Source organism: uncultured Selenomonas sp. (assembly GCA_905372355.1).
Lineage (GTDB): Bacteria > Bacillota > Negativicutes > Selenomonadales > Selenomonadaceae > Selenomonas.
The window spans coordinates 173,014-229,987 of sequence record CAJPOT010000001.1; the positions used below are offsets into that span (position 1 = coordinate 173,014).

General features: G+C 59.2%; 52 protein-coding genes and 1 tRNA gene (2 of these 53 running past the window's edge). 43 read left to right on the forward strand and 10 right to left on the reverse strand.

The genetic code is table 11. The features are described from left to right. The 3 genes in view from QZ177_RS00785 to QZ177_RS00795 are tightly spaced (at most 6 nt apart) and all read left to right on the forward strand, a layout consistent with a single transcriptional unit that may run on beyond the window. On the forward strand, positions 1-70 hold the 3' end of the coding sequence (locus QZ177_RS00785; RefSeq protein WP_009645489.1) for an HMA2 domain-containing protein. The gene continues 455 nt to the left of window position 1, outside the view; the window shows 70 of its 525 coding nt (coding positions 456-525); its start codon lies off the left edge, out of view; its stop codon occupies positions 68-70. 6 nt (positions 71-76) lie between these two features. Beyond that, the gene (locus tag QZ177_RS00790; protein WP_009645437.1) at positions 77-913 is read left to right on the forward strand and encodes an HMA2 domain-containing protein; all 837 of its coding nucleotides are present in this window, start codon (positions 77-79) and stop codon (positions 911-913) included. Then, entirely contained in the window at positions 910-3,000 is a 2,091-nt protein-coding gene (locus QZ177_RS00795; protein WP_294175137.1) for a heavy metal translocating P-type ATPase, read from the forward strand. Before QZ177_RS00790 ends, QZ177_RS00795 begins: the two co-directional genes overlap by 4 nt. A 54-nt stretch (positions 3,001-3,054) precedes the next feature. On the opposite strand, the gene QZ177_RS00800 is transcribed toward QZ177_RS00795, so the two are convergent. Both QZ177_RS00800 and QZ177_RS00805 read right to left on the reverse strand, forming a co-directional pair. Next, a complete protein-coding gene (locus QZ177_RS00800) occupies positions 3,055-3,327 on the reverse strand; it encodes a type II toxin-antitoxin system YafQ family toxin (RefSeq protein WP_294175138.1) in 273 nt (90 codons plus the stop codon). Further along, a complete protein-coding gene (locus QZ177_RS00805; RefSeq protein WP_294175139.1) occupies positions 3,320-3,598 on the reverse strand; it encodes a type II toxin-antitoxin system RelB/DinJ family antitoxin in 279 nt (92 codons plus the stop codon). Before QZ177_RS00805 ends, QZ177_RS00800 begins: the two co-directional genes overlap by 8 nt. Before the next feature lie 197 nt (positions 3,599-3,795). Between QZ177_RS00805 and QZ177_RS00810 the strand changes: the two genes are divergently transcribed. The 4 genes from QZ177_RS00810 to QZ177_RS00825 all read left to right on the forward strand — a co-directional run bounded on the left by QZ177_RS00810 (position 3,796) and on the right by QZ177_RS00825 (position 6,864). Continuing rightward, positions 3,796-4,080: a DUF2325 domain-containing protein gene (locus QZ177_RS00810; protein ID WP_037369648.1), complete on the forward strand. Its 285-nt coding sequence runs from the start codon at positions 3,796-3,798 to the stop codon at positions 4,078-4,080. A gap of 434 nt (positions 4,081-4,514) precedes the next feature. Further along, positions 4,515-4,754, forward strand: coding sequence for a FeoA family protein (locus QZ177_RS00815; RefSeq protein ID WP_009645483.1), 240 nt, complete (start codon positions 4,515-4,517; stop codon positions 4,752-4,754). Then, positions 4,754-6,655 carry a ferrous iron transport protein B gene (feoB, locus tag QZ177_RS00820; protein ID WP_294175141.1) on the forward strand — a complete coding sequence of 634 codons (1,902 nt, stop codon included), beginning with the start codon at positions 4,754-4,756 and terminating at the stop codon, positions 6,653-6,655. The genes QZ177_RS00815 and feoB overlap by 1 nt, the downstream gene beginning before the upstream one ends. A 44-nt stretch (positions 6,656-6,699) precedes the next feature. Then, a complete protein-coding gene (locus tag QZ177_RS00825; protein WP_294175142.1) occupies positions 6,700-6,864 on the forward strand; it encodes a FeoB-associated Cys-rich membrane protein in 165 nt (54 codons plus the stop codon). A 139-nt stretch (positions 6,865-7,003) separates the two neighbouring features. Here the strand turns inward: QZ177_RS00825 and QZ177_RS00830 are convergent, their stop codons facing one another. After that, the gene (locus QZ177_RS00830) at positions 7,004-7,810 is read right to left on the reverse strand and encodes a class I SAM-dependent methyltransferase (RefSeq protein WP_294175143.1); all 807 of its coding nucleotides are present in this window, start codon (positions 7,808-7,810) and stop codon (positions 7,004-7,006) included. 334 nt (positions 7,811-8,144) lie between these two features. Here QZ177_RS00830 and fumC point away from each other — a divergent pair, with 334 nt between their 5' ends. From fumC to QZ177_RS00845, 3 genes are all read left to right on the forward strand, one after another. After that, positions 8,145-9,509 (forward strand): class II fumarate hydratase, encoded by a 1,365-nt coding sequence (fumC, locus tag QZ177_RS00835; protein ID WP_294175144.1) that lies wholly within the window; start codon positions 8,145-8,147, stop codon positions 9,507-9,509. After that, entirely contained in the window at positions 9,510-10,367 is an 858-nt protein-coding gene (locus QZ177_RS00840; protein WP_294175145.1) for a class I SAM-dependent methyltransferase, read from the forward strand. It begins immediately after the preceding gene. Between the two features lie 388 nt (positions 10,368-10,755). After that, positions 10,756-12,723: a methyl-accepting chemotaxis protein gene (locus QZ177_RS00845; protein WP_294175146.1), complete on the forward strand. Its 1,968-nt coding sequence runs from the start codon at positions 10,756-10,758 to the stop codon at positions 12,721-12,723. A 95-nt stretch (positions 12,724-12,818) separates the two neighbouring features. On the opposite strand, the gene QZ177_RS00850 is transcribed toward QZ177_RS00845, so the two are convergent. Next, complete coding sequence (locus tag QZ177_RS00850) at positions 12,819-19,019, reverse strand: hypothetical protein (protein WP_294175147.1); 6,201 nt, start codon at positions 19,017-19,019, stop codon at positions 12,819-12,821. Continuing rightward, on the reverse strand, positions 18,979-20,526 hold the full coding sequence (locus QZ177_RS00855) for a hypothetical protein (protein WP_294175149.1): 1,548 nt from the start codon (positions 20,524-20,526) through the stop codon (positions 18,979-18,981). Before QZ177_RS00855 ends, QZ177_RS00850 begins: the two co-directional genes overlap by 41 nt. Positions 20,527-20,856: 330 nt before the next feature. Here QZ177_RS00855 and QZ177_RS00860 point away from each other — a divergent pair, with 330 nt between their 5' ends. The 7 genes from QZ177_RS00860 to QZ177_RS00890 all read left to right on the forward strand — a co-directional run bounded on the left by QZ177_RS00860 (position 20,857) and on the right by QZ177_RS00890 (position 27,559). Continuing rightward, the gene (locus tag QZ177_RS00860; RefSeq protein WP_294175150.1) at positions 20,857-21,324 is read left to right on the forward strand and encodes an 8-oxo-dGTP diphosphatase; all 468 of its coding nucleotides are present in this window, start codon (positions 20,857-20,859) and stop codon (positions 21,322-21,324) included. 299 nt (positions 21,325-21,623) lie between these two features. Then, positions 21,624-23,591: a methyl-accepting chemotaxis protein gene (locus tag QZ177_RS00865; protein WP_294175152.1), complete on the forward strand. Its 1,968-nt coding sequence runs from the start codon at positions 21,624-21,626 to the stop codon at positions 23,589-23,591. A gap of 471 nt (positions 23,592-24,062) precedes the next feature. Beyond that, positions 24,063-26,027 (forward strand): methyl-accepting chemotaxis protein, encoded by a 1,965-nt coding sequence (locus QZ177_RS00870; protein WP_294175154.1) that lies wholly within the window; start codon positions 24,063-24,065, stop codon positions 26,025-26,027. A 73-nt stretch (positions 26,028-26,100) separates the two neighbouring features. Continuing rightward, positions 26,101-26,670, forward strand: a complete 570-nt coding sequence (locus tag QZ177_RS00875; protein ID WP_294175155.1) for a hypothetical protein — start codon at positions 26,101-26,103, stop codon at positions 26,668-26,670. After that, positions 26,657-26,824 carry a hypothetical protein gene (locus QZ177_RS00880; protein WP_009645496.1) on the forward strand — a complete coding sequence of 56 codons (168 nt, stop codon included), beginning with the start codon at positions 26,657-26,659 and terminating at the stop codon, positions 26,822-26,824. Before QZ177_RS00875 ends, QZ177_RS00880 begins: the two co-directional genes overlap by 14 nt. Before the next feature lie 230 nt (positions 26,825-27,054). Further along, entirely contained in the window at positions 27,055-27,255 is a 201-nt protein-coding gene (locus QZ177_RS00885; RefSeq protein ID WP_294175156.1) for an RNA-binding protein, read from the forward strand. A 1-nt stretch (position 27,256) separates the two neighbouring features. After that, complete coding sequence (locus QZ177_RS00890) at positions 27,257-27,559, forward strand: HMA2 domain-containing protein (protein WP_009645460.1); 303 nt, start codon at positions 27,257-27,259, stop codon at positions 27,557-27,559. A gap of 287 nt (positions 27,560-27,846) precedes the next feature. Here the strand turns inward: QZ177_RS00890 and QZ177_RS00895 are convergent, their stop codons facing one another. Next, positions 27,847-28,323, reverse strand: coding sequence for a hypothetical protein (locus tag QZ177_RS00895; protein ID WP_294175158.1), 477 nt, complete (start codon positions 28,321-28,323; stop codon positions 27,847-27,849). Positions 28,324-28,508: 185 nt separating this feature from the next. On the opposite strand from QZ177_RS00895, the gene QZ177_RS00900 reads away from it, so the two are divergent. From QZ177_RS00900 to QZ177_RS00940, 9 genes are read left to right on the forward strand one after another with little or no spacing between them, the layout of a single operon-like run. Beyond that, positions 28,509-29,444, forward strand: coding sequence for an ROK family protein (locus QZ177_RS00900; protein WP_294175159.1), 936 nt, complete (start codon positions 28,509-28,511; stop codon positions 29,442-29,444). After that, on the forward strand, positions 29,441-30,646 hold the full coding sequence (nagA, locus tag QZ177_RS00905) for an N-acetylglucosamine-6-phosphate deacetylase (protein ID WP_294175161.1): 1,206 nt from the start codon (positions 29,441-29,443) through the stop codon (positions 30,644-30,646). Before QZ177_RS00900 ends, nagA begins: the two co-directional genes overlap by 4 nt. A gap of 39 nt (positions 30,647-30,685) precedes the next feature. Further along, a complete protein-coding gene (locus tag QZ177_RS00910; RefSeq protein ID WP_294175162.1) occupies positions 30,686-31,492 on the forward strand; it encodes a Cof-type HAD-IIB family hydrolase in 807 nt (268 codons plus the stop codon). A gap of 22 nt (positions 31,493-31,514) precedes the next feature. Further along, positions 31,515-32,312 carry a Cof-type HAD-IIB family hydrolase gene (locus QZ177_RS00915; protein ID WP_009645549.1) on the forward strand — a complete coding sequence of 266 codons (798 nt, stop codon included), beginning with the start codon at positions 31,515-31,517 and terminating at the stop codon, positions 32,310-32,312. 48 nt (positions 32,313-32,360) lie between these two features. After that, complete coding sequence (gene rapZ, locus QZ177_RS00920) at positions 32,361-33,266, forward strand: RNase adapter RapZ (protein WP_009645542.1); 906 nt, start codon at positions 32,361-32,363, stop codon at positions 33,264-33,266. Between the two features lie 48 nt (positions 33,267-33,314). Further along, positions 33,315-34,616 carry a gluconeogenesis factor YvcK family protein gene (locus QZ177_RS00925; protein ID WP_265071033.1) on the forward strand — a complete coding sequence of 434 codons (1,302 nt, stop codon included), beginning with the start codon at positions 33,315-33,317 and terminating at the stop codon, positions 34,614-34,616. 12 nt (positions 34,617-34,628) lie between these two features. Beyond that, positions 34,629-35,570 (forward strand): DNA-binding protein WhiA, encoded by a 942-nt coding sequence (gene whiA / locus QZ177_RS00930; RefSeq protein ID WP_294175163.1) that lies wholly within the window; start codon positions 34,629-34,631, stop codon positions 35,568-35,570. Position 35,571: 1 nt separating this feature from the next. Continuing rightward, positions 35,572-36,381, forward strand: coding sequence for a polysaccharide deacetylase family protein (locus tag QZ177_RS00935; protein ID WP_294175164.1), 810 nt, complete (start codon positions 35,572-35,574; stop codon positions 36,379-36,381). A 57-nt stretch (positions 36,382-36,438) separates the two neighbouring features. After that, positions 36,439-37,761 (forward strand): copper amine oxidase, encoded by a 1,323-nt coding sequence (locus QZ177_RS00940; RefSeq protein WP_294175165.1) that lies wholly within the window; start codon positions 36,439-36,441, stop codon positions 37,759-37,761. A gap of 72 nt (positions 37,762-37,833) precedes the next feature. Here the strand turns inward: QZ177_RS00940 and QZ177_RS00945 are convergent, their stop codons facing one another. Continuing rightward, positions 37,834-38,331: a pyridoxamine 5'-phosphate oxidase family protein gene (locus tag QZ177_RS00945; protein ID WP_294175167.1), complete on the reverse strand. Its 498-nt coding sequence runs from the start codon at positions 38,329-38,331 to the stop codon at positions 37,834-37,836. A gap of 603 nt (positions 38,332-38,934) precedes the next feature. On the opposite strand from QZ177_RS00945, the gene QZ177_RS00950 reads away from it, so the two are divergent. Continuing rightward, positions 38,935-39,010 (forward strand) — tRNA-Thr (locus tag QZ177_RS00950). Positions 39,011-39,135: 125 nt separating this feature from the next. Next, entirely contained in the window at positions 39,136-40,080 is a 945-nt protein-coding gene (locus tag QZ177_RS00955; protein WP_265071038.1) for a nitronate monooxygenase, read from the forward strand. 125 nt (positions 40,081-40,205) lie between these two features. Here QZ177_RS00955 and QZ177_RS00960 read toward each other — a convergent pair whose 3' ends face one another. Both QZ177_RS00960 and QZ177_RS00965 read right to left on the reverse strand, forming a co-directional pair. Beyond that, positions 40,206-40,610 carry a type II toxin-antitoxin system HicB family antitoxin gene (locus QZ177_RS00960; protein WP_294175168.1) on the reverse strand — a complete coding sequence of 135 codons (405 nt, stop codon included), beginning with the start codon at positions 40,608-40,610 and terminating at the stop codon, positions 40,206-40,208. 36 nt (positions 40,611-40,646) lie between these two features. Beyond that, entirely contained in the window at positions 40,647-40,835 is a 189-nt protein-coding gene (locus tag QZ177_RS00965) for a type II toxin-antitoxin system HicA family toxin (RefSeq protein WP_009645541.1), read from the reverse strand. Between the two features lie 289 nt (positions 40,836-41,124). Between QZ177_RS00965 and QZ177_RS00970 the strand changes: the two genes are divergently transcribed. From QZ177_RS00970 to mtaB, 15 genes are all read left to right on the forward strand, one after another. Beyond that, positions 41,125-41,574, forward strand: coding sequence for a CtsR family transcriptional regulator (locus tag QZ177_RS00970; RefSeq protein ID WP_009645558.1), 450 nt, complete (start codon positions 41,125-41,127; stop codon positions 41,572-41,574). 12 nt (positions 41,575-41,586) lie between these two features. Then, positions 41,587-42,219 (forward strand): UvrB/UvrC motif-containing protein, encoded by a 633-nt coding sequence (locus QZ177_RS00975; protein ID WP_294175172.1) that lies wholly within the window; start codon positions 41,587-41,589, stop codon positions 42,217-42,219. Continuing rightward, complete coding sequence (locus tag QZ177_RS00980) at positions 42,219-43,286, forward strand: ATP--guanido phosphotransferase (protein ID WP_294175173.1); 1,068 nt, start codon at positions 42,219-42,221, stop codon at positions 43,284-43,286. Before QZ177_RS00975 ends, QZ177_RS00980 begins: the two co-directional genes overlap by 1 nt. A 114-nt stretch (positions 43,287-43,400) precedes the next feature. Further along, positions 43,401-45,917: an ATP-dependent Clp protease ATP-binding subunit gene (locus QZ177_RS00985; protein ID WP_294175174.1), complete on the forward strand. Its 2,517-nt coding sequence runs from the start codon at positions 43,401-43,403 to the stop codon at positions 45,915-45,917. Positions 45,918-46,049: 132 nt separating this feature from the next. After that, entirely contained in the window at positions 46,050-47,423 is a 1,374-nt protein-coding gene (gene radA / locus QZ177_RS00990) for a DNA repair protein RadA (RefSeq protein WP_294175175.1), read from the forward strand. Positions 47,424-47,777: 354 nt separating this feature from the next. Beyond that, a complete protein-coding gene (locus QZ177_RS00995) occupies positions 47,778-48,557 on the forward strand; it encodes a basic amino acid ABC transporter substrate-binding protein (protein WP_265071047.1) in 780 nt (259 codons plus the stop codon). A gap of 21 nt (positions 48,558-48,578) precedes the next feature. Next, positions 48,579-49,244, forward strand: a complete 666-nt coding sequence (locus QZ177_RS01000; RefSeq protein ID WP_009645567.1) for an amino acid ABC transporter permease — start codon at positions 48,579-48,581, stop codon at positions 49,242-49,244. Then, positions 49,231-49,947 carry an amino acid ABC transporter ATP-binding protein gene (locus QZ177_RS01005; RefSeq protein WP_006193416.1) on the forward strand — a complete coding sequence of 239 codons (717 nt, stop codon included), beginning with the start codon at positions 49,231-49,233 and terminating at the stop codon, positions 49,945-49,947. Before QZ177_RS01000 ends, QZ177_RS01005 begins: the two co-directional genes overlap by 14 nt. A 180-nt stretch (positions 49,948-50,127) precedes the next feature. Beyond that, a complete protein-coding gene (rplS, locus tag QZ177_RS01010) occupies positions 50,128-50,469 on the forward strand; it encodes a 50S ribosomal protein L19 (RefSeq protein ID WP_009645557.1) in 342 nt (113 codons plus the stop codon). Between the two features lie 83 nt (positions 50,470-50,552). Beyond that, the gene (gene lepB / locus QZ177_RS01015) at positions 50,553-51,074 is read left to right on the forward strand and encodes a signal peptidase I (protein WP_009645545.1); all 522 of its coding nucleotides are present in this window, start codon (positions 50,553-50,555) and stop codon (positions 51,072-51,074) included. 27 nt (positions 51,075-51,101) lie between these two features. Beyond that, the gene (locus tag QZ177_RS01020; protein WP_294175178.1) at positions 51,102-51,374 is read left to right on the forward strand and encodes a GNAT family N-acetyltransferase; all 273 of its coding nucleotides are present in this window, start codon (positions 51,102-51,104) and stop codon (positions 51,372-51,374) included. 249 nt (positions 51,375-51,623) lie between these two features. Continuing rightward, positions 51,624-52,958 carry a lipase family protein gene (locus QZ177_RS01025; protein WP_294175179.1) on the forward strand — a complete coding sequence of 445 codons (1,335 nt, stop codon included), beginning with the start codon at positions 51,624-51,626 and terminating at the stop codon, positions 52,956-52,958. 141 nt (positions 52,959-53,099) lie between these two features. Then, the gene (gene prmA, locus QZ177_RS01030; RefSeq protein WP_294175181.1) at positions 53,100-54,062 is read left to right on the forward strand and encodes a 50S ribosomal protein L11 methyltransferase; all 963 of its coding nucleotides are present in this window, start codon (positions 53,100-53,102) and stop codon (positions 54,060-54,062) included. Beyond that, a complete protein-coding gene (locus tag QZ177_RS01035) occupies positions 54,059-54,844 on the forward strand; it encodes a 16S rRNA (uracil(1498)-N(3))-methyltransferase (RefSeq protein ID WP_294175182.1) in 786 nt (261 codons plus the stop codon). The genes prmA and QZ177_RS01035 overlap by 4 nt, the downstream gene beginning before the upstream one ends. After that, entirely contained in the window at positions 54,795-56,081 is a 1,287-nt protein-coding gene (gene mtaB / locus QZ177_RS01040) for a tRNA (N(6)-L-threonylcarbamoyladenosine(37)-C(2))-methylthiotransferase MtaB (protein WP_294175184.1), read from the forward strand. The genes QZ177_RS01035 and mtaB overlap by 50 nt, the downstream gene beginning before the upstream one ends. A gap of 109 nt (positions 56,082-56,190) precedes the next feature. Here the strand turns inward: mtaB and QZ177_RS01045 are convergent, their stop codons facing one another. Next, positions 56,191-56,974, reverse strand: partial view of a beta-carotene 15,15'-monooxygenase gene (locus QZ177_RS01045; RefSeq protein ID WP_294175185.1) — the 3' portion only. Its footprint extends 83 nt past the window's final position; the window shows 784 of its 867 coding nt (coding positions 84-867); the start codon falls outside the window, past its right edge; its stop codon occupies positions 56,191-56,193.

A 56,974-nucleotide genomic window follows, 5' to 3' on the forward strand; every position in this document is an offset into this window, starting at 1 on the left:
GAACGAAGAGCTTTCACAGATTGAAACGTATGTGAAGCATCATGTGCAGATGGCACAGGGGAGGAGTTAAATCTTTATGTCTTATATGTCTGGTTTGATGATCGGCACGGCCCTTGTCCAAGGCCTCGGCAGCATGCTTTCGGGCGGCGCTTCTGCAGGCATGGGCGGCGGCATGGGCATGGGCAGGAGCGCGGGCATGAGCGGTCTTTTCGGCATGGCGTCCGGCATGGGGCGGGGCGGCATGGGCAGAAGTTCCGGCATGAGCGGACTCTTTAACATGATGCCGACGGGCATGGGCAGCGGCATGAGCAGCATGTTCGGTCAAGGCAGGGGACGCGGCAAGGGCATGGCGCAGGACGCGTCCGGCTCTGCAGCCGTGTCTGCACCGGCAATGCCAGCTTTCGCGCTGAAGAGTGCCGTGCCCGGGCGCAGACGCTACTATGCGGCGGCCCTGCAGGGGAACGAGGAGCTGGCAAAGCTTCTGGAGAAGAACCTTGGCCGCATCGCCTTCATCGATTCCGTCAAGGCGTCGAGTGTTACGGGCAGTCTGCTCGTCTGCTATACGGGCGATGAGGGAGCTGTCGATCGCCTGATGGCGGATCTTGGCAAGCGCGTCTTTGGTGCTACGGAGCATGCGGGTTTTAATCTGCCGCAGGGGCTTTCCGATTTGCTCCCTGCGGCAGGCGTCACTCAGCCGCTCGCTGAACTCGGTGCAAGCATCCGCCGCGCAGCAGGCGCGGCGAACGTATGGCTGCACGAGAAAACGCATGGCTGGCTCGATTTCCCGTCGGTATTCGCTCTCGGCTTCATCGTGCGCGGCTTGCGCAAGATCCTGCTCTATGAACAGCGGCCGTCGGGTCCTCAGATGCTTTGGTGGGCATTCTCGATCTTGAAAGGATGGAAGATGATATGACGTATGGGACATGCTCGCTCCGCCTATCGGCGGATCTTGCTCAGGATAAGCGCGCCCTCTTGGGTGCACAGCTTCGAAGCATAAAGGGCGTCGTCGCCGCTTCGGTCGGCGACAAGGCGCTGACGGTTTGGTACAAGGAAGAATTGCCCCTCGCACTCGTGCGTCGGCTCGTCAAGCGCATGGAAGAAGAGTGCGCACCGAGCGATCCCGAGCTTGACATGGCGGGCTATCGGCGCGAAGCGATCTTCTCGCTCGCGAGCTTCGCGGGCATGAAGGCGCTCGAAAAGCTCGCGCCTGAAGCCTTTGCGGGAATGAAGGTGTTTCGCAGCCTCCTCGTCTTGGCCATCGCGCGCAACTTCCTCAAGAACGGCGTCGTGGGCATGGTGAAAGAGCGCCGCCCGAACGCCGATACGCTGACGAGCACGGCGGTCATCGCCTCCGTGCTCGCAGGCAAGCCCGAATCGAGCCTCACGCTGCTGACGCTGTCGAACGGCGCTGAGATGCTGACCGCCTACGCAGCGGAGCGCGCGAAGAAGCAGATTTCCGGCCTTCTGAACATGAACCAGCGCTTCGTCTGGCTCGTTGACGGCGGCGTCGAGCGCAAGGTCGCGGTCGAGTCCGTGCAGGTCGGCGACCGCATCGCGGCACATTCGGGCGAGATGATCTGCGTCGACGGCCGCGTCGTCAGCGGCAAGGCGTCCGTGAACCAGGCGTCGATCACGGGCGAGTCGAATCCCGCGATGAAGCGCGAGAAGTCGCCTGTCTACGCAGGCTCTGTCATCGAGGTCGGCGAGATCGTCATCGAGGTCGAGAAGACGGGCAAGGACACGTCGCTCGCGCACATCGTCCACCTCGTCGAAGAGGCGCAGTCGAGACGTGCGCCCGTGCAGAACTTCGCCGACAACATGGCGAACATGCTCGTGCCGATCTCGTTCCTCGGCGCGGCGATCGTCTACGGCGCGACGCGCGATTGGCAGAGGGTGCTGAACCTCCTGTTCATCGACTTCTCGTGCGGCTTGAAGCTCTCGACAGCGACGGCGATTTCCGCTTCGATTGCGGCGGCGGCGAAGAAGGGCATCCTCGTCAAGGGCGGCAACTATATGGAAGCGCTCGCTAATACCGATACCGTCGTCCTCGACAAGACGGGCACGATCACGGTCGGCATCCCGCAGATTTCCTCCATCAAGACGGCGGAGGGCGTGACGGAGAAGGAGATGATCCTTCTGGCGGCATCGGCGGAGATGCACTCCGTGCATCCTCTGGCCGTCGCTATTCAGAAGTACGTCAAGGACAACAACTGGGAAGTGCCGCAGCACCGCTCGTCGAAGACGATCGTCGCACGCGGCATGCAGGCGGTTGTGCCTGATTTTGACGGCTTCAAGGGCGGCGACGTGATCGTCGGCAGCTACAAGTTCATGAAGGAGCGCGGCGTGCAGGGCGCGGGCGAGCTCGTCGTCGAGGACACGACGGAAAACTTCCTCTACATCGCGCGGAACGGCTCGCTCATGGGCATCATCGGCATCACCGATCCCGTGCGCCCGAAGATGAAAAAGACGCTGAACCAGATGCGCCGTTACGGCGTCGACGAGATCGTGATGCTCACGGGCGACTCGGAGAAGGTTGCCGATCATGTGGCACGTCAGATGGACATCGACTCCTACCATGCCGAGGTCTTGCCCGAAGACAAGGCGAACTACGTCATGAAGCTCAAGGAGCGCGGCGGCAGGGTCATGATGGTCGGCGACGGCATCAACGATGCGCCGGCGCTTGCCTTTGCCGACGTCGGCGTGACGCTCGGCGGCCGCCAGACGGACATCGCCGCCGAGTCGTCGGCGGTGACGATCCGCTCGGAAGATCCCGAAGGCCTCGTCGATGCTCTGCGTCTCGGCAAGCGCACGATGGGACTGATCCATCAGAATTTCCGCGCGACGATCCTCGTCAACTCGGGCGCCATGCTCATGGGCGCCTTGGGCATGATCAGCCCGCTGTGGGCGGCTGTCATCCACAACACGGCGACGCTCGCCGTCGTCTTAAACAGCGCGCGCATCCTCTCGACAGGCAAAAAGCCTGTAAGGCGCGTCGGCTGAAAGAAATGAATGAAAAAGGATGCCGTACGAAGGTGTGCGGCATCCTTTTTCTTGTTAAAACAAATCACTATGCGTGCCAGTCCGAAGCAGTATCAATGTGTCCTTCTGTACTTGATAAATCAAAAGCCAGTCAGGTTGTATGTGGCATTCTCGCATGTTCTTATAGTTCCTTGAATTTGTCAGTCGATGATCGCGGTAAGATTCGGGCAAGGTCCGCCCGTTGCTCAAAAGTGCAATGACCGTTTCCAATTCTTTGGGATTGCAGCCGCGCTTCAGCGCCAACTTGTAGTCTCTCTTGAATTGACTTCCGAAATTGAGCTTACGCATTTAGCGCCGCCATAAGCTCGTCTACGCTTTCAAAAGGACCTTGCAGGTCGTCGCCCTTTTCCGCCGCTTCCATCGCGGCGTAGGTGATTTCATTCGGCTCGCACTCTTCATCCGTGTTCACTTCGAAAGGCAGTCCGTGGCAGCGCAAGGCTTGACGATAAAAAATTCCTGTTGCAGTGCTCAAATCCATGCCGAGAGCCTTGAAAAGCTCAGCTGCCTGCGCTTTGAGTTCTGGTTCCATACGAAGCGTCATGGTTCCTTTATGCGCCATTTGAAATACCCCTTTCAAAATGTTTGTTGACTTCTCTTCTAATTATATAAAATATATGGCTTCTACACAAGACCAAGACAAAAGTTATACGAATCCCCCTTTATTATGGACTTGACAATCATTCTCATCCCATTTATAATTATGTCATAAAGATGAGTGATATTCATATTCAAGGATAAAAGAAAGGGAGAGTGGTTATGAGCAGTGTGGTGATTCTTGGGGGGAACGAGTGTATGGAGTGCCGTTATCGTGAGGCATGCAAGAGCTGCGGGTTCAAGGCGAAGGTTTTTCCGAAGATGTGTCGAGACCTCAGGAGGAAGATCGGCTCGCCTGACCTCATCATTCTTTTCACGAGCACGGCATCACACCAGCTTGCCATGCATGCGCAGGAAGAGGCGAAGAAGTGCAATGCGAAGATCGCTTTCTGCCACTCGGCAAGCATGGCGGCGTTGCAGAACGTCCTCGCTGAGCACTCAGCATGAGGGCGGAACGCGTCATGGTGATGCGATGTCTTCCGTGATATTTTAACGAAAGCGCAGGAGCGTCGTCGGTCTCAAGGCGGAGCTTTTGGGGAGGCTACGCATTTGCATCCCTGCAGTATTTTTTACGGGAAGGGTGCAATTTCTTCGGCGGAACGTCCGCCCGCTGTTTGATTAAATGAGAATATTTATAAATTGATAGAAAAAGTTCAAATCGCGCCTTATTTCCTTGACAGCATGAGCTGGATAGAGTATTATTATCTCTGCCGATGAACTGGATTCAGTTTCATTGTCGTTCTCATTTTTTATGAAACCCCAAGCGATTGAGCCGTAGGCGTAGGTCGATTGGCTGAGTTTCACTAAGGGAGGCGTGCAATGTCCGCAACATGGACGTTTGTGCGTGCAGTTTGCTGTTTTATTTAATGGAGGTAAGAAGCATGACGTTGAAAGACGGAAAGACAGGAATGTCTCTTCGTGTCGACAAGGTGGGCGATTCGGAGCTCAAGCAGCGCCTGATGACGATGGGGCTGATCCCGGGCACGCGCATCAAGGTGCTGCCGTCGGCGCCGATGGGCGATCCGATGGCGATCGGGCTTCGCTCGTACAATTTGGCGCTTCGCCGCGCCGATGCGGAGAAGATCGAAGTGACGGAAATCAAGGAAGGAGCGGGAGCCTGATGAGCACCATGAGTGTCGCCCTGACGGGCAACCCGAACACGGGAAAATCGACCATATTCAACGAATTGACGGGTATGCGCCAGAAGATCGGTAACTGGCCGGGCGTTACCGTCGACAAGAAGATGGGCGTCGTCAACTACAAGGATCGCGTGATCACAGTCGTCGATCTGCCTGGCACCTACAGCATCAATGCGCGCTCGGCGGAAGAGCAGGTCGTCATCGACTACTTCAAGACGACGATGCCCGACCTCGCGGTTGATGTCATTGACTCCTCGAATATCGAGCGCAATCTCTTCCTCACAGTGCAGCTCCTCGAAGAGGGAATTCCTCTGCTCATCGACCTCAACATGCAGGACGAGGCGGAAAGAAAGGGCATTCGCATCAACATCCAGAAGCTCGAAGAGGCTCTGGGCATGCCTGTCGTGCAGACAGTTGGCCGCAGCAAGAAGAGCATCCAGAAGCTCATCGAAATCTTCACGACGACCGTCATGTCGAACTACCGTCCGAGTGCGATGGTTGAAGAGCACAAGGCGAAGGCGACGGAACTCAAGAAGAGCGGCCTTTCCGCCGAAGAGCTGGACGAAAAGCTCATCGAGCTGCGCTATGATCTCATCGACAAGATCATGAAGAAGGCGGTTGTCGTCGGAAACGTCGGGCTGTCGACTTCGGAGAAGATCGACCGCGTGCTCGCGAACGGCGTCTTGGCGCTGCCTATTCTCCTCGGCATTCTCTACTTGGTGTTCTGTATCGCCTTCACGTGGATTGGTCAGCCGCTCGCAGATGCCGTCGGCGACTGGATCGGCGGACCGTTCACCGACTGGATCAAGGACGCGATGGAATCTGCGGGCGTCGCCGAGTGGCTGAAATCGTTGATTGCAGACGGTATCGTCGCGGGTGTCGGCAACGTCATCAACTTCGTGCCGCTCATTTTCACACTGTTCTTCATGCTGTCCTTCCTCGACGGTACGGGATATATGGCGCGCGTCGCTTTCATCATGGATCCGATCATGCGCCGTGTCGGCCTCACGGGCAAGGGCATCATGCCGCTGATTGTCGGCTTCGGCTGCGGCGTGCCGGCCATCATGGGTGCGCGTGCGCTCGACTCGGAAAAGGACAGGCTCACGTCGATTCTCATCACGCCTTTTTTGACATGCTCGGCGAAGCTGCCGATCATGGCGCTCTTCGCTGCGATGTTCTTCCCTGAACATGCCGCGAATCTCGTATTCTCGATGTACATCATCGGCATCGTCGTCGCCATCATCATGGCGAAGGTTCTGGGCATCACGGCGTTCAGGAGCCAGGGATCGACGTTCCTCCTCGAACTGCCGCCGTACCGCATGCCGGACATGAAGACGGTGCTCTTGGAAACTTGGGACAAGGGCAAGGGATACCTGATCAAAGCTGGTACGATCATCTTCGCAATGAGCGTAGCCATCTGGTTCTTGTCGAACTACAATGCGGACGGCGCTACGGATGAGATGAGCGAGTCCTTCCTCGCATCGATCGGCGGCGGTATGAGCCATCTCTTCGCGCTGCACGGCTTCGAGACTTGGGAGTCGGGCGCGGCCGTCGTCACGGGCATCATGGCGAAGGAGTCCGTCGTCTCGACGCTCGGTATCCTCTATGGCGTCGGCGATGTCTCGACCGAGGCAGAAGATGCCGCAGAGACGGCGACACAGTTCGCCGGCTCGATGGGTACGGCATTCACGGCAGCCTCGGCGCTCGCCTTCATGGTATTCTCGCAGCTCTACACGCCGTGCATGACTTCGCTCGGCACGATCAAGAAGGAGACGGGCAAGTGGAGCTGGATGCTCTTCGCCGCTCTCTACACCTTCGGCGTCGCCTGGGTCGTCTCACTTCTTGTCTACTGGGGAGCCTGCGCCTTCGGCATGAACGGCTAGGGAAGCCGTCCGTGCTTCGCTACTCCTGAAAGGAGATCTTTGCCATGGCAAGCATCATTCTCGGCGCAATCGTCGCCGTCCTGCTCTTCTTCGCTCTGCGTCACGTCTATCACAATGTGAAGGCGGGCAAGGAAGACTGCTGCGGCGGAAGCTGCAGCGGCGGCTGCGGAGGCTGCGGCGGCAGCTGCAGCACGGGGCAGGAAAAGTAAACCGATGGATATAAGAAAAGCGTCGAGAGATTCTCGGCGCTTTTCTTGTTCGAGCGAATTGTTTATCGTATGTGTTTGGAGGAGTCGTAAAAATATACGAAGCGTTACCGCAGGCTTTTTCAAGACATCCCGCGGCGACTCAGCGGGATGCGAAATGAAGGCAGGCAATCTTGTCGTTGCAGTTCTTGTTCCACCAAGGAATCACGGAGAGGAGGCCGAACAAGCCCCAGCGGCAGCGGAATCCTTCGTATAGGGTTCGCTCTTTGAGAAAGGCGATGGCAGGATGGAGTTTCTCTATCTCCTTGCCGCTTTTTACGCCCCATTGAAAGGGCGCTTTCTGCGTATCTACGGAATCGTGGCGCTTTTGCTGACCGATGAGAAAAGGCGGCATGATTTCGATGAGCATGGAAGCATCGGCAAAGGCCTCGGCGAGCATGGCGAAGAGACTGCGCATCTCTTGTTCGCTGAAGTACATGGCCGCGCCTTCCAGAAGAATGAGGACGGGGCGACCTTCATGCTCGACTTTTTCGATCCAGCTGGAATCGAAGACGGAGGCGGCGAGATTGTGAATGCGCACGCCCTCTTCTGTGAGTAAGTTTTGGCGCAGTTCCATGACATCGGGCAGGTCGAGGTTGTACCAATCAATCTGTCCGTTGTCGATGCGGTAGAAGCGGGTGTCGAGACCGCAGGCGAGATTGATGCATACCGCATCGGGCTGCTTTTCGATGAATGCCTTTGTTTCATGGTCGAGGATGTAGCTGCGCACGGCGACTCCCGTTTGCGAGTGCTTGGCGCGAGCGAACTTGGCGAAGTCGTAGTCGATCTGCTCGACGAGCCGCACGGCGAAATCGTCTCGGATCAAGGCGTCTGAGCGCTTCGTTTCTTCTGCTCGCGCCCACAGGGGAATGAGCAAGGTTTCCGCTACACCGCTGAGCTTTGTTTTCATGAAAGGCCTCCTTATGAGTAATTGATATAGAATCTCAATATCTACAAACATATTATGATGCTTGTTCATCTATGTCAAGGGTGAATACTCATGCTTGTACGGAAGCATAAACTCGGATTGGAGAACCGTGCGGAAGTGGCGATGCAGAAGTATGATATTCATTCCTCATAAAACATTATTGAAAAATATTTTCATATATGTTACACTAAAAGCGTCGGAAAAATTCCGGCGCTTTTCTTTCCACTTGCGGACGGAACTTTCATTAAGGGCGGCGCACAATGTCCACAAAGTGGACGTTTGTGCGTGTAGTTTACGGATGAAGGAGGAGACGTTTATGGAGTACAAGATCGAGCATGATTCTCTCGGAGAGGTTCGCGTACCGAAGGATCGCTATTGGGGGGCACAGACGCAGAGGAGCTTCGAGAATTTCCCCATCGGCACGGAAAAGATGCCGAAGGAGATCATCCGCGCCTTTGCCATCTTGAAGAAGTCGGCGGCGTTTGCCAACGCGACGCTCGGGCGGCTCGACGAGAAGCGCCGTGACGCCATCGCGAAGGCGGCGGACGAAATCCTCGCGGGTGATCTGGACGGGCACTTCCCGCTCGCCGTGTGGCAGACGGGCAGCGGCACGCAGTCGAACATGAACGTCAACGAGGTGCTGGCGAATCGCGGCAATGAGATTGCGGGCGAGAAGCTTCTGCATCCGAACGACCATTGCAATATGTCGCAAAGCTCGAACGACACGTTCCCGACGGCAATGCACATCGCCGCCGTCGTCGCCATCGAGGACAAGCTCCTGCCGTCGATCGACAAGCTCGCCTCGACCTTCGAGCGTTTGATGAAGGAGAATGAAGGAATCGTCAAGACGGGCAGGACGCATTTGCAGGATGCCGTGCCCATTTCCTTCACGCAGGAGATCAGCGGCTGGCGCGCCATGCTCAAGGAGTCGCGTGCACAGATCGAGGCGACGCTGCCGTTCTTGAAGGAGCTGGCCTTGGGCGGCACGGCGGTCGGCACGGGACTCAATGCGCCCGAGGGCTTTGCCGAGGAAGTCGCACGCGTCGTCAGCGACATCACGGGACTCAATTTCCGTACAGCGCCGAACAAGTTCCACGCGCTCTCGGCGAAGGATGAGATGGTCTTCGCGCACGGCGCCTTGAAGGGGCTGGCGACGAACCTCATGAAGATCGCCAACGATGTGCGCTGGCTCGCGAGCGGCCCGCGCTGCGGCCTTGGCGAGATCACGATCCCGTCGAACGAGCCGGGAAGCTCCATCATGCCGGGCAAGGTCAATCCGACGCAGTGCGAGTCGGCGACGATGGTGGCGGTGCAGGTCATGGCGAACGATGCGGCTGTCGCCATCGCGGCTTCGCAAGGCAATTTCGAGCTGAACGTCTACATGCCCGTGACGATCTACAACTTCCTGCAGTCGGTGCGCCTCCTGGCGGATTCCCTGCGTTCCTTCGATGAGCGCTGCGTATCGGGCATCAAGGCGAACAAGGAGAAGATGCACGAGAATCTGCACCGCTCGCTGATGCTCGTGACGGCTCTGAATCCTGTCATCGGCTACGAGAAGGCGGCGAAGACGGCGCACAAGGCGTACGAGGAGAACATCTCGCTCAAGGAGGCGTGCGTCGCGCTCGGCTTCCTCGCGCCTGAGAAGTTCGACGAGGTCTTCCATCCCGAGGAGATGGTTTAAGTGACGGATGTCGGCAAGAGTCCGGCCGTACCGGAAGCGGGCGCAGAGAAATCGCCCGAGGACGGCACGGGCAGAAAGCCGAACTACAAGAACTGGCTGCCGCGCCGCATGATTGCGGCAGCGCTCCTGGCAGCCGTCCTCTTCTGGGCGTTCTTCGCGCTCGCATTCGCCCTTTTGCCGCGTGCGGGCGCGTGGCTTGCCCTCGACGGCTTCCTCGCGCTCGCGGCTCTCGCTTCGACGCTCCTCACATTTTGGTTCTGCGCCCTCTACCGCATGTTTTCTTACGACGGCGAGCGGCAGTTGGCGCGGCAGATCGTTGAGGGAACGGCGGCATTTGTCAAGCTTCCCGTAGGCGGGCGCATCCTCGACGTCGGCTGCGGCAGCGGCGCTCTGACGATCGCCTGCGCGAAGGGAAATCCCGCGTGCCAGGCGATCGGCGTCGACCTCTGGCGCGGCGTCTACGCTTCGTTCAGTCAGCGGATCTGCGAGGAGAACGCGGCAGCTGAGGGCGTGACGAATGTGGAGTTCCGCCCGGGCGATGCCCTCAAGCTCGATTTTCCCGATGAGAGTTTCGATGCGGTGACGAGCAACTACGTTTATCACAACATCCCGAAGGTCTCGGGGCAGACGATGCTCGAAGAGACGCTTCGCGTCCTGAAGAAGGGCGGCGTCTTCGCGATTCATGACATCATGGAGCGCGGCAAGTATGGCGATATGGAAGCGTTCGCCGCCAAGCTGCGAGATGAGGGCTACGAGGAGGTCAAACTTCTCGACACGGCCAAGGGCATGTTCATGAGTCAAGGCGAGGCGCGCTTCATGTGCTGCAGCGCCTCCAAGCTGCTTGTCGGCAGGAAGTGAAGTCGTCGTAACAGAAAAGTGGAAGGTTGTGCATGAGTCAGTTCGACTCGTGCGCAGCCTTTTTTGCAGGAGGGGCGGCGCACGATGCCCGATAGGCGGGTGCTGCGTGCATATTTTGCACGCAAGCGACATGGGGCAAACGTCCTTTAAACATTGTTAGAAATTGCTCATGAAATTCGTCTGCGGAGTTTTGATTGCTCGTATTTCTTTCTTTTACAGCAGAAAGTCGTTTCCTTCTATGCAGATTCATCGCAATTCATGTATATTGGAATCAACTGTCAGGGAGTTTTCTTGTTTTGCCTGAATTCTCAGAAAAAACTTTCTTCCCGCAAAGAGAGATTTTTGTTCTATAATAAAAGAAAAGTTGGGGGAAAAAGAGGAGGTTCTTATGAAACTGAAACCGAAGATGCTCTTGGGTATCGGAATCCCGCTCGTTGCGGTCTTCCTCATCGTGGGATTCGCGATCAGCACGATGGCAAGCTCGGCGCTGTCGGAGTCGAAGCAGAGAAGCATGTATGAGATGGGCGAGCATTATGCCAACGCCATCGACAAGATCGTGGAGATGAACCGCGTCGCTGTCGAAACGGCGACGGTGAATTGGGATGAGGCGATGCCCGAGGGCGAGGCGCTGCACGAGGCGCTGCTGCACATGGCGGAACGCCCGGGCGTCGTCTCCGCCTATATCGGCAGGGCGGACGGCAGCGCGGCGACGAGCGCGTCCTTCCGCGCGGGCTACGACCCGAGGGAGCGCCCGTGGTACAAGGAGGCAGCCGCTGCGCCTGACAAGACGATCATATCCAAGCCGTACAAGGCGGCGTCCACGGGCAAGCCCGTCTTGACGATCAGCCGTGCCATCGAGAAGAACGGGGAGATCAAAGGTGTCGCAGCCATTGATATTTCGCTCGAAGCTGTCGGGGACATCGTGCGGGACGTCAAGGTCGGTGAGACGGGGTCGCTCGTCATCTTAGGGCCGGAGACGGAGTACATCTACCACACGAAGTATACGGTGGACGACCGACTCAACGAGATCGACGGCGGCGCTTACAAGGATCTGGCGGCGAAGCTTACGACAGGCAAGCCCGAGCAGATCGAAGCCGAATATCAGGGCAGCAAGAAGTTTTATGCAGGCGTTCCCGTCGGGGAGACGGGCTGGACGGTGCTCATCGCCCTGCCGCGCGACGAGGCGAATGCCGCCGTCACGCACATGAGCATGCTCGTCGTCGCGATCTGCCTCGCGGCTCTCGTGCTGCTTCTCGGCATCACCTATGTATTGCTCCATGCAGTGACGACGCCGATCGGCGTCCTGTGCTCGCTGATGGAGAAGATCGCGGGCGGCGATCTCACGACGCATTTGCCCGCTAGCAGCCGCTCCGATGAGATCGGCGCCCTGCAGAACAGCTGCCGCGACATGATGACGAGCCTGCAGACGATGGTCAAGACGACGAAGGAAGCCGCCGACCATGTGTCGGAGTCGAGCGAGGAATTGACGGCAAGCTCCTCGCAGTCGGCGGACGCGGCGCAGTCGGCGGCGGAAGCTGTCGTCGTCATCGCCGAGGAAAGTGCGCGTCAGAGTACGATCGTTGAGGATGCAACAGGAAAGGTCATGGGCGTCAACGATGAGATGAAGACGATTCGCTCGGCGGTCGACAAGGCGCAGCAGGCGGTTGCCTCGACGGGAGAGGCGACGCAGGAAGGCGCGGAAAAGCTCAGGGGTGCGATCCGAGGCGTCGAAGGGCTGGCCGATGGCTCGGCGAAGACGAGCGCGGCGGTCGAAAAGCTCTACGAGGGCTCGAAGAACATCGCTGAGATCAACGAGCTGATCACGAGCATCGCAGGGCAGACGAAACTCCTCGCGCTCAACGCGGCGATCGAGGCGGCGCGCGCGGGCGAGCAGGGCAAGGGCTTCGCCGTCGTCGCCGACGAGGTGCGAAAGCTCGCCGAGCAGAGCGAGCAGGCGGCGCAGGAGATCGGCACAGTCATCGGCAAGAACTCGGAAGAGATCGAGCATGTATTCTCGCTGACGAAGAGCCAGCAGGACGATGTGCGCGAGAATGTGCGAGAGGTCAAGGAAGCGGGCGAGAAGTTCCGCCGCATCATGGGGCTCGTCGAGGAGCTTGAGGGCGAGATCGAGTCCGTCGTCAAGATCAGCGAGAAGGTGCAGAAGAGCTGCGCCGAGACGGCGGCCGCCGTGCAGGAGATCAACGAGGTCTCGCATACGGTGCAGCAGAAGGCGACCGACGTTTCCGCCGTATCGGAGGAGCAGGCGGCCTCGACCGAGGAGATCGCCGCCGCCAGCCAGACGCTCGCGCATCTGGCGGAGCAGCTGCAGCAAGGTGTGCAGAAGTTCCGACTGTGAGACGGGGATCGAGAGAAGGCTGTAAAGAGCATACAAGCATAGAAAAAGAAGCTGCCGTCCGGCAGCTTCTTTTTCTATGCCTTGAAATGCTTTCATCAAAATGTCCAATTCACGCCCACACTTCCTGTGAAGCCTTCGCGCTTGCCCTGCCAGCTGCTGACATTGAGGTCGTAGCTGACGCGGCTGTCCTTCGGCGCGAAGCGGTAGCCGAGTTCGAGCATGGCGCTCGCGCCCTTGAGCGACGGGCTTGGCGTCGTCATGCCCTGGTAGGTGGCGCGCGCCTCGCCTTCGAATTCATAATCCCAGGCAAGACCCGCATAGAAGCGCCCATTTTCGCCCATGTCGTGCGCGTAGCGAGCGCCGAGGCGCAGACGATGTGAGTTGACGGCATCGAAGTTGTAGTCTTCTCCCGTTGAGAGCTTGGCGCTTGTGCCGCTTTGATGCGAGTAGAAGTACTTGAGGTACGTTTCAAGCGAATCTCCCGCGCGGAGCTTCCGTTCCTTTCCCATGCCAAGGTGAATCGCGTAGTAGGGGTTTGAGATGTCGTAGCTCGTGGCTTTTTTGGCAATGATGCCCGCGTAGTCGCTCTTGATGCGGCCGCCGCGAACGCTGCCTTCGATGTAGAAGCCGCTCTTTTTGTCCTGCCTTGCGAGAAGGCCTGCGCCGACGTAGCTGACCTTGCCGTCGCCATGCGTGGCGGCCGCATCCTCAAGGTAGGAATCGTAGCTCGCCCTGCCGTATTCGACGAAGGGGCCGAAGGTGAGGACGCCGTCCTTTGTCGTCTGCTTGCGCGCGAAGCCGACGTTCAGCGTGTAGCCGTGCGTGTCGACGTAGGAGCCGGAATGCACGCGCATGGAGGAGCCGCCCTGCGCCGCCCATGATGTATAGGCGCCTGTCTGCACATTTGCGGCGGCTGCTGTGACGGCGGAGGCGATGCCTGCATCGGCGAGCAGGCTCATGCCGCCGCCCAAGACGTCCGTCGTCGCCGCCCTCGTCTCAACGAGGGATTTCGTCTCATTCTTGAGCGATGTTTCTTCGACGGCGGCGATGATCTCGTCCGTGTTCTTCTTGCGCACGCTGAATTTGTAATCGAGTGATACGCCCTGCGTGCCCGTGATCTCGCCTGCAATTTTCTCGTCGGTTTTCAACGTGCCGCCTTTGGCGAGCTTCATGAGGCTGAACGTCTCGTTCTGCTGCAGCCGCTTCGCTGCGCCCGAGAAGTCGACGTCAACGTGGAGTCCGCGGATGTCCTTGTCCTTGACGCCGAGCTTGAGCATCGTCGCCATGGAGGAAGTCGCTCCTTCGGGCAGGTAGAACTTGAGGTTCTGCACGCCTGTGAAGTCATGGATCTCCGTGCCGGCGGAGCGGATGGCGAGGATGTTCGCCTTGCCGCCCGGGGCGACAGGCGCTGTGCCGCCCGTGACCGTGCCGTGGATCTTCGTGCCATGGAGGTTGATGATGTTGCCTTCGGTCTTCTTTCCGACGCCGCCGCAGACGTCTGCACCGATGGTGACGGCTCCTAGATGGAGGATGTTGTCCGACGCTTCGCCTTGGGCGGCATGACCGCCGCAGATTGCCGCCTGCGTGTCCTTTCGCACATCGACGATGTTCGCCGTCGCATTGCCTGTGCTTTCGGCGAAGCCGCCGTAGGCATTTTTGACTGTGCTGCCCGCGAGGACGAGTGTGTTGCCTGTGACATTCCCCTTGGCATTCAGGCCGCCGTAGGCGCTTTCGAGTGTGCCGCCCGTGACGGTCAGATTGTTCCTCTGCACGGTGTTGCCGATGAGTGAGCGTCCGCCCCAGGCGGCCTTGTTGTCGCCCGTTTCATACTTGGCATCGCCGTTGTTCTGGAACTGGAAGCCGCGGACAACGACTTTCTGCGCTGCCGCGCCCTTCGTATCCGTGTCAATCGTGTATTCATAGTCGCCGACGGTCTTTTCCTTCGCCTTGTCGTATGTCGTGCCGAAGTCGAGTCCCTTCGCATTTTCCATGAGCGAGAACAATTTTTCTGTGAAGGGTGAGGTCAGCGTCTTGAGGCGATTTTCGTCCAATCCCGAGGCTTCGAGCTTCTGCCAGTTCAGACCCGCTGTCGCCGCGCCGCCCTTGAGCGTCAGGAGCGTGTCGTTTGCCTTCGCCATGTCCGCGTCGAAGTGGAGCTTCTCGAAGTTTGCGATCTGTCCGGCCGTGCGCTCGCCGCTGACGACGAGGGTGTTTTCCTTCACGTCCTTGGCATCGCTGCCGCCGTAGATCGTGCCCGTGACCGTGCCGCCCGTGAATCTCACGGTGTTGCCCGTGGTCTTGCCCGTGCCGCGCGTGTAGCCGCCGTAGACCGTCTTCACGATGCCGCCCGAGAGGTCGACGGTGTTGTCCGTGGCGCAGCCCGCATTCTTGTCGCTGCCGATGAAGCCGCCGTAGACATTTTCGATCGTGCCCGTGCCCGCAGCAGTCCGGACGGTATTTTTGTATGCGGTGCTTTCGACGCGCACCGTGTTGTTCTTGGCGTCGCCCGCCGATCCTTCCGTGCGCCCGCCCGAGATGTACTTGATGGTCTTGCCTTCTGCGACTCCCGTGACGGTGATCGCATTGTTCTCCGTCGTATGCCCGCCGTAGGAAATGCCGCCGTACGTCTTGGCATCATGCACGCCGTCATAGGTGACGCTGCCCTTGCGGAAACGGTTGGCGTCGATGAGGACGGCGCTCGCCGTGTCCGTGTTCGTATCCGTGCGCTGGACGATTTCGTAGTCGCCGCTCGTCGTGCCCGTCTCGTAGCCTTTCGCCGCGTAGTTCTTGAATTTCAGTGCGCCCGCTGTCCCGCTCTTCATGAGCGTGAGCGTGCCGAGCGTCTTGTCGGCGGAGAGTTTCGATGTGTCGACGGTGACCTTGTTCCAGTCGATTTCCTGCCCGCTCGCACCCTTGAGCGTGAGCATCGTGCCTCGGCTTTCGGTGTAGCTGTCGTCAATCTTGCCGCTCGAAGGTTTGTCCGCGGTGATGTGGTCAGTCAGGTGGAATGTGTAGTTTTCAAAGTTCTTTGCGCTCTTGACGGCGGCATCCTTGACGTAGACGTTCAAGGTGTTGCCCCTCGCATCGTCCGACTTGCTGCCGCCGTAGAGTGCTGTATCTTCCGTATGTGTGCCTGCGGCGAGCGTCGCAGCCGTGCCGTCGCCGAGATTCACGGTGTTGCCCGTGGTCTTTCCTGCGCCCGAGGTATAGCCGCCGTATACGCTGCCGCCGATGCTGCCGCCCGTGATGGTGACGGTGTTGCCTGTTGCGTCGGCATGGCTGGCGGCGTTGTCGATGCGCCCGCCCATGAGATCGTGCAGCGTCGCGCCGCCCGAGAAGGTCACGGTGTTTCCCGTGACTGCGCCCGTGCCCGAGGTATAGCCGCCGTAGACACTGCCGATTTTCTCTGCGTCCGTCGCGCTGACGGTCACGCGGTTGCCTGTCGCGCCGCCCGCACCGCTCGTGGTCTTGCCGCCATAGGCCGCCGTGACGCCGCCCGACGGCAGTCCTGTGATCGTCAGATGGTTGTTTGCCGCTGTATTTCCCTTGTAGGAGATGCCGCCATAGATTTCGCTCGTGCCGCCTGCAAGCGGTGTGGCGGCGGTCGTGCCGTCGTAGACAGCCGTATTGTTCTGGAAGCGGTTGTAGTCGAGGAGGACGGATGACGCCGTCGCCGCATTCGTATCGGTGCGAAGCGTCGTTTCGTAGTCGCCGCTCGTTTGGCTCTTTGCCGCATAGTTCTTGAATTTCAGTGCATTCGCTGTCTCGCTCTTGAGGAGCGTCGCCTTGCCGATCGTCTGCGTGTTGGCGGCATTTGCCGTATCAAGGCTGAGCTTGTCCCAATCGACGAGAGCGCCGAAGCCGTCCGTCGCCTTGAGCGTCAGCATGGGGGCAGCGCTCGCTGCATCGCCCTTGAGGTGGAACACGTATTTGTTGAAGTTTTTCACGGAGTGGACGACGGCATTCTTCGCGTAGACGTTCAGAGTATTGCCCGTCACGTCATTTTCCTTGTTGCCGCCGTAGAACGTCGCATGTTCGAGGTTCGTGCCGGCCGCTAGGCGGTCGTGCGAAGCGTCGCCGAGGTTCACGGTGTTTCCCGTAGCCTTGCCCGTGCCGCTCGTATAGCCGCCGTAGATGCTGCCCGAGATCGTGCCGCCCGTGATCGTGACGGTGTTCTCTGTCGCCGCACCGTCATGAGCAGCGTTTTCCGCATAGCCGCCGTAGATGTTCTTCAGGGCGTGCATTCCCGTGCCCGCGACGGTCACGCGGTTCTTCACGGAAGAGCCGCTTGCGCCTGCCGTCTTGCCGCCATAGGCACTGTCCGTATCTTGGTGAAGATTTTTGATGGTCAGATGGTTTTTGGCCGTCGTGTTTCCCGCGTAGGAGATGCCGCCGTAGATTTCGCTCGTCGTACTGCCGTCGCTGTGCGGCATCGTATATGCGGCTTTCGTTCCGTCGTAGACAGTCGTATTGTTCTGGAATCGGTTGTAGTCGAGGAGGACGGATGACGCTGTCGCCGCATTCGTATCGGTGCGCAGCGCCGTCTCCCAGTCGCCGTGCGTCGCGGCGGTCGTGCGGTTTCTGCCTTGGTAGTTCTTGAAGGTCAGCGCGTTTTTCGCTTCGCTTTTGAGGAGGTGCGTCGTGCCGAGGACGGTAGAGGCCGAGAGCTTCGAGGTGTCGATGTCGAGGCCGTTCCAGTCGACGAGAGCGCCGAAGCCGTCCGTCGCCTTGAGCGTCAGCATGGGGGCAGCGCTCGCTGCATCGCCCTTGAGGTGGAACACGTATTTGTCGAAGTTTTTCACGGAGTGGACGACGGCGTTCTTCGCGTAGATGTTCAGGGTATTGCCCGTCACGTCATTTTCCTTGTTGCCGCCGTAGAGCGTCGCATGTTCGAGGTTCGTGCCGGCTGCGAGACGGTCGTGCGAAGCGTCGCCGAGGTTCACGCAGTTGTGCGTCGCCTTGCCGTTGGTGCCGTCCGCATAGCCGCCGTAGACATGAGCGGTGAATTTGCCGCCTGTGATCGTGACGGTGTTTTCTGTCACCGTGCCGTCGGCCTTGCTGAAGCCGCCATAGATGAAACCGTCGATCTTGCCGCCAGAGATCGTGACGCTGTTGTGTGTGACGAGCGAGGCGCCGGAGTTCGCCTGATGAACACCGCCGGCACCCGCCAATTCGATTTCGCCGCCCTTGATCGTGAGCGTGTTGTACGACACTTTGCCCGTGCCTGCGGTTGCGCCGCCATAGATGCCGAGGTGCGTCTTTCCGCCCTCGACAATGGCGTGGTTGCCGTCTGCGGCGCTGTCGCCGCCGACCGTGCCGCTGCCGCCTTGCGCTACTGCGCCCATGCCCATGGAAATTTCGCCGCCCTTGAGCGTGAAGGTGTTGTTTTTCAAGTCGCCCGTATGGGATGCCGCAGCAAGACCGCCGACAGCTGCGCCGCGTATTCCGCTTGAACCGCTCTCGAAGGTCACCGAGTTGCCCGTGATCGCGCTCGTCGGAGCAGTGGCCGTACCGCCGACGATCTGTCCGTTGATCTGCTGCGCAGTGCTTGCAAGACGCACGTTGACACGATTTCCCGTCGCGTTGCCCGTGCCTTCCGCCTTGCCGCCGTAGGCATTGCCCGAGAGCGTGCCGCCTGTGATGGTGACGGTGTTTTCCGTCGCATTGCCGCCGCCGCTCGTCGTGCCGCCGTAGATGTCTTTTTTCACCGTGCCGCCTGCAATCGTGACGGCGTTCTTGTTCGCTGCCCCTTTGCCGTTCGTATAGCCGCCGTAGATGTCGTTAGATGTGCCGTTCTTCACCGTGACCGTGTTGCCCGTGACCGCAGCGGTGCTGTTGGCGTTTAAGATATATCCGCCATAGAGCTTCTTGCGTACCGTGCCGTTTTCCAGCGTCAGCGTATTGCCGTCTGTGGCAGAGCCGACAGCGCCCGTGCCTGTCGTTCTGCCGCCAGTCACTGTGCTGAACGTGCCGCTCTTCAGTGTGACCTTGTTGCCCGTGACTGCGCCTGCATTGCTCATGTGCAGGATAGCGCCGCCGTCAACATAGTTGATGCCCTTTTGTGTATTCGTCGCCTCGACGATCACCTTGTTGTTTTTGGCATCGCCTGTGATACCTGCCGTTTTGCCGCCGTAGGCGTGCGTCACCTGCTTTGCGGCGGATGTATTCGTCACCGTCAGCGTATTGTTTTCCGTCGTATGTCCCGCATAGGAGGAGCCGCCGAATATGTCTGCGGGATCTGCCGGGTTTGTGCCGTCATACGTCCACGCATTGTCCTTGAAGATGCTGTAGTTCATGATGACGGAGGTGGCTGTGCGCGTGCCTGTGTCCGTGCCGATGAAGTATTCGGCGTTTGGTGCTGCCAGTGCCGAGATCGCGCGGCGCGTAGCTTTCCTTGAATTTGAGAGCGTTCGTCTCCGCGCTTTTCACGAGGGTGATCATACCGTTTGGCTTGCCGCTCAGTCCCGATGTATCCACGGTGAAGTTGTTCGCCCAGTCGATCTCCCTGCCGAAGCCGCCGCGCTCGATCGTCAGCATCGTATCGCCGTTTTTGATATGGTCGTTCAGCTTGAAATTGTACTTGTCAAAGTTGCTTACCTGGTTTACGGTGATTCCCTTGCCGCGGACATTGAGGGTGTTGTTGACTGCGCCGTCCGTGGAATTGTCGCCATAGATTGAGGTAGTGCTGAGGGTTGCCGTGTAGGTGCCGTCCTCCGCTCCGAGGTTGACCGTATTGTTCGAGGCGCGGCTGCCGGAAGCGCCCGTCGTCTTGCCGCCGTAGACACCGCCGTCGACCGTGCCGCCTGAGATGGTGACCGTGTTTCCTGTCGACTGATAGCCGATGCCGCCCACGAGGTCCTTTTTCACGGTTCCGCCCGTCATCGTGACGAAATTGTTCTGTGCCGTGCCGTCCGTGACTGCGCCGCAGACGTTTTCTTCAATCGTGCCGCCCGAGAGCGTGACGCCGTTTTCCTCGACGTCCCCTTGGTTCTTCGAGAGCGCCCCGTAGATACTGTACGCCGTGCTGTCATCACCGCCGAATGTGACGGTGTTCTTCTTCAGCGCACCCGTTCCCTCGCTCAGAGCGCCATGGATATCAACCGCTGTATCGCCTGTAAAGAAGACCTTGTTTCCCGACATTTCGGCGCTGCTGTTCGCATTTTCGATATAGCCGCCCGCGATGCGGTCCGTTGACTCGCTGCCGCTGAATTCGACCGTGTTGTCCTTTACGGCGCCCGTTCCGTTTGTATAGCCGCCGTAGGCGAGGTTGGCGGCGACGTTTTGCAGCGTGATGCGGTTGCCTGAGACCGTGCCTGCACTGTTTTCGTTGGTGATATAGCCGCCGTAGACGTCGCCTTTGAGTGTGCCGCCCATCACTTGGACAGTGTTCTTCATCACCGCGCCTGCGCCTTCCGTGTAGCCGCCGTAGATGTCGCCTTTGAGTGTGCCGCCCGTCACTTGGACGGTGTTTTCTGTTGCCGAGTTGGCGCCACGTCCGCCGTAGACGGCATGAGGGGATTCTAAGAGGACGCTCTTGATGTCGACGAGGTTTTTCGCCGCATCTGTCGCACTGCCGCCGATGATGTTTCCCGCGATGACGGGATGCCCGCCGCCGCCTTCTGCGCCGATCGTGACCTTGTTGCCGTTTGCAGCACCGCCGTCGACGTCCGCCGTGCGGTCGGTCGTGACGTTTATTTCTGCCGCGCATGCCGACGACGGATGGACGGCTGTTCCCAACCCTGCAGACAGTGCCAGTGTCACCAAAAAGGAAAGCCGTTTTCCTGCGGTTTTCTTCATAAACACGAAACAATCCCTCCTTGTGTCTTCAAGAAGCGATAGCCAGCTGCTTCTTTCTCCTTACCATCCCACAGACCCAGATGGACAAGTACCGCACACCGAAACGTTCGTTTCTGTGTGCGGTATTGCTCGGATATTATGATACCATTTTCCTAGCTGTTTGTCTATAATCTTTCTATTTTTCTAAAAATAAATGAGGATGATTGCTGCGGCGCTTTGCTCCTTCTAACAATATAGAGAGAAAAGGAAGATTTTTCTTGTTTTCAGCCCAGTCCTTTGGTGCTATAATGCGAGGCGGATTTGAATGAAGACTTATTGGAGAGGGAGAAACAATTCATGGAAAGAATGAGCACGCTTTGCTATATCGAGCGCGAGGGTAAGTACCTGATGCTGCACCGCACAATCAAGGAGAACGACGTCAATCACGGCAAGTGGATCGGCGTCGGCGGTCACTTCGAGGCGGACGAGTCGCCCGAGGAATGCCTGCTGCGCGAGGTGGAGGAGGAGACGGGATATCGGCTCGTCCGCTGGCAGTTCCGTGCGCTCGTCACGTTCGTTTCGGGCGACGGGGTGACGGAGTACATGCATCTCTTCACGGCGGATCGCTTCACAGGCGAGCCGATCTCTTGCGACGAGGGGGAACTCGCCTGGGTGGAGAAGGAGCGCATAGAGAGTCTGGAACTTTGGGAGGGCGACCGCATCTTCCTGCGCCTCCTGGCGCAAGATGCACCGTTTTTCACATTGAAGCTTGTCTACGATGGTGCGGGAAAGCTTCTTGAGCATCGCCTGCATCGCTATGCGTGATGAAAGGGAAAAGAGGAGAAATAAGGAGATAAAATGGAAAATACTGGCTATTAATTAGAAGAAAATAGGAGAAGCTCTCCTAAATGAATGATTTTCATTCGACAAAAGTAGCGGAGAGGATGGGATAAATTTTCTATTTCATGTTTATTAAGAAAATTCTCAGGAAAATGAGGCAGGAAAATGAGCCGATTTTACGAATATTTAGGACTAAAGAACGGCGTAGGGGGTATTCTTAGGAAGTTAGGGTTTGATTAAAGGAATATCCAGGGAATGGGGAAGAAAGGACAGGGATGAATTGTATGAAATTAAAACCCAAGATGCTTTTGGGGATCGGTGTGCCGCTCGTCGTGATTTTCATCATCATGGGCGTCGCCATCAACATGATGGCGAGTTCGGCGCTGACGGCGTCCAAGCAGAAGAGCATGTACGAGCTTGGCGAGCACTACGCGAACGAGATTGACAAGATCGTCGCCGCTGATACCGCCGTGGTCAATGCGACGGCTGCCGCCTGGGGCGAGTCAATGCCCGAGGGCGAGGCGCTGAAGGCGACACTCACCCACATCGCGGATCTGCCGGGCGTTGCCTCTGCCTATATCGGCAGGCCGGACGGCAGCTATGAGACGAGCAAGCATTTCCCGGCGGGCTACGATCCGCGCACGCGCCAGTGGTACAAGGCTTCGGCGGCGAACCCGGACAAGGCGATGATGTCGAAGCCGACGACAGCGGCTTCCGACGGCAAGACCGTCGTGACGCTCAGCCGCGCCATCGTGCGAAACGGCGCGCTCATCGGCGTGCTCTCCATCAACATCGAGCTTGACGCCGCGCGCGAGGTAGTCAAGGATGTGAAGGTCGGCAAGACGGGCGCACTGGTCATCCTTGGCCCTGACACGGAATACATTCATCATTCGACGTACACGCTCGCGGACAAGTTCAAGGAGATCGACGGCGGCGCTTATAAGGAGATCGCGGAGAAGCTTACGTCGGGGACTCCTGTGCAGCTTGAAGCGGAGTATCAGGGCGAGGCGAAGTTTTACGCGGGTGTGCCGATCGGCGAGACGGGTTGGACGGCTCTCGTGGCGCTGCCGGTTTCCGAGGCGAACGCTGCCGTCACGCAGATGGAGATGGCGCTGCTCGTCATCTGTGTCGTCGCGCTCGCGCTCATCTTGGGCGTCACCTACGTCCTGCTGACTTCGGCGATCACGCCGCTCGGGCTGCTGTCCTCGCTGATGGAGAAGGTCGCGGCAGGCGACTTGACGATGCAGCTTTCCTCCGACGTGCGCCGCGATGAGATCGGCACACTGCAGACGAGCTGCCGCACGATGCTCGAAGGACTGAAGCGCACGGTCAGTTCGACGCGCAAGGCAGCGGGGCAGGTGTCGCAGGCAAGCGAGGAGCTTTCGCTGAACGCCGGACAGACGGCGCAGGTCTCGCAAGTTTCTGCTGAGGCTGTCACGGACATCGCCAACCAAAGCGCGGCGCAGAGTCGGATCGTTGAGGAGACGGCGGAGAAGCTCGTGGACGTCGACGAACAGATGAAGACGATCTCGCAGGCGATTGCGGAGGCCGGGCAGGCGGTCGCGTCGACGGGAGAGGCGACGAAGGAAGGCGACGCGATGCTCGATCAGGCCATCGCGGGTGTCGAGGGACTTGCGGACGGCTCGGTGAAGACGGGCGCGGCCGTCGAGAAGCTCTATGCCGGCTCGAAGAACATCGCGGAGATCAACGAACTCATCACGAATATCGCAGGGCAGACGAAACTCCTCGCCCTCAATGCCGCCATCGAGGCGGCGCGCGCCGGTGAGCAGGGCAAGGGCTTCGCCATCGTCGCCCAAGAGGTCCGAAAGCTCGCCGAGGAGTCGGCGGCGGCGGCGCAGGAGATTAGCGGCGTCATCGCGCAGAATGCTGAGGAGATCGAGCAGGTCTTCGCGCTGACGAAGGCGCAGCAGGAAGAGGTGCGCGAGAACGTCGGACAGGTCAAGGCGGCGGGCGAGAAGTTCCATCGCATCATGGATCTTGTCGGCGATCTGGAAGCGGCCATCGTGCGCATCGTCGACATCAGCCGCAAGGTGCAGTCGGACTGCGATGCAACGACGGCGTCGGCGCAGCGCATCAACGATGTCTCGCACAAGATTCACAAGAAGGCGTCCGATGTATCCGCTGCCTCGCAGGAGCAGGCGGCCTCGACGGAGGAGATTGCCGCCGCCAGCCAGACGCTCGCGAGCCTTGCCATAGAGCTGCAGAACAGCGTGCAGGCATTCCGCCTTTAATATTTGTTTAGGATAATCTTTTTAAAGAAGAGTTTTGTCTATATCTGCAGGATATGCACAAAACAAGAATAAGGGAAAAAGAGGGGAAGGACGCATCCTTGCGAGCCTTCTCCTCTTTTTGCTTCGGTAAAAGTAGGTATGAATACCTAAAATCTTCACAGAATCAAGGGAAAAGATTTTTCGTGGCAGACATTCCAAAGGCAGAGAATATAAGAGGAATGCATATCATGTGCATAAGTCATTATAGGCTCATCGTACCCCACCCCCCCCCATAAGTCGCAAAATAAATGACTTTTCTATTAGCAGTGAGCAGGAAAAAGTCGCATGGATGGCGAATGAAAAAACATAGCGGGGAAATCTCTTTGTAGTATGCGCCTTCGCGTTGTTTGTCCGCTGCTGTCGGAGCAATAGAGGAAGGGTGTGCTCATGGGGTGTATATGTGCTCATAGAAGCTAGGCTGGGAGGTTCATTATGAAACTGAAAGGAAAAATGCTCACGGGGATCGGCGTGCCGCTTCTCATCGTATTCGTCGTCATGGGATTCGTCATCAATACGATGGCGACGGATGCTTTGTCGACATCCAAACAGAGGAGCATGAGCGAGCTTGGCTCGCGCTATGCGAATGCCATCATCACGATCGTTGAGTCGTCGCGCGTCGCCGTCAATACGACTGTCATGAATTGGACACAGAGTATGCCCGAAGGCGCCGCGATGCAGGATTCCGTGCGCGAGATCGCCAAGCTCGACGGCGTTGACAGCGCCGTCTTCGGGAATGCGGACGGCTCCTATGTGGCGTCAAGTTCGCTTGGCGCGGGCTACGACCCGAGGACGCGCGCCTGGTACAAGGAGGCGGCGGCGCAGCCGGGAAAACTCATCATCTCGAAGCCGTTCAAATCGGTCAAGGGCGATCCGGTCATCAGTCTGAGCCGCGCGATCGTGCAGAACGGCGCAGTGCGCGGCGTCCTCTGCGTCGGCATATCGCTTGAACCGGTGGGAAATCTGCTCAAGGACGTCAAGGTCGGCGAGACCGGCTCGATCGTCGTCCTCGGCCCCGATACCGAGTACATCTATCATCCGAAGTATTCGGTCGAGGATAAGTTCAATGAGATTGACGGCGGTGCTTACAAGGACTTTGCCGCCAGATTGACGACGGGAAAGCCCGAACAGATCGAAACGGAATATCAGGGCGTGCAGAAGTTCTATTCCGCCGTGCCTGTGGGGGAGACGGGCTGGACGCTCCTCGTGGCTCTGCCGGTATCCGAGGCGAACGCGGCGGCTGCGCACATGAGCTGGGCGCTGCTCGCGATCTGCGCCATAGCGCTCGCGCTTTTGCTGGGCATCACTTATGTCCTTTTGACGTCGGTGACAACGCCGATCGGCGCTCTTTCGGGGCTGATGGAAAAGATTGCGGACGGCGATCTCACGGCACATCTGACGAAGAGCGACCGCAGCGACGAGATTGGCACGCTGCAGAACAGCTGCCGCGATATGCTCGAAGGCCTGCAGACGACGGTCAAGTCGACGAAGGCAGCCGCCGAGCAGGTGGCCGCGTCGAGCGAGGAACTGACGGCGAGCGCTGCACAGACGGCGACGGCGGCGCAGTCCGCCGCCGAAGCCGTCTGCATCATCGCCGAAGAGAGCGCAAACCAGAGCGGGATTGTCAATGCCGCGACGCAGAAGGTCACGGGCGTCAACCAGCAGATGAAGACGATCTCGGAGGCGGTCAGCACGGCGAAGCACGCCGTGAACCTGACGGGCGAAGCGACGCAGGAAGGCGACGAGAAGCTCGACCTTGCCATCGAGGGCGTCGAGGGTCTTGCCAAGAGCGCGGCGACGGCGAGCGCGGCGGTCGAAAAGCTTTACGACGGTTCGAAGAACATCGCGGAGATCAACGAGGTCATCACCTCGATCGCAGGGCAGACGAAGCTCCTCGCCCTCAATGCCGCCATTGAGGCGGAGCGCGCAGGCGAGCAGGGCAAGGGATTCGCCGTCGTCGCCGAAGAGGTTCGAAAGCTTGCCGAAGAGTCCGAAGCGGCGGCGAAGGAAATCAGCGGCGTCATACAGAAGAACTCCGAGGAGATCGAGCATGTCTTTGAACTCACGAAGAATCAGCAGGGCGAGGTGCGTGAGAACGTCGGGCAGGTCAAGGAAGCGGGAGAGAAATTCCATCGCATCATGGATCTCGTGGCGGAGCTGGAAACGAGCATAGAGAGTATCGTCGAGATCAGCGAGAAGGTGCAGGCCGACTGCAGCGAGACGACGGCTTCCGTGCAGAAGATCAACGACGTCTCGCATACGGTGCAGCAGAAAGCGACGGACGTCTCCGCCGTATCGGAAGAGCAGGCGGCATCGAACGAGGAAATCGCCGCCGCCAGCCATACGCTCGCCGACCTCGCCGAACGTCTGCAGGCGGGCGTGGAAAAGTTCCGCCTGTGATGAGGGCTTGCTCCAAATTCTCTTGAAGCCCTGCATGTAAAATGTTAGAATGACTGTAAGAGGTGGAAGCGGTTTGGAGCAGGCAAAAAAGCGCGACAGAAAAATCATGATCACGGATGTGGCGCTGAACAAGGTTCCGCTTGTGCAAGTTCCGGAGTTTACGCAAGTTGAATGTGAGACTGTTGCTGCTGAGCATAGAACGTTGCTGCGTGTGGCAAAGGAAAAGAACCACAGCAACGAAGTGTTGTCGGTAGTTTCGTTCAAGCAAGTGCGCCGAGCCATGGTGTTGGGGGATGAGTTTTCGGTCGATCTCAGAAAGTCACCGGAGGCATATGGAATCTTTGCTTCGGCAGAGCCGCAGGAGATTCTGCTTTTGCATAATCATCCCAGCACAAACAATTTTTCTTTGCCGGATATCGTGACCTTGCTTCGTTATGCACAGGTCAAGATGATGTCTGTGGTGACGAATCAAGGAGATGTTCATATATTGTGCAAGACGGTCTCTTTTGAATATGACACGGCAAAAGAGATATTCAATGCTGTATATTGCCGCTATCAAGGCGGTGAAATCGGACATCATGCAACGGTCAGGCGATTTTTAAAAGAGTGCAGCAAAGGAGGGCTTGCTTATGTTGAAGGTTGAACTTCCGCAAATCAAGGATCAAGCAACACGCGAAGAGCTTGACGAGATGGTGAAACAGATGATGCAGGAAAAGCAGCCGCTTGATTTGAAGCAGGCAATGACTGTAGAAACCGCACCGAAAGAGGCTGTTCCTATCCTGTACCGCGAAGCATGAAAGATCAGCCGCAGGCAGATGAAATTTCCTTCGTACGATGAGGATGAAAATCGCTCAAAGCCTTGAAAATAAAGGCTTTGCGGCACTTGACAGGGACGGATTCTGCGCTTATAATAAGCGGAAATGCGAGGATATGGACGCGGTCTGCTCACGGGGCGGATCGCCTCCTGCGAGGAGGCGTTTGCCGCTTCGTTCCTCAAGGAAATCAAAGGATATATGGAGGTAACATCATGGGTGATCTTGGATTTGGCAAGCCGATTTTCTGGGTGGGTCTCGCTGCGGGCATCGTGGCGGGTGCGCTCGGCTATCGCTGCGTGCAGAAGCGCTGCGCGGCGAAGAAGGCGGCGGCCGCACAGCCGCAGGCGTCGCTCGAAGAGCTTCTGCAGCAGAAGGCGGATATCGAGGCTCTGATCGAGGCGCAGCAGGCGTAAGATGGGCATTCTCTCGGCGTTGGGCATACCAACGAACAAGTTCGAGCTCTTCCTGCGTTCCGTCGAGGTTTCGTCCTATATCCCCGGGCGCATACGGCTGCACAGCAAGATGCTCGTCGGCAGCCCCAAGGTGGAGAAGGAACTTCTGGCGTACCTTCGCTCGTATTCGGAGCTGAGCGAGGTGGAGACGAGCACGGCGACAGGCTCGATCCTCATCAAGTACACGCCGCAGCTTCTCCATACGAACGAGGAGCTGACGCGTGCGGAAGCGTACATCAAGGAGCACGCGAAGAATCGCAAATGAGCGGAAAAAATCCGCCTGCCCCGCTGTATCGGACAGCGAGACGGGCGGATTTTTTTAGGAAGCGCTGATAAAATGAGGTTGCCCAGATTTGCACAGATACGCTGTTCCTGTCTAGGAGACAAACCGCAGGCGTAGCAGTGGCTACGTCGAGGATTTGTCGACGACGAGAGGACAGTGTAGATGTGTGAAGATGGGTAGCTGAATTTATCAGTGATTCCTTAGAAAACGCTGATAAAATGAGGTTGCCCAAATTTGACAGGCGGGCGGCGGCCTTTATTCACGGTTTTTCAATAGAGCTGCGCCTTCCAGTAGGCAAGGTCAGGCTCGTTCAAGGGCAGGTCGACGCTGTAGCCGTTGTCGTAGCGGATCTTGACGCGAACCTCGTCGGCCTTTCTGAGGAGCGGCAGCAGCTGGGGGGAGACGTTGAGGAAGAATTTGTTCGTGTTCTTCAGCGAGGTCTCGGGGCTGTATTCCCTGAGGTCGTAGCTTGGCGGCTCCTGCTTGACGATGGCGTCGATGTCCCAGGCGTCGCCGTCGGCGCTTATGGTCACGAGCGGCTTTGGCTTCGCGCTGCTGTAGCGGTAGTCCCACATCGTGAGCGTCGCGCCTTCGACGCGGCCGCTTTCGTCGTAGGAGCCTTGGAAGTCGATCTTGCAGTAGGCGGAGAGACTCTTTGCCGTGCGGTGGTCGGCGGTGTAGGTGTAGCCGAAGCCGAAGGCGCCGCAGAGGATGAGGAGGAGGCCGAAGTAGAGGAAGATTTTCATAGGGGTTCTCCGTTCCGCCCGCGCCGCTTCTGCACGTCTTTTAAAGAGATCTGTTCGCGATGCGGGCATGTTTTCTTCCTCTTATTATACTTTATGCGCCGCGCCTTGTCACTACCATTGCGCCCGTGCGCCTCCTGTGCTATAGTGGTAGGAACGATGTTCAATATTTTCGAGGATGGGAGTCCATGGAAGAAAATTTCATTTGCTTGGATATTGGCGGCACTTCGATCAAGTATGCGCTTGCCGCGGGAGGCAGGCTGCGCGAGAAAGGTTCTGTGCCGACGGAAGGACGGACGGCGGGGGCGCAGGGCGTAGCCGAGAAGGTACTCGCCATCGTCGATGCTTTTCGGGGAAGAGGCGTCTCGGGCGTCGCGATCTCGACGCTCGGCATCGTCGATCCGGTCGCGGGCAAGGTCATCTATGCAGGTTCTAGCATCAAGGACTACACGGGATTTGCCCTCAAGGCTCTTGTCGAGGAGTCGACGGGGATTCCCTGCACGGTTGAGAACGATGTGAACTGCGCGGGGCTTGGCGAGTATTGGCTCGGTGCAGGCCGCGGCGTGCGTTCGCTTGTCTGTTTGACGGTCGGCACGGACGTCGGGGCTTCCATCCTTTTCAACGGCAGGCTCTGGCGCGGCGCGAACTACAGCGCGGGCGAAGCCGGCAGCATGAGGCTCGCGGGCGGCAGGCTCGGCGACCTCGCTTCCGTGCGCCGCATGGTGCAGCGCGCGGCGAAGGCGCACGGCATCGCCGAGGAGCTTGATGGTGAGACGGTGTTCGCGTGGGCGCGCGCGGGTGACGCCGATGCGGTGAACGCCATCGCAGGGCTCGTCGCGCCGCTCGCCGAGGGGATCGCGAATATCTGCTATATGCTCAATCCCGAGCGCATCGTTCTCGGTGGAGCGGTGATGGCGGAGAGGCAGTATCTGGCGCCGCGCATTCTTGCGGACTTGGAAGAGGCAGTGCCGCGTCCTTTCCGCTCCGCGACGCAGCTCGCTTTCGCTGAGCTGGGCAACGATGCAGGACTCATGGGAGCGCTCTATCACTTCCTTCAGCGCCGCAGGGACGCGCAGGAGAGAGCACAGAATCGAGAAACGGGGGAGGCGGGAAAGGTCAGATGAAGGCGATCATCAATGGACGGCTCTTGCTGCCGAACATGGAGGGAGATTTCCGCGTCATGGAAGATATGGCGCTTCTCTACGACGAGCGCATCGAGCGGATCATCGACATGGATGAGGTGGAGGCGGAAGCGGGCATCGACGAGGTGCACGATGCGCATGGGCTGTTCGTCTCGCCGGGCTTCATCAACGTGCATGTGCATGGCGCGTGCGGCTGGGATGTGATGGACGTGGCGGCGGAAGAGGCGCTGCCAGCCATTGGCCGCTACCTCGCACGCACGGGCGTCGCCTCGTGGCTCGCGACGACGATGACAGCGGGAGAGGACGCGGTGCACGCTGCCTTCGAGCGCGTGCGCAGTGCCATGCGCATGACGCCCGAGGGCGCGCGCATCCTCGGCGTGCATATGGAAGGCCCTTTCATCAGCAAGGCGTATAAGGGCGCGCAGGCGGAGGAGGCGATCGTACGCGCCGACTACGATTGGATCGAGTCCTTCGAGGATGTCGTGCGCATCGTGACCTTAGCTCCCGAAGAGCTGGACGGCAAGTATACGTTCATCGATCGCTGCCGCGATGCGGGCATCCTCGTTTCGATCGGCCATTCGAGTGCGGACTACAGGACGGCGCTCGAAGTCATAGAGAAGCACGGCGTCACGCACATCACGCACTGCTTCAATGCCATGAGCGGTCTTCATCAGCGTCATCCTGGTATCGTCGGCGCGGCACTCGATACCAAGGTCAACTGCGAACTCATCGCTGACAATATCCATGTCGATCCTGCGGCGCAGCGCATCCTCTACCACGCGAAGGAGGGCAGGAACATCATTCTCGTGACAGATTCGATGCGTGCGGCCGGCATGGGCAGCGGCGTCTTCGAGCTGGGCGGGCAGGAGGTCACGGTCAGGGGAACGCGTGCAGAGTTGGCGGACGGTACGCTCGCGGGCAGCGTGCTTGCGATGAACGAGGCGGTTCGGAACTTCGCGCGGACGACGCGCGCGCCCATCGAGCGCGTCGTCGAGATGGTCACGCGCACGCCTGCTGAGGAACTTGGCATCTATGAGGAGACGGGTTCTTTGGAGGAGGAGAAGCGAGCCGATCTCACGCTCTTTGATGATGATCTCAACATCGCCGCGACGATCGTTGGCGGGCGTCTCTCCTACATCGCCGCGCCTGACGCCTTGGACGGCGAGTGGAGGAACAGAGAGTAGAGGGAAGGCTTCAAGAAGGCAAGGGAAGGGGTCTGGCGGATGGCAATACGCATGATTGTGACGGATATGGACGGCACGTTGATCGATGCGAAGAATGGCATCTCCGATGCGAATCGGACGGCGCTCAAGGAGGCGGCGGCAAAGGGCGTCCATGTGGCGATCGCCACGGGACGCATGCACCTCTCAGCTCTGCCCTACGCGAAGGAGATCGGCGTCACGGCGCCGATCGTTTCGTGCAACGGTGCTCTCGTCAAGACGACGGCGGGCAAGGAGCTTTTCGCTTCGCCCATCGCACCTGACGTGGTGCGAGAAATCCTCGACTGCATGAAAGTGCGCGGTTGGTACGTGCAGCTCTATACGGATGAGGGGCTTTTCTTTTGCGAGCGTGACCGTCGCGCCTGCGCCTACGAGAAGAGCGCGGGCATCGAAGGAAAGGTCGTCGGCTGGGATGGCCTCTATGCACTGGGGACGCGCGTCTTCAAGCTGCTGTCGATCAGTGATCGCGCCGAGGAGACGGCGGCGCGTGCGGCGGAAATCTCGCGCATGTTCGAAGGCAAGGTTCGAGCCGTGCGCTCGAAGGAGAAGTACGTCGACATCATGGCTGTGGGCGTGTCGAAGGCGGCGAGCATCGAGCGCCTTGCTGCAAGTCTCGGCATCTCCCTGCAGGAGGTGCTGGCGCTCGGCGACTCGGACAACGACTGCGAGATGCTCGCTGCCGCGGGCATCGGCGTCGCCATGGCGACGGGCACGCCTGCAGCGCAGGAGGCGGCGGACTTTCTCGCAGAAAACGGAGCGGCGGACGGCGTGGCACGGGCTGTGCACGCCTATGTGCTGGAAGGAAAGTGAAAGAAAGCATGAGGGATAGAGGATGGCAATTCGGCTGATCGTGATGGATCTCGACGGCACGCTCTTGACTTCGGAAAAGATGGTGTCGGACTACAGCAAGGATGTCTTGCGGCGGGCGATGGAAAAGGGCGTCGCTGTGACGCTGGCGACGGGGCGCATGCTGCTCTCGGCGAGCTACTTCGGCAGGATCATTGGGGCGAACGCGCCGATCATCTCGTGCAACGGTGCTCTGGTGCAGGCGCTCGATGCGACAGAGCCGCTCTTTTTGCGCGCTTTTTCGCCCGAGACGGTGGCGGAGCTTCTGACGTTTGCGCGGGAGAACGGCTGGTACGCGCAGTGGTACATCGGCGACGACATCTACGCTGAGGATTTCCGACCTGAGTATTTCACGGCCTACCGCACGGTGCAGGGCTTCGCCGTGCACGAGGTCGGCGAGGATTTCTCGCCGTACGTCGAGGGCGTTGCGCAGGTCGTCGTGCGCGACCTCGCGGGCGGCGTCGGCGCTATCGCCGCGTCGATCCGCGAGCGTTTCGCGGGACGCGTCGATCCGCAGCAGTCGAAGGGCTACACACTCGACCTTGTGCCGACGGGCGTATCGAAAGCGACGGGCATCGAGGCGATCCTGCGTGCGACGGGCATCGGGGCCGATGAGGTCATGGCATGTGGCGACTCGGACAATGACCTTTCCATGCTGCGTCTCGCAGGTACGAGTGTCGTCACGGCGAACGGACAGGAGGAAGCGAAGGCGCTCGCGACATACCTTGCGCCGAGCTGCGACGAGGACGGCGTGGCAAGGGCGATCGAGGAGCTTGTTCTCTAGGGGCTGAGTTTTTCAAGGGATTCTTATCAGTTTGCAGGGGTGGACAGCATGACGAAAGAGAAGGAATTCAATTTTATCATCGTGACGGGGCTTTCGGGCAGCGGAAAGACGCAGGCGTGCCGCTTTCTGGAAGACCTCGGCTATTTCGTGGTGGACAATCTGCCGCCGGTGTTCATCCCGAAATTTGCCGAGCTTTGCCGCCATTCGGCCGAGCATGTGAATCGTGTCGTGCTCGTCGTGGATACGCGTGGGCGCGAGTTCTTCGACACCTTCGTACATGTGCTTGAAGAGATGGATCAGGCGGGGACGCCCTACGAGATGCTCTTTATGGATGCCTCCGACGAGGCGATCATCCGTCGCTACAAGGAGACGCGCCGCCGCCATCCGATGGCGGCGAATGCACGCATCTCCGACGGCATTCAGAGGGAACGCCGCCGCTTGGAACCCGTGCGCAACAAGGCGACATACATCATTGACACATCTGTGTTGAGGAAGGTCGATCTCAAGGAAAAGATCTGGCGTCTCTTTGGCAGTGAGGACGGGCACAAGATGAGCATCAATGTCCTGTCCTTCGGCTTCAAGTTTGGCATGCCTTTGGACGCCGACATGGTACTCGATGTGCGCTTCCTGCCGAACCCCTTTTATATCGAGGACCTGCGCAGGAAGAGCGGCGCCGTCCCGGAGGTCGCCGAATACATCGGCAAGTGGCCCGTGACGCAGGAATTCGAGGAAAAGCTCGACGCCATGCTCGATTTCCTTATGCCGCAGTACATCAAGGAAGGCAAGCCGCAGTTCGTCATCGCCATCGGCTGCACGGGCGGCATGCATCGGAGCGTCTACATTGCCTGTCATATCTATCGTTTCTTGACAGCGCGCGGCTTCCAGGTGGAGCTTGAGCATCGCGATCTCATGAAGAACGAGGTCGCCGAACACCCGGAGGAACTGCCCGAATAGATGGGCGTCGTTTCGCACCGTTTTTTTAGGAAAGGGTCGATCGGAAGAATGCACTTATTGAAATGGCTTTATCCGGGCATGCATTTCAAGCGTTGGATGTTCGTGTTCGGTGCGGGCGTCATGATGGTCAGCCTGGGTCTCGCCCTCGTCTTCAACTACAAATATCTCGACATCATCGAGGAAGCCATCTTTCGCGCCGTCTATCTATGGCGCGGAAGTTTCGACTATGTGATCACGACGATCGTCGGCGTCGTCATCGTCGTCCTGGGACTCGCGCTGATGCTCTTTGCAACGCGTTTCGTCATACGCTCCGTCATCAGCGTGCTCCTGCCCGACAAATCGGAAAAGCTCGTCGACATCATCTATGAGAAGCGCCGCCTCGACAAGGGACCGCAGGTCACGGTCATCGGTGGTGGGCATGGACTTTCCGTGCTTCTGCGCGGCATCAAGCAGGCGACGAGCAATGTGACGGCGGTTGTGACGGTCGCCGACGACGGCGGCTCTTCGGGAAGGCTGCGCGAGGAACTCGGTATCATACCGCCGGGCGATCTCAGGAACTGCCTCGTCGCGCTCGCCGATACGGAACCTCTGATGGAAAAGCTCTTCCAGTACCGCTTCCAAAACGGCACGGAACTCAAGGGGCACAGCTTCGGCAACCTCTTCATCGCCGCCATGGCGGAGGTCACGGGCGACATGGAAGAGGCGCTGAAGAAGTCGTCGAAGGTTCTCGCTGTCAAGGGGCGAGTGCTTCCGGCATCGACAGCACACGTGCGGCTCGATGCGGTCATGGAGGACGGCACCCTCGTCGAGGGTGAGTCGCATATCCCCGAGGTGCACAAGCACATCCGGCGCGTGAAGCTTTTCCCCGAGCATGTCGAGCCGGTGGAGTCAGCGCTCGCGGCGATCCGCGAGGCGGACGTCGTGATCTTGGGGCCGGGCAGTCTCTATACGAGCATCATGCCGAATCTCCTCGTCGACGGTGTGGCGGAGGCCTTGAAAAAGAGCCGTGCTCTGAAGATCTACATCTGCAATGTGCTGACGCAGCCGGGCGAGACGGACGGCTACACGGCTTCCATGCACGCGAAGGCGATTCTCGATCATGCGGGCAGGGGCGCGATCGACTACATGCTCGTCAATGCAACGCCGTTGCCACATGGGACGGCGCAGCTTTTGAAGAAGGAGGGCGTCGAACCCGTGGCGATCGATGAGGATGCCGTCAATGCGCTCGGCATCGGTGTCGTCAAGGCCGACCTCGTGAATGACGACGATGTTGCGCATCACGATCCAGAAAAGCTCATGAAGAGCGTGATGAAGATGGCGTACAAACTGCATCCTGGCATCAGCAAGTGAGGAGGGACTCCTATGGCGCAGCCATCGTTTTCAGCTGAGGTGAAGAACGATCTCGCGCGTCCCCTCGGGCGCAAGGCGTGCTGCCGTACGGCTGAACTGGCGGCGCTCCTGCGCATGGGCGCCGTCCTGACGCTCGGGGCGAAGCGTGCCGTCGGACTCGCGTTTACGACGGAGAACGCTGCGGTCGCGCGCAAGGCCTTGATGCTCCTCAAAGGTTCGGCGGGCGTCCATACGGAATTGACGGTCAGCCGCTCGCGCCGTCTGAAGAAGAACAACAGCTACCGCGTGCACGTCCTGCCGTCGCGCGAGGTCGCCGCTCTCATGGAGCGCATGGGTCTCATGCACGGATCGGCGCTCAACATGGGCACGGACAGCGCGCTCCTTAAGAAGGCGTGCTGCCGTCAGGCGTATTTGCGCGGCGCCTTTTTGGGCGGCGGCAGCGTCAGCCGCCCGGAGTCTGGCTATCATCTGGAACTGGTGACGGGGAGCTATTCCTTTGCGGAGCTGCTGCTCTCCCTCCTTCGCACGATGGGGTATCCGGCGGGGCTGACCGACCGCAAGGAGAGCTACGTCGTCTATTTGAAGGAAAGCGACGCCATCATTGATTTTTTCTCTCTGCTCGGTGCGGAGAAGGCGGCTGAGGCATTCGAGGTCACGCGCAACTTGAAGGAAGTCAAGAACCAGGTCAACCGCCTCGTGAACTGCGAGACGGCGAACGTGCAGAAGTCGGTCGATGCCGCCGGCAGACAGATCGCGGCGATTCGTGCACTGGAGGCAGCGGATGCCGTCGCGGGGCTTTCTGCCGGACTCCGAAAGACGGCAGAGGCGCGCATGGAGCATCCGACGGCGACGCTCGCAGAGCTTGCGGGGCTTTTGGGCATAGGAAAATCGGGCGTCAATCATCGGCTGCGCAAGCTCGTCGCGCTGGCGGACGGGCAGGAAGGAGGAATCTGAGATGGCAAAGCGCATGATCTTGTATGCGGCAGGAATCGTTCTGCTCGTCGTCTTTTCGCTCGCCCTCTACGCGCATTTTCATCCGGCGCAGGGCGTGCTCGTTCTAGAGTATCACCATATCGCCGACCACGTGGACGATCCCGAGGGGGCATTGGTGGAGCGCTACTATGTGCCGACGGAGGATTTTGCCGCGCAGCTCGACTATTTGAAGGCCGAGGGCTACGAGACGATCACCATGCTGGATTTTTCCAAGGCGGCGAAGGGGAAAGGAAATCTTCCCGAAAAGCCTGTGATCGTCACCTTCGATGACGGCTACGAGGACAATTACACGCAGGCGCTGCCGCTCCTCGAAGAGCGCGGCATGAAGGGCGAGATCTACGTGGTCACGAATTTCATCGGCAAGAAGGGCTATCTGACGTGGGACGAACTGCGCGACATGCAGCAGCGCGGCATCGAGATCGGCTGCCACACGGCCGACCATCTGCCGCTCGTCGGCATGTCCCGAGCCGAACAGGGGGATCAGGTGCGCTTATCGAAGCTGCTCCTGGAGTGGAACGGCATCAAGACGGTGTTCAGCTTCTCCTACCCGAACGGCAGCTGCAATGAAGAGATCGCCGCTCTTCTGCGCGACAGCAATTATCTGACGGCAGTCACGGGCGATGCGGGGTTCAACACGTTCCAGACTGATCCGATGTTCCTGCAGCGTGTCAACATCCCACGACCGCGCTTCGGCCTTGCGGAGTTTCGCCTGCGCATCCTGAAGGCGGAGCTTTTCAGCATCTTCGGCATCAACCAGCACTTGCAGCACTAGACGTGCGGCGAATGTTTCGTGCTGCTTCGCCAAGCGGAAGTTTTGAGGAATTATCTTATGTGGGTAGAGGAAAAAGGGGTTTTCGACAAGATGAAACGATGGAAGGCAAGGATTGCGGCGTGCTTTTTTGCGACGCTCGCGAGCATGGGCGTGACGAATCCTCCGGCTGGAGCGGAACGTCACGGAATAGACGAGGCTTCCACGACGCGCGTCACGACGGACGAGGCGCGCGCCGTACATGAGCCGCAGGGAACGCGCCTCCTGGGACGAGGAAGGCAGCAGGAAGCGGAGCCGTACAGCGTGCGGCTGAACTTCGGCACAGGTCTGCCGGGTGCGCTGCGCCTCAACGAGGCGCAGCGTGCCATGCGCGAGTGGAACGTCGAGACCGAAGATACGGGTGGCACCTTGCTTTTTTCCGACAGCCCCGAATACGTCACGGAGGACGGCATCCTCTACGAGGACACCGTCACGGGCGATGCGCGCATCCTCTACTATCATCTGAATAATACGAGCGTGCGCAAGAAGGTCGCCGTCGTGCTGCAGAACGAAGGGGATTCCTCCGTCGTCGTTCGCGTCACGCGCGGCGGTGCGAGCCGTCCGAGCAGCGACTACCTGGAGGTGGGCAAGGGTACGCAGCTCGCCTACTTCCAGACGAAGCGCGATGATATGCTCTATGTGCAGCGCGGCACGAAGCGGCTTTTGGAGCCGGAGATGAATCATACGGTGCTTGAGCCGGGGCAGCTCGTCTATGGCGTCTACGATTTTCATGCGGACGGTCCTGTCAAAGTTTCCGTCCTCATGTATCCGGCGACCGCCGATCCGTTGAAATTCATTTCCAGCGCACGCGTTCTGCCGAAGGATGAGCAGCGCCTGCGCGGCACGTTCCAGGGCATGAATCGTGTGATCAGCAGCAAACCGTACAATCCCGACAAGGACGGCGTCGTCTACATCCCGATCGGCGACAATCGGCAGGACGTCTTCCGCACGGGCATCGACGCGACGGACGGCAGCACGGTGACGAACGTCGGCAACTACGGCGTGCTCTACCGCATCCAGATCCCGACGACGGGACGCGAGGCGACGCAGTACTATCTGACGCCGTTGGGCGGCGTCTATGCGGGCGCGATGAGCGTCGACTTCGGTCACGGCTCAAGCCTCTTGGAAACGCCGGGCGGCAGGCTCTTCTTCGGCGACGCCATACCGCCCGACAGCGATGCTGACCGCGCCGCACGCCTCACAGGCAAGGATCGCCTGAAGGTCGCCGCAGAGCTGTCCGACCTCGGCAGCTACCACAGCTCCGTGCAGCCGAGCTTCGAGCTGTCGCCGCCGGGTGCGTCGAATCTGCCCGTGCAGATCATCCTGATGCCGGCGGGGAAGTGAACTGGAATGGGAAAAGCCGTCGGAAACTCTCGGTGAGAGCACTCGACGGCTTTCTCGTTTGACTTGCACGGATTATGCCATATCAAGCTGTTGGCGCGGGCAATAGCCGCGCTTGCGCAGTTCGGAGTTCAGGTATTCGAGTCTTTGCGCTGTGACGACGATGAGGATGAGTCCCATCTTTTTTAGGCTTGCGCCGTTCATGCCCGCAGCGTCCGCGCGTGTGATGAAATCCTCGTCATCTGCTCCGATGACGAGGGCTTCGCCCGTCACCTGCACACTCTTGGCGCTGCCCGGCCCGTGATATTCAGCATGGACTTCCAAGGCGACGTTCTTGTTCTTGGCGAGCGCGCGAAACTTCAAGCCGCCTTCGGAGAAAATGTAGAATCTGCCCTCGCGGTAAGTGTACGTCAGCGGCGTGCAGCGGACGAAATTGCCATCAGCGACGGCAAGCGTGCAGACCTTCTCGCCCTTGAGGAAGGAATCAAGTTCCTTTCGCAGCTCATCCGGCGGTATCTTGACGGCATCCTTGTCCTTTTCAAGCCAAAATTCGGCAGCGGCTTCGTAGTTCATCGAATCTCTCCTTTGCTTGATGATGATGATTTTCACCATTTGTTATTATAATCGTACTATGGCGATGGGGATTCGTCAAGAAGGCTGCTGATGGGCGGAGACGATTTGACAGTGGGCGAGAAGGGTGCTATACTGAAGGCAGTCAAGAGACTATCTGCTCTATGCAGACACAAAGACTCGCAGAAGCGCACTGCGGGTCTTTGTTTTTGCTTTGACAGCGAGCGGAGCATGGTGCTATATTAAAAGCAGTTAGGAATGTGTCTGCTATATACAGACACAAGCGCCCACGGATGCACACTGTGGGCGCTTGTTTTCAGGCTAAAGCGTGTTGCCGCGTTCTATCGCTCTAACCATTTCTGGATGCCGTACCATATAGCGCAGGATACGACGCCAGCAAAGACGGATAGCAAGAGACTATCTACTGTCATATACAGACCCCCTCTCTGTCGCCAGTTTGGGAGCGGCAACGAGGAAAGTATAGCATGTTTGGAGTATTTAAGCCATGGCGGTGTTGCTGAAAAAATATCAAAAAGGGTATTGACAACTTATGCACGAAGCCGTATAATGAATTTCGTCAGTCACGCAGATGTTGTGTCTCGACATGCTGATGTAGCTCAGTTGGTAGAGCAGCTCATTCGTAATGAGCAGGTCGTAGGTTCAAGCCCTATCATCAGCTCCATTTGAACTTGTGCCTCCCTTCGGGGAGGCTTTTTTGTTTGACGCATGTGGGAAATCCACATATAATAACAGAGGGAAACGGAATCTCTTTATCAGAGATTTCTACATTGAATGGAGGAAATGATTATGGCAAAGAGCATCACGGAAGTGTTAGGAATCAAGTACCCGATCATTCAGGGCGCGATGGCCTGGATTGCGGACGCAGAACTTGTCGCGGCGGTATCGAATGCGGGCGGCGCCGGCGTCATTGCGGCGGGCGGACGCTCGACCGAGTGGGTGGAGCAGGAGATTAAGAAAGCGCGTGAATTGACCGACAAGCCTTTTGGCGTCAATGTCATGCTCATGGCGCCGAACAAGGATGAGATTGTCGAGGTCATCTGCCGCGAGAAGCCGGCTTTTGTGACGCTCGGTGCGGGCAATCCTGTGCCCTTCCTGGAAAAGTTCAAGAGTGCAGGGGTCAAGACCGTCCCCGTCGTGCCGAACGTGAAACTCGCGAAGCGCATCGAAGCGGCGGGCGCCGATGCTATCGTTGTCGAGGGCATGGAGGCGGGCGGCCACATCGGCGTCTTGACGACGATGGCGCTGATGACGCAGGTCATCCCCGAAGTCGGGATTCCCGTCGTCATGGCGGGCGGCATCGCCGACGGGCGCGGCATGGCGGCGGCTCTTCTGATGGGTGCGGCGGGCGTGCAGATGGGCACGCGCTTCCTCGTTGCGGAGGAGTGCAATGTGCATCCGAAGATGAAGGAGAAGCTCCTCGAAGCGGTCGATACGGATACGATCGTCACTGGACTCTCGATCGGCGGCGCGGTGCGCGGCATCAAGAACAAGTTCTCGCAGGATTTCGTCGCGCTTGAGTTCTCGGGCAAGGCGACGAAGGAAGAGCTCATCGAGCGCGCGACGGGCACGAACAAGCTCGCCGCCGTCGACGGCGATGTTGAGAACGGTATGATGCAGGCAGGGCAGAGCCTCCTGCCTTTGAAGAAGATCGAGCCGGTCAAGGCGATCATCGAAGGAATCGTCAAGGAGGCGCGCGAAACGCTCGCGAACGCAGGCAAGATCGAGATCTGACGAAAGAGCGGCATTTGGCGCTCGCAATTCGTTCGCATAAGACGTGAAGAAGGGGCAGCCCGGCGAAGTCGTTTCGGCTTCGTTGAGCTGCCCTTGTTTTACTGATAGGGTGGGAAGGCTGTTGTTCATGCTTTTACGCCGAGTTTCTGACGGAGTGCGCCCTGGAGAATTTGTGAAAAGTTGAGATGACGTTCTTTTGCGAGGGCGTCCATCCATGCGGGGATGGTGAGCGTTTTTTTCACAGCGCGACTGTCGATGCGGCGCAGATACTCGGCTTCGTCCCATGTGATGAGCGTTGTGAAGTCTCTGTCTTCCGTCTTGATGTCAGATGGATGGCTGGCAGGAGGAAACGGCATCTTGTCTTCTTTCAAGGTGTAGAGATACAGCCCGAGAGCGTCGGTTGCCATGCGAAGAGCTTCGTCAATGTCGTTTCCTTGCGTGTAGCAGCCGGGCAGATCGGGAAACGAGATTGAGTAGCCGCCGGCTTCCACTTCCGGGTGGAAGACTGCGGTGTATGTTTTTTTTAACATAGGGAATCACCTTCTGATAGATGAGAGTATGGAAATCTACTTCAATCCCGCATCGTGCAGGATGTTGCTCAAGATTCCCGGTTTCATATCTGTGTTGTGCAATGGCAGCACAATCAATTTTTTGATATCCTTGTGCTTGAGGATGTGATGGGAACCATGGATGCGCTCAATATACCAACCGTTTTTCTTCAAGAGTTTGAGCAATTCTTTCGCTGTCGTTTTCATCACCTCCACGGAATTATTATAATACATATTGATACGTAGGACAACTGGACAGTTCTGCTTTGCTGATTTCTCATTGACAAAGGTCAAAAAGACAAATATAATGAAGAAAAATCAAATTGTCAAGGAATCGCTGATAAAATGAGGTTGCCCAGATGTGCGAAGATGGGGGGGCTGAATTTATCAGTGCTTCCTCAAATACCGTCTGTCGCCGTGCATATCCGGTAGCTTCATCTCGGCAGTGCGGGCGGGGCGGCAGTTCTTTCTATCCGTATTGAGGCAGGGTGATACTATGAGCAGCAATATCGCTGATTTGATTGAGGAATATATCCTGCGGCAGTTGGCGGCACAGCAGGATGGCAAGGTGGAGCTTCGACGAACGGAGATCGCCGATAAGATCTCGTGTGCACCGTCGCAGATTTCGTATGTGCTCAACACGCGCTTCACGCAGGAGAAGGGCTTTACAGTCGAGTCACGGCGCGGTCTGGGCGGCTTCATTCGCATCGTGCAGGTGCCGCTGCAGAATCTTGTCTATCAGGACATGCTCAAAAAATTGACGGAGGAGTCGGAACCGGAACTCGTGCAGTCGATGGTGCGCTATCTCGTGCAGCACGGCATGATTTCGACGCGCGAGGCGGCGCTCGTCATGCAGTCGGTGACGACGGCGTATGAGAAGCTCGAGCCGAAGGATCGCTTGAAGTTCATCCGATCCTTGCTTCTGACTTTGGAAAAATTCTCGTGAGGGGGGAAACGGATGCTTTGTGATGACTGCAAGAAGAATGAGGCGCGCGTGCATTTCGTCGTGCTGAAGAACGACGGCACGACGGAGATGCACCTCTGCCGCGATTGCGCGGCGCGTTACAGCAAGACGATGGCGGGCATGAGCGGCGAGGACTACTCGATCAACGATTTTATACGGGGCGTGATCCAGCGCATGCCCGATCCGTCGGCGAACGCAGAAGAGCAAGAGAGCGAGCAGGAGGAGAAGCCGACAGAAGAGGAAGCGTCCTTCACATGCCCGAACTGCGGTATGAGCTATCGCGACTTCGCCCAGCAGGGAAAGATCGGCTGCAGCGTCTGCTACGATACGTTCCGCGAGGAACTGACGCCGCTCCTGCTGCGCATCCACGGCGCGGGGAATCATCGCGGCAAGATACCGAAGCGGGCGGGCGGCACGCTTGCGCTCAAACAGCGCATTGACCTCCTTCGCGCACGGCAGGAACGTGCCGTGGCGAAGGAGGAGTACGAGAAAGCGGCCGAGTATCGCGACGAGATCCGCGCACTCGCCGTGCAGCTTGCCGCGCAGGAAAGGGAAAAGGCGCAGGAAGACGCTTCAGCGCCTTCCTCGGCAGAGGACAGGAAAGAAGTCGAAGGAGGCGAGGCGTGATGGCGAAGCAGGAACTCTTCACAGGCTCTCATCTCGCATGGCTCGCAGCGGACGGCACGGACAGCGACGTTGTCTTGGCGAGCCGCGTCTGCCTCTCGCGAAATCTGCACGAAGTTCCCTTCCCCAACCGCGCGGATCTCGTCCGGCTCGCTGAGACGGAAGGAAGTATTGCCGCCGTGCTCGGCGACGTGGAGGAGGCGCTCGAAGAGCCGTTCGACCGCGTCGAACTCGCGAAGAGCACGGCGCTTGAGCAGAACGTGCTTTGGGAGAAGCATCTCGTCAGCCGCCAGCTGCTCAAGAATCCTGCCCATCGCAGCGCCTATATCAGCAACGACCGCTCCATGAGCATCCTGGTCAACGGGGAGAACCATCTGCGCATCCAGGCGATGGCGGCGGGATTCGACCTCAAGTCGCCGTACGACAGGGCGTCGCGCGTTGACGACGTCTTTGAGGCGAAGCTCGACTTCGCCTTCGACGAGAAGCTCGGCTATCTGACGAGCTGTCCGACGGATCTCGGCACGGGGCTTCGCGCGTCGGTCATGCTCCATCTGCCGGGGCTCGTCTACACGGAGAACATCGGCAACATCCTCAACATATCGCCGCAGATCGGGCTTTCCATGAGCGCTATGTACGGTGAGGGAGCGGAGTCTGCGGGCAATTTGTTCGCCGTCGCGAACAAATTGTCATTGGGGCTGACGGAGCGCGAGCTTTGCGACAATCTGCGCATCTCGGTCGGTGAAATTGTAGAGCAGGAGCGTCGCGCGAGAAAGGCTCTGCTGCTCTACGAAAAAGATCGCATCGAGGACGAGGTCTGGCGCGCCTACGGCGTGCTGCACTACGCGCGCGCCCTGGGCGACGCCGAGACGCTCGCCATCTTGAGCCGCGTGCGCCTCGGCGTCGACCTCGGCTTCATCGAGGGACTGGCGTCGAGCGTCTTCGGTGATATTTTGATTGCGAGCCGGGCAAATTATCTTTGCTCTCTGGCAGGAAATGAGAACATGTCGAAGAATGAAATAGACAGGAAGAGGGCGGAAGTCGTCCGCCGAATTTTGGAAACTGCGGCATGAGCTGCGGGAAACTTTCCGCTGCACTTTACGGCGGATCCATGGGGGCACGGCGAGGGATTCTTTCCGAATCGCTCGATCGATCGGTGCTTCCTTTGACATAAAGGTGGAATTTTTATGACGAACCGCTTTACGGGTCGTGCGCTCAAGGTGCTGGAATTCGCTCAGTACGAAGCGCAGGAGCTGGAGCAGAACTTCATCGGTACGGAGCACATCCTCCTCGGGCTTCTGCACGAGGGGGAGGGCATTGCAGCGCGCGCACTGCGCTCTTTGGGACTCGATTTCGGTCATGTGCGCACGCGCGTCGAAGATATGCTCGGCGGACGCGAGATGGAGGAGCGGCGCGCATCGTATTACACGGATCGCGCCAAGCGCGTGATGGAGCTTGCCGTCGAAGAGGCGCGCTCCTTCGGGCACAATTACATCGGCACGGAGCACATTCTCCTCGGGCTTATCCGCGAGAATGAAGGCGTGGCGGCGCACGTCCTGATCTCGCTCGGCGCCGATCTCGACATCGTGCGTGCGACGGTCATCGACATGCTCGGCGGCACGCACGAGAGCGCCGAGCTTCCCGCGCCCGATCGCCGCCGCCGCGCCGCGCCCGCGCAGGGAGAGGCCGCTGCGGGCACGCCGCTCCTCGACAAGTACGGCAGGGACATCAATCGGATGGCGCGGGAGGGCAAGCTCGACCCCGTCATCGGCAGGGAGAAGGAGATCGAGCGCGTCGTGCAGATTTTGTCGCGGCGCACGAAGAACAATCCGATCCTCATCGGCGAGCCGGGCGTCGGCAAGACGGCAGTCGCGGAAGGGCTTGCCGCACGCATCGCCACGGGCGCTGTGCCGCGCCTTCTGCAGCAAAAGCGCATCGTGTCGCTGCCGATGGCAGGACTCGTGGCGGGCGCGAAGTACCGCGGCGAGTTTGAGGAACGCTTGAAGGGCATCATCGACGAGGTCATGAAGAGCGGCAATGTGATCCTCTTCATCGACGAGATGCACACGCTCATCGGCGCGGGCGCAGCGGAAGGATCGCTCGATGCCGCGAACATCTTGAAGCCGCCCCTTTCGCGCGGCGAGGTGCAGATCATCGGCGCGACGACGCTGAAGGAGTACAAGAAGTATTTCGAGAAGGATTCGGCGCTGGAGCGGCGTTTCCAAAGCATCCTCGTCGAGGAGCCGACGACGGAGGAGGCGGAGAAGATCCTCCACGGACTGCGCCCGAAGTACGAGGCGTTTCACCACGCGAAGATTCGGGACGAGGCCTTGAAGGCGGCGGTGCGCCTGTCGCATCGCTACATTCCCGACCGCTGTCTGCCCGACAAGGCGATCGATCTCATGGACGAGGCGGCGTCGAAGTCGCGCATGAAAACCGTTGTTCTGCCGACGTCCATCAAGCGTTTGGAAGAGCGTCTGAAGAAGCTCGGCGTCGAGAAGGACACGGCGATCAAACTGCAGGACTACGAGCGCGCGGCGGCCCTGCGCGATGAGGAAAGTGCGCTCAAAGAGGATCTTGCCGCTGCCAAGGAACGCTGGCAGGAGCGCGAGATGAAGGAGGTCACGGTCACGGCGGACGACATCGCCGATGCCGTCGGGCTTTGGACGGGCATCCCCGTGAAGGACATCGCCGCGAAGGAGTCGGAGCGCCTGCTTCATCTTGAGCAGATTCTGACAGCGCACGTCGTGGGACAGGAAGAGGCCGTGACGGCGGTCGCCAAGGCGGTGCGCCGCGCACGCGCGGGACTTAAAGACCCGAAGCGCCCCATCGGCTCGTTCCTCTTCCTCGGCTCGACGGGCGTCGGCAAGACGGAACTCGCGCGCGCCTTGGCGGAATCGCTCTTCGGCACGGAGGAAGCCATCGTGCGCTTCGACATGTCCGAATACATGGAAAAGCATACGGTGTCGAAGCTTGTCGGCGCCCCTCCGGGCTATGTGGGCTATGAGGAGGGCGGCCAGCTGACGGAGGCCGTGCGCCGCCACCCGTATTCGATCATCCTGCTCGATGAGGTGGAGAAGGCGCACCCCGACCTCTTCAACGTGCTGCTGCAGGTCTTGGACGACGGGCGCCTGACGGATGCGCAGGGGCGCACGGTCGACTGCAAGAACACGGTCATCATCATGACTTCGAACGCGGGCGCCGACTATCTCAAGCAGTCGACGTCGCTCGGCTTCACCGCGGGGGTGCAGACGCTCGGCGACGCTTACGAAAAGGGAAAATCGCGCGTCTTTGAGGAGGTCAAGCGCGTCTTTCGTCCCGAGTTTTTGAACCGCGTCGACGAGATGCTCGTCTTCCGTCCGCTCGGCAAGGAAGAACTGACGAAGATCGTCGACATCATGCTGCGCGAAGTCGAGGCTCGTCTGTCGGAAAAAGGCATGGCGCTTGAGGTCAGCCCCGCGGCGAAGTCGAAGCTCGTCGAAAACGGCACGGATTTCAAGTACGGGGCACGTCCACTGAAGCGTGCGATCCGGAAGCTCGTCGAGGACGAGATCGCCGAAAGGCTCTTGAAGGGCGATTTTGGACGTGGCGATACGATCTACGTCAAGAAGGTCGGCGACCGGCTTGATTTTGTCAGGAAACAGCCGAAGGACGCGGCGAAGGCGAAGAAGGAGAAGGCGCTTCGTGCGGGCGCAGCGCAATAAGCTTGCGCCGGACGGAGCAGCCTCTGTCTGGAACATGCTCGTCAATGCGGCGTGGGCGCCTATCTGGCTTGTCCGTTCGCTGTTGCGCTTTCTGCGGCGCTCGCTGATGAAGCGCGGAAAGGCGGAATGAATTTGGCGAAGAAGAAAAAGACGGCGTTCGTCTGTCAGGCGTGCGGCTACGATACGTCCAAGTGGGTGGGAAAGTGCCCGGGCTGCGGCGCGTGGAACACGCTCGTCGAGGAGACGGTCGCGCCTGAATCGGCTGAGGGCGGTCTGCGCCTCGGGCTTTCCGACGGCGCGCGTCCCGTCGCTGTCGGCGATGTCGCAGTCGAGGACATGCCGCGTTTCTTGACGGGATCGGGAGAGCTTGACCGCGTCTTGGGCGGCGGCGTGATTCCCGGCTCGATGGTCTTGATCGTCGGCGATCCGGGCGTCGGCAAGTCGAGCCTCACACTTCGCGTGGCGGCTGAGATCGCACGGGGAGGAAAGCGCGTGCTCTATGTGACGGGCGAGGAGAGCACGCGCCAGGTGCGCATGCGGGCTGACCGCCTCGGTGCGATTGCCGACGATCTCTTCGTCGTCAGCGAGACGAACCTTGAGCGCATCACAGTGCACATCGAGACGGTCAAGCCGGAACTTCTCGTCATCGACTCTATCCAGACGATCTTTCGCCCCGATGTGACGAGTGCGCCGGGCAGCGTCAGCCAGGTGCGCGAGTGCAGCGTCGAGCTTCTGCGCCTTGCGAAGACGTATGGCATCGCCGCCTTTGTCGTCGGTCATGTCACGAAAGACGGCACGCTCGCGGGGCCGCGCGTCCTTGAGCACATCGTCGATACCGTGCTCTACTTTGAGGGCGAGCGAAACGCGCAGTTTCGCATCCTGCGCGCCGTCAAGAATCGCTTCGGCAGCACGAACGAGCTTGGCCTCTTCGAGATGTGCGACACGGGGCTTGCCGACGTGCCCGACGCTTCGAAGCTCTTTCTGTCCGACCGCGAGCCGGACAGCGGCACGGTCGTCGTGCCGACGGTCGAGGGAACGCGCCCCCTTCTCGTCGAGATTCAATCGCTTGTCGCCGAGACGCCTTACATGCCGCCGAGGCGCACGGCGGACTCGGTCGACGTCAAGCGCATCCAGCTTCTCTTGGCCGTCCTCGAAAAGCGCGTCAAGCTTCCCATCGGCGCATGCGACGTCTACGTCAAGGTCGCGGGCGGCATCAAGATCGACGAGCCTGCCGCAGACCTCGGCCTGTGCGTCGCCATGGCGTCGTCGCTCGCCAACCGCCTCGTGCGTCCGAAGGCGATCGTCTTCGGCGAAGTCGGCCTGTCGGGTGAGATCCGTGCCGTCAGCCAGGCCGACGTGCGCTTGAAGGAAGCCGCCAAGCTCGGCTTTCGCGCCGCCATCCTGCCGCAGAAGAACGCCGAGCGCCTCAAGAACATAAAGGGCATCGACCTCTTCAGCGCGGCGACGCTCGCGGAAGCATTGCGTCTCGCCATGCCGAGGGAGTGAATAGGGAAAAGACTTCCACTTAAATTGTTTGCAGGCAGTACAATCTGTGTTATAATGTTACACGATGCGAGAGAGCTCGGGTCATCCCGAGCTTCTTTATGTTGCTTTTACCATGAAAATCCAAGAGGTCAAGCCCGGAGGGCGCAGAGCGAGTGGCTTTTTCATGTAAGGGCGGCGCACAATGTCCACGAAGTGGACGTTTGTGCGTGTAGTTTACCATGAAACCCCAAGAGGTCAAGCCGAAGGCGCAGATCGATTGGCTAGGTTTCTGTAAGGGCGGCGCACAATGTCCACGAAGTGGACGTTTGTGCGTGTAGTTCATAGAGTGTTTATTTTTAGGAGGGAGATTCTTTCATGAAGATGAAGAAAATGCTGCTCGGCGCTGTCGGACTTCTGGCTGCGGCTTCTTTCGCCGTTGCGGGCTGCGGCGGCTCGGGGGATTCGGGTTCGGCGTCGAAGACGCTGCGCGTTGGCACGAATGCGGACTTCGCGCCTTTCGAATTCCAAGGTGAGAACGGCAAGGAGTACGAGGGTTTCGACATGGATCTCGCGCGTGCCGTGGCAGAAGAGATGGGCATGACGGCGGAGATCCAGAACATCAATTTTGACGGCTTGATTCCGGCACTCGTGTCGAAGAACATCGACATCGCGATCTCGGGCATGACGATCAACGACGAGCGCAAGAAGAACGTGCTCTTCTCGGAGCCTTACTATCAGTCGGGTCTGACGATCGTCGTCAAGAAGGACAACACAGACATCAACGGCTTCAAGGATCTCGCGGGCAAGACGGTCGCCGTGCAGATCGGCACGACGAGTGCGAAGGAAGTCAAGAAGAATCCGGACATCCAGGTCAAGGAGCTGAACAGCTCGGCAGACACCTTCCTTGAGCTGAAGGCGGGCGGCGTGCAGGCTGTCGTCAACGATCGCCCGGTCAACGACTATTACATCGCCAAGAGCGGCGAGAAGGACGTGCGCGTCGTCAACGAGCTTCTGACCTCCGAGGACTACGGCATCGCCATGGCGAAGGACAATCAGGAACTGCAGAAGAAGGTCGACGAAGCCTTGAAGAAGCTCAAGGAAAATGGCAAGTACGACGAGATTTACAAGAAGTGGTTCGGGCAGAAGGCCGAGTGAGGACAGTCGTGAGGTGCAGGCATGAATTTTGATTTCGATCTGGCGGTGAGCTCTTTCCCCGTCCTGCTCATCGGCGCACTTGTGACGATAAAGATCACGGCGATTTCCGTCGCGCTCGGCGTCGTCATCGGCCTCGTCGTCGGCGTGGCGCGCATCTCGCAGGTCAAGCCGCTGCGCCTTCTGGCGATGGCGTACATTGACTTTCTGCGCGGCACGCCGCTCCTGGTGCAGATCTTTTTGATCTACTTCGCACTTCCCGTCATCTCGGGGCAGCGCGTCGACCCGTTCTTCGCGGCGATCACGGCGTGCAGCATCAACAGCGGCGCCTATGTCGCCGAGATCTTCCGCTCGGGCATCCAGTCGATCGACAAGGGGCAGATGGAAGCGGGGCGCTCCCTAGGCATGACGTGGCTGCAGACGATGTGGCACATCATCCTGCCGCAGGCGGTCAAGCGCGTCATACCGCAGATCGGCAACGAGTTCATCGCACTTTTGAAGGATTCGTCGCTCGTCTCGGTCATCGGCTTTGAAGAACTGACGCGAAGCGGCCAGCTCATCATTGCCCGCACCTACGGCTCACTGGAAATCTGGCCTTGCGTCGCCATCATTTATCTCGTGATGACGCTTTCCATCTCGCAGCTCGTGGCCTATCTCGAACGGAGGTTCAGAACCGATGATAAGCATTAAAGGGCTTTACAAGGCATTCGGCGACAACCTCGTCCTGAAAGGCATTGACCTCGAAGTCGCGGACAAGGAGGTCGTCGTCATCATAGGGCCGTCCGGCTCGGGCAAGTCGACGCTCCTGCGCTCGATCAACTACCTCGATGTGCCGTCCAAGGGAAAGATCTCCATCGACGGCAAGGAGCTTTCCGCAGCCGACATCAATCGCGTGCGCGCCGAGGTCGGCATGGTGTTCCAGCGATTTAACCTCTTTCCGCACATGACGGTTCTGGACAACATCACGCTTGCGCCGCGCAAGGTCAGAAAGACCGCACGCGAAGAGGCGGAAAAAGATGCGCGTATGCTCCTGGAGAAAGTCGGCCTGGCAGACAAGGCGGAGGCCTATCCCGAGCAGCTTTCGGGCGGTCAGCAACAGCGTGTCGCCATCGCGCGTGCGCTCGCGATGAAGCCGCGCCTCATGCTCTTCGATGAGCCGACGAGCGCTCTCGATCCCGAGATGGTCAAGGAGGTCTTGGACGTCATGCGCTCCCTGGCCGCCGAGGGCATGACGATGGTCATCGTCACGCACGAGATGGGCTTTGCGCGTGAAGTCGGCGACCGCCTGCTCTTCGTTGACGACGGGCGGATCATCGAGCAGGGCGTACCGAAAGAAGTGTTCGAGCATCCGAAAGAAGAGCGGACGAAAAACTTCCTGTCGAAGGTGCTCTGAGGCGTCGTGCGTCGTGAAGAAGTGCGAGAAGCGATGCAGCGACAGTATCCTGCGAAAAAAACTTCTTGCAGAAGTGGTTGAAATTGCCCGCTTTTTGTGATAAAATAGGCGAGCATACGGGCGGTCCTCTGGGGGAGAAAAGGCTCTCTTACGAACGTCTGAGATTAAGGAGGAAAACAAATGAACATCATTCAGGCTTTGGAGCAGGAACAGCTGCGCTCCGACATCCCCGAGTTCGCTCCTGGCGATACGGTGCGCGTGCACGTCAAGGTCGTCGAGGGAACGCGTGAGCGCATCCAGGCGTTCGAGGGCGTCGTCATCGCGCGCTCGGGTACGGGCGTTCGCGAGACGTTCACCGTGCGCCGCATTTCCTACGGCGTCGGTGTCGAGCGTACTTTCCCGGTACATTCGCCGCGTCTTGACAAGATCCAGCTCATGCGCCGCGGCATTGTGCGCCGTGCGAAGCTCTATTACCTGCGCAACCTTACGGGTAAGGCAGCTCGCATTCGCGAGAAGCGCTGAAGCACATCATGGGGACTGCCTTGGGGAATGCCAGCTGGGCATTTTCCTTTCGCAGTCCCTATTTCCTTTTCAGGAGGTATTTTATGAGTTCGTTGGGAGAAGAAGTCAAGGATTGGCTCGTAGCGATCGTCGTCGCCGTCGTGCTCGCCTTCATCATCCGCCAGTTTATCGTGGAGCTTTATGTCGTGGACGGCCCGTCCATGCGGCCGACCCTGCAGTCACGCGAGCGCCTCGTCGTCAACAAGTTCATTTACCGCATGAGGGAGCCGGAGCGCAATGAAATCATCGTCTTCCGCTATCCGCGCGACCCGAGCCGCGACTTCATCAAGCGTGTGATCGCCGTGCCCGGTGACACGATCGAGATCAAGGATGGCAAGGTGTTTTTGAATCAGCAGCTGTTGAACGAGGACTACATCCTCGAAAAGACACTGACGAACTACCCGCTGTCGACGGTGCCCGCTGGGCACATCTTCGTCATGGGAGACAACCGCAACAATTCCGAGGACAGCCGCTTCGCCGACGTCGGCTTCGTCCCCTACGATCTCATCAAGGGCAAGGCGATGGTCGTGTTCTGGCCAGTCGCCGAGGCGAAGTCCCTGCCTTGAGGATTGCTCTTGCATAAGGAGGCAGACATGGATTTTCAGACGGAAGGAAACAGCATCGTATACAAGAGTGCGGATGGCGTCGTGCTCGCCCGCGCGGATTTTTCGGAAGCAGCGCCGGGAGTCTACGATATTTTCCATACGGAAGTTGACGCCTCGTTGCAGGGGCAGGGCATCGCGGGCAACCTTGTCGCGAGAACCGTCGCGGAAATCGAGAGGCGCGGCGGAAAGACTATGGAAGATGCTTCGTGCTCGTATGCGGCAGCCTGGTTGAAGCGACATGCAGAAAAAGGCGCATCGTGATAATCGGGCGGATGCTCCTGCACTATGATTGCCGAGGGGAAAATCAATAAGAGTCGTTCTTAATGCGGCTTCTATTGATTTTACCATGAAGCCCCAAGAGGTCAAGCCGAAGGTGCAGACCGATTGGCTAGGCTTCTGTAAGGGCGGCGCACAATGTCCACGAAGTGGACGTTTGTGCGTGTAGTTTCCTCTCTTTTTATCATACACTTTCCCAAAAGGAGCGAACATTTTGTCGGGGGAGGGGTTGAGATGGAACGAAAGAATTTTGCAGAGCGGCGATTCCTGCCCTTGGTTTCGGCGCTGCTTTTCTTTTGCCTTGCATTCTTGCCGCTGTCGGCCTCAGCGCAGGAAGAGCCGGAGATCGACCTGCTTGCCGCGCTCGTTTCTTCCGCCTCCTATTCCGATGACGGCGCTCTCCTTGTGCGCAGCTGGCTCAAGGAGACAGCCTGGGATTTTCAGAGCCGCAGCACGTCGACGCGAGCTGCAGAGGGGCGTGTCCATCTGGCACGAAAGACTCTTGCAGACGGCAGGCGCATCGCCGTGCTTTCCTTCCCCGGCACGGAGAACAAGAAGGACATCGAGGTCGATCTGCGCCTTTCTGCCGTTCCCTTTGGCGGAACCACTCCGGCAGAGTTCACTGCCGTTGCAGCCGGAAGCGACGCCCGAGATCTGCCGCACGTCCACAAGGGATTCAACGATTTCGTCATGGCGGCGCTCTTTACGGAGGAGATGCCGGAGTTCGGCAATCGGACGGCGGGAGAAGCGCTGGCAGATGAGCTCAAGGAGCATCCGGAAGAAGTGCTCTATCTGACGGGGCACAGTCTCGGCGGTGCGGCCTCCCTCGTGACGGCGGCGCGCCTTGCTGATCTCGGTGTGCCCTCGGAGCAGCTTCAGGTCGTCACGTTCGGCGCACCTGCTGTCGGCGACGAAAAGTTTGCACGGCTCTACGAAACGAAGCTTCATTTCACGCGCATCGTCATGAAGGCCGATCCCGTTGCCGCCATCCTGCAGTCTTTGGGAAAGGGCTTCGTGCAATTCGGCGAGAAGATCGTCTGGAAGCCGCGGACGCGCGAGGATCGCTTCCATCATGAGATGGCGCTCTATTTCGACGAGGCGCTGCGCTGCTACTATGATGCGGTGCAGACGGATTCGCCGCATGAACTGTTTTGCGGCACGCCGCAGGAGCTTGCGGGCGGCCTTTACGTCGCGGCGCCGTCCTTTGACCTGCCCGAGGCGCTCGCACAGGATGCTCCGTACATCGAGCGCGCCGTGCACGATGCGCTCGATATACGCTATGCGCCGATGGTCTTTTCCGCGCAAGGCGGGAGACAGGAATCGCTTTTTGCCGCCGCACGCGCCGCCGGCTGCAAGTACGTCCTCGTCGAGCATTTTTCGGGCAATCTGCTGCGCGAAAGGCATGGCAGTTTCCGCCTGACACTTGAAGAGGAACTTTACACGAGCGACGGACGGCTGCTGTCTCTGGAATCGCGCAGCACGAACACGGGCGATCTGCCTGCGATCGAGGCGTTTCTCTATCTCATGTACAAGGGAAGCGAGACGCGCGATGCGGCTCTGGGGTTGTAAGGAATCACGGATAAATTCAGCCGCCCATCTGCGCTTTCCTCTCGTCGTCGACAAATTCTCGATGCAGCACTGCATGTCCCTCGCCTTCGGGCGGGGGCTTTTTCTTGCGCGCAGGGGCTTGTTATTGTATGATGGTAACGAATGAGAAAGGAGCGATGCTTTTTGCAGTGGGCGGAAGTGAGCGTGGATACGTCGCACGAGGCGACGGATCTTGTGTCGGAAATCTTGCAGGAATTGGGCGCTGCGGGCGTGGTCATCGAAGATCCGGCGCTCTTGAACGAATACATTCGTTCGGGACTCTGGGACTATACGGATCTCAAGGAGAGCGAGGAGACGGAGGTCGTGCGCGTCAAGGCGTACTGGGCGCTCGACGAGGAGCTTGAGGGAAAGCTGCAGCATCTTGCCGTGCGGCTGGACGGCTTGGCGTCCAACGGAATCGACAAGGGCGCGGGCGCGGTTTCGTGGAAGGCGGTTGCCGACGAGGATTGGGCCGAGACGTGGAAGGAGTTCTTCCATACGGAAAAAATTGGCGCGCGCACCGTCATCAAGCCGACGTGGGAAGAATACGAAGCCAAGGCGGGAGAAATCGTCGTGGAGCTTGATCCGGGCGCGGCATTCGGCACGGGTCAGCACGCGACGACGTCCCTGTGCATCCGCGCGCTCGAAGACCTCGTTCGGCCGGGCATGACGGTGTTCGACGTCGGCACGGGTTCGGGCGTGCTCGCCATCGTCGCGGCGAAGCTCGGCGCAAAGAGTGTCGAAGCCGTGGACTTCGACCCTGTCGCCGTGCGCGTCGCCCGCGAAAACGTGCGCCAGAACGACGCAGAGGACGTCGTGCGCACGGAGCGGAGCGATCTTCTAAAGAGCGTTGCGGGCGAGGCGGATCTCATCATTGCGAACATCATCGCCGACATCATCGTGCGCCTTTTCGGCGAGGTGAAGGAATCTCTGGCGGCGGGCGGCACGATGCTCTTGTCGGGCATCATCGAGGATCGTCTGGCGGATGTCGTGGAAGCCGCAGGTCAGCATGGTTTTTCCGTTGAGAAGATCGAGCAGGAAAAGGGTTGGGCGGCCATCATCGTCAAAGGGGGCGGAGCGCGATGAGGCGCGTCTTTCTCGAAGGCGAGATTGCGGACACGATGGAAGTGCGGGGCGCGGACGCGCACCATCTGCAGCGCGTCATGCGCGCCAAGCTTGGCGAGAATCTCCTCGTTGCCGATGGTGCGGGCGGCTCGGCCGAGGCTGAGGTCGCGGGCTTCGCAGATGGCAGGGTGCAGCTTCGACTTGTCCGGCGACTGTCGGAAGCGGCGGAATCGCAGGCGGAAATCGAGCTTTTCCAGTGCCTGCCCAAGGGCGATCGCATGGACTTCATCGTGCAGAAGGCGACGGAGCTGGGCGTCGCGTGCATCCGTCCCGTGCTCAGTCAGAACGTCGTCGTGCGCTACGACGAAAAGAAGGCGCGTGCACGCGTGGAGCGCTGGCAGAAGATCGCAGCGGAGGCGGCGAAGCAGTGCGGGCGCACGCGCATTCCCGAGGTGATGCCGATCGTGCCCCTTCGCGCGGCGATGGAAGGGCAGGGGGCAGCGGAATATGCCCTGCGCCTTTTTTTCTACGAGATGGAAGAGCGGCGGGAACTGCGCACGGTTCTTTCGGATTCAGAAGCGCGGCGCATCTTCATGCTCGTTGGGCCGGAGGGCGGCTTCGATGAGGCGGAGGCGCAGCTTGCAGTCGCGCACGGCTTTTCTGCCGTGACGCTTGGTCGGCGCATCCTGCGCGTCGATACGGCGGCGATCGTCGCGCTCGCGCTCGTGCAGTATGAAAAAGGAGATTTAGGTTTTGCCAAAAGCAGCATTGACGACCTTGGGCTGCAAGGTCAACCAGTTTGAAACGGAGACGATGGAGGGGCTTTTCCGGCAGCGCGGCTACTCCATTGTCCCCTTCGACGAGGCGGCGGACGTCTACGTCATCAATACATGCTCGGTCACGAGTCTCGGCGAGAAGAAATCGCGCCAGCTCATCCGCCGTGCGCGCCGCCTGAACGAGCGAGCCGTCATCGCCGTGACGGGCTGCTATGCGCAGGTCGCACCCGAGGAGATCCGCGCGATCGAGGGCGTGCGCGTCGTGCTTGGCACGAAGGAGCGTGCGGCGATTGTCGATCACGTGGAGCGAGCGGCGCGCGAGGCGGGCGTCTTCGACGGCACGGGCGACATCATGCACGCCTCCGAGTTCGAGGACATCCCGCTCTTCGGTGCGCCCGCGAGAACGCGTGCTTTTCTGAAAATTGAGGAGGGCTGCGAGAATTTCTGCTCGTTTTGCATCATTCCCTACGCGCGCGGCCCCGTGCGCTCGCGCCTCTTGAAGAGCGTGCGGCGCGAGGCGGCGAAGCTCCTCGCCATGGGCTTCAAGGAAATCGTCCTGACGGGCATCCACCTCGGCTGCTATGGGCGCGACCTCGGCGATGTGACGCTTGCCGACGCCGTGCGCGCTGTTCTTTCCCTGCCGGGACTCAAGCGTCTGCGCCTCGGCTCTTTGGAGTCGATCGAGCTGTCGGACGATCTGCTCGCACTCCTCGCGCAGGAGGAGCGCTTCGCCGGGCATCTTCATCTGCCGCTGCAGGCGGGATCGGATGAAGTGCTTCGCGCGATGAACCGTCACTACGATACGGCGAAGTTCGCCGCGCTCATCGAACGCGTCGAATGTGCCGTGCCCGGCATCGCCATCTCGACGGACATCATCGTGGGCTTTCCGGGCGAAACGCAGGAGCTCTTCGAGGAAAGCCTTGCTTTCGTCGAGCGCATGAACTTCGCACGCATGCATGTATTCCCCTACTCGCCGCGCCGAGGCACGCCGGCGGCCGCGTTTGCCGCGCAGGTTCCCGAGGCGGAGAAGAAGGAGCGTGTGCATCGCATGCAGGCGCTCGCCGCAAAGAAGAGCGAGGCGTTTCACGCCGCCTTTCTCGGCACAGAGATGCCCGTTCTCTTCGAGACGGAGCGCGAGGGCGTCACGGACGGACTTACGGCGAACTACATCCGCGTCTATACGGATGCGCCCGTTCGGACGGGAGACATCCATGCGATGCGCCTCGTGCGCCTTTATCGCGACGGCGTTTGGGGCGAGATCTGAAAGTTTACCATGAAGCCCCAAGAGGTCAAGCCGAAGGTGCAGACCGATTGGCTAGGCTTCTGTAAGGGCGGCGCACAATGTCCACAAGGTGGACGTTTGTGCGTGTAGCTTACTTGCCTTCCTCTGATTTTTGCTCTGCGAACTGCTCGGCGAGATCGTCGAGATACGCTTTCAGGCGCTCGCGGCTCTCCTCATGCGCGAGCTGCGCGATCATCGTCATGTGGTGTCTGAGGTCGTGGCGCATGCGGCGCGAGCTGCGCCAGAGGTCGAGCATCGTCTGATAGTGCGCCTCTTCGGACATGCGAATCATCTGCTCATGAAGCTGCTGCTGATGCAGTGCATTTCCCTCCTCTGCATAGCGCGTGAGGAGGGTGGACACGCGCAGATATTGGACGAGAGCGAGCGGGAGCAAGAGCCGCGCAGCGAGGATCGTCGGCTGCACCGACGTATTCGCCGGGTCGGCGGCGACGGCGAGCGCGACGAGAATCACCTCGTAGCCGCTGAGATAGAGCCAGAGCCGCCGATCATCAACGGACAGCATCGGCATGAGCAAGTGGCGGATCGTATGCAGTGCGGCGGGCAGGACGAGGAGAAACATCATGGGGATGAGCAGGCATTTCCATAGCCCCGGAGGCAGTCCTGCGCCAAAGAAATGCTCCGTCATCGTGCCGAGCGTTCCCGCAAGCATCAGCAGCGGATAGACGAGCAGGGCGATGGATATTACCCGCAGCGCCTGATCGCGGATCACGAGAAGCATATAGAAGAGAGCGAGCGGGCGGCAGAGAAGTGCGACGAGCGACATATCGAGCGGCAAGGACATCTGTGCGGCCTGTGTCAGCGCGAGCACGAGCATATAGCCGCAGACGACATAGATCCGCGCAAAGCGCAGCTGA

Coding starts and splice junctions, on each gene's coding strand:
- QZ177_RS00960 (WP_294175168.1), bottom strand. CDS start 40,610: ATGTTAAAAAAAACATACACCGCAGTCTTCCACCCGGAAGTGGAAGCC.
- QZ177_RS00790 (WP_009645437.1), top strand. CDS start 77: ATGTCTTATATGTCTGGTTTGATGATCGGCACGGCCCTTGTCCAAGGC.
- QZ177_RS00985 (WP_294175174.1), top strand. CDS start 43,401: ATGACGAACCGCTTTACGGGTCGTGCGCTCAAGGTGCTGGAATTCGCT.
- QZ177_RS00995 (WP_265071047.1), top strand. CDS start 47,778: ATGAAGATGAAGAAAATGCTGCTCGGCGCTGTCGGACTTCTGGCTGCG.
- QZ177_RS00850 (WP_294175147.1), bottom strand. CDS start 19,019: ATGAACTACAGCATCTTCAAGGACAATGCGTGGACGTATGACGGCACA.
- QZ177_RS00865 (WP_294175152.1), top strand. CDS start 21,624: ATGAAATTAAAACCCAAGATGCTTTTGGGGATCGGTGTGCCGCTCGTC.
- QZ177_RS00970 (WP_009645558.1), top strand. CDS start 41,125: ATGAGCAGCAATATCGCTGATTTGATTGAGGAATATATCCTGCGGCAG.
- QZ177_RS00955 (WP_265071038.1), top strand. CDS start 39,136: ATGGCAAAGAGCATCACGGAAGTGTTAGGAATCAAGTACCCGATCATT.
- lepB (WP_009645545.1), top strand. CDS start 50,553: ATGAGTTCGTTGGGAGAAGAAGTCAAGGATTGGCTCGTAGCGATCGTC.
- whiA (WP_294175163.1), top strand. CDS start 34,629: ATGGCGCAGCCATCGTTTTCAGCTGAGGTGAAGAACGATCTCGCGCGT.
- QZ177_RS01025 (WP_294175179.1), top strand. CDS start 51,624: ATGGAACGAAAGAATTTTGCAGAGCGGCGATTCCTGCCCTTGGTTTCG.
- QZ177_RS01035 (WP_294175182.1), top strand. CDS start 54,059: ATGAGGCGCGTCTTTCTCGAAGGCGAGATTGCGGACACGATGGAAGTG.
- QZ177_RS00900 (WP_294175159.1), top strand. CDS start 28,509: ATGGAAGAAAATTTCATTTGCTTGGATATTGGCGGCACTTCGATCAAG.
- QZ177_RS00940 (WP_294175165.1), top strand. CDS start 36,439: ATGTGGGTAGAGGAAAAAGGGGTTTTCGACAAGATGAAACGATGGAAG.
- nagA (WP_294175161.1), top strand. CDS start 29,441: ATGAAGGCGATCATCAATGGACGGCTCTTGCTGCCGAACATGGAGGGA.
- QZ177_RS00800 (WP_294175138.1), bottom strand. CDS start 3,327: ATGCGTAAGCTCAATTTCGGAAGTCAATTCAAGAGAGACTACAAGTTG.
- QZ177_RS00880 (WP_009645496.1), top strand. CDS start 26,657: ATGTTGAAGGTTGAACTTCCGCAAATCAAGGATCAAGCAACACGCGAA.
- QZ177_RS00945 (WP_294175167.1), bottom strand. CDS start 38,331: ATGAACTACGAAGCCGCTGCCGAATTTTGGCTTGAAAAGGACAAGGAT.
- QZ177_RS00830 (WP_294175143.1), bottom strand. CDS start 7,810: ATGAAAACAAAGCTCAGCGGTGTAGCGGAAACCTTGCTCATTCCCCTG.
- prmA (WP_294175181.1), top strand. CDS start 53,100: ATGAGAAAGGAGCGATGCTTTTTGCAGTGGGCGGAAGTGAGCGTGGAT.
- feoB (WP_294175141.1), top strand. CDS start 4,754: ATGAGCACCATGAGTGTCGCCCTGACGGGCAACCCGAACACGGGAAAA.
- QZ177_RS00910 (WP_294175162.1), top strand. CDS start 30,686: ATGGCAATACGCATGATTGTGACGGATATGGACGGCACGTTGATCGAT.
- QZ177_RS01020 (WP_294175178.1), top strand. CDS start 51,102: ATGGATTTTCAGACGGAAGGAAACAGCATCGTATACAAGAGTGCGGAT.
- QZ177_RS00815 (WP_009645483.1), top strand. CDS start 4,515: ATGACGTTGAAAGACGGAAAGACAGGAATGTCTCTTCGTGTCGACAAG.
- QZ177_RS00895 (WP_294175158.1), bottom strand. CDS start 28,323: ATGAAAATCTTCCTCTACTTCGGCCTCCTCCTCATCCTCTGCGGCGCC.
- QZ177_RS00805 (WP_294175139.1), bottom strand. CDS start 3,598: ATGGCGCATAAAGGAACCATGACGCTTCGTATGGAACCAGAACTCAAA.
- QZ177_RS01005 (WP_006193416.1), top strand. CDS start 49,231: ATGATAAGCATTAAAGGGCTTTACAAGGCATTCGGCGACAACCTCGTC.
- QZ177_RS00795 (WP_294175137.1), top strand. CDS start 910: ATGACGTATGGGACATGCTCGCTCCGCCTATCGGCGGATCTTGCTCAG.
- QZ177_RS00860 (WP_294175150.1), top strand. CDS start 20,857: ATGGAAAGAATGAGCACGCTTTGCTATATCGAGCGCGAGGGTAAGTAC.
- QZ177_RS00925 (WP_265071033.1), top strand. CDS start 33,315: ATGCACTTATTGAAATGGCTTTATCCGGGCATGCATTTCAAGCGTTGG.
- fumC (WP_294175144.1), top strand. CDS start 8,145: ATGGAGTACAAGATCGAGCATGATTCTCTCGGAGAGGTTCGCGTACCG.
- QZ177_RS00810 (WP_037369648.1), top strand. CDS start 3,796: ATGAGCAGTGTGGTGATTCTTGGGGGGAACGAGTGTATGGAGTGCCGT.
- rplS (WP_009645557.1), top strand. CDS start 50,128: ATGAACATCATTCAGGCTTTGGAGCAGGAACAGCTGCGCTCCGACATC.
- QZ177_RS00885 (WP_294175156.1), top strand. CDS start 27,055: ATGGGTGATCTTGGATTTGGCAAGCCGATTTTCTGGGTGGGTCTCGCT.
- QZ177_RS00975 (WP_294175172.1), top strand. CDS start 41,587: ATGCTTTGTGATGACTGCAAGAAGAATGAGGCGCGCGTGCATTTCGTC.
- QZ177_RS00870 (WP_294175154.1), top strand. CDS start 24,063: ATGAAACTGAAAGGAAAAATGCTCACGGGGATCGGCGTGCCGCTTCTC.
- QZ177_RS00890 (WP_009645460.1), top strand. CDS start 27,257: ATGGGCATTCTCTCGGCGTTGGGCATACCAACGAACAAGTTCGAGCTC.
- QZ177_RS00845 (WP_294175146.1), top strand. CDS start 10,756: ATGAAACTGAAACCGAAGATGCTCTTGGGTATCGGAATCCCGCTCGTT.
- rapZ (WP_009645542.1), top strand. CDS start 32,361: ATGACGAAAGAGAAGGAATTCAATTTTATCATCGTGACGGGGCTTTCG.
- QZ177_RS00825 (WP_294175142.1), top strand. CDS start 6,700: ATGGCAAGCATCATTCTCGGCGCAATCGTCGCCGTCCTGCTCTTCTTC.
- QZ177_RS00935 (WP_294175164.1), top strand. CDS start 35,572: ATGGCAAAGCGCATGATCTTGTATGCGGCAGGAATCGTTCTGCTCGTC.
- QZ177_RS01000 (WP_009645567.1), top strand. CDS start 48,579: ATGAATTTTGATTTCGATCTGGCGGTGAGCTCTTTCCCCGTCCTGCTC.
- QZ177_RS00965 (WP_009645541.1), bottom strand. CDS start 40,835: ATGAAAACGACAGCGAAAGAATTGCTCAAACTCTTGAAGAAAAACGGT.
- QZ177_RS00980 (WP_294175173.1), top strand. CDS start 42,219: ATGGCGAAGCAGGAACTCTTCACAGGCTCTCATCTCGCATGGCTCGCA.
- QZ177_RS00915 (WP_009645549.1), top strand. CDS start 31,515: ATGGCAATTCGGCTGATCGTGATGGATCTCGACGGCACGCTCTTGACT.